54 protein-coding genes and 1 pseudogene (1 of these 55 running past the window's edge) are annotated in these 55,529 nt (G+C 71.2%); 23 read left to right on the plus strand and 32 right to left on the minus strand.

The window, feature by feature from the left end:
- Positions 1–425, minus strand: a pseudogene (locus ACN6LB_RS25260) (hypothetical protein); the annotation flags it as partial.
- 901 nt (positions 426–1,326) lie between these two features.
- Between ACN6LB_RS25260 and ACN6LB_RS25265 the strand changes: the two are divergent.
- A complete protein-coding gene (locus ACN6LB_RS25265; protein WP_445027911.1) occupies positions 1,327–2,685 on the plus strand; it encodes a cytochrome P450 in 1,359 nt (452 codons plus the stop codon).
- Here the strand turns inward: ACN6LB_RS25265 and ACN6LB_RS25270 are convergent.
- The 4 genes from ACN6LB_RS25270 to ACN6LB_RS25285 all read right to left on the minus strand — a co-directional run bounded on the left by ACN6LB_RS25270 (position 2,624) and on the right by ACN6LB_RS25285 (position 8,612).
- Positions 2,624–2,995, minus strand: coding sequence for a transposase (locus ACN6LB_RS25270; RefSeq protein ID WP_445027912.1), 372 nt, complete (start codon positions 2,993–2,995; stop codon positions 2,624–2,626). The genes ACN6LB_RS25265 and ACN6LB_RS25270 overlap by 62 nt on opposite strands.
- A 257-nt stretch (positions 2,996–3,252) precedes the next feature.
- Positions 3,253–4,983, minus strand: coding sequence for a hypothetical protein (locus ACN6LB_RS25275; RefSeq protein ID WP_445027913.1), 1,731 nt, complete (start codon positions 4,981–4,983; stop codon positions 3,253–3,255).
- Between the two features lie 489 nt (positions 4,984–5,472).
- Positions 5,473–7,107, minus strand: a complete 1,635-nt coding sequence (locus tag ACN6LB_RS25280; RefSeq protein WP_445027914.1) for an amidohydrolase — start codon at positions 7,105–7,107, stop codon at positions 5,473–5,475.
- 11 nt (positions 7,108–7,118) lie between these two features.
- Positions 7,119–8,612 (minus strand): APC family permease, encoded by a 1,494-nt coding sequence (locus ACN6LB_RS25285; protein ID WP_445027915.1) that lies wholly within the window; start codon positions 8,610–8,612, stop codon positions 7,119–7,121.
- Positions 8,613–8,745: 133 nt separating this feature from the next.
- Here ACN6LB_RS25285 and ACN6LB_RS25290 point away from each other — a divergent pair, with 133 nt between their 5' ends.
- The 3 genes from ACN6LB_RS25290 (at position 8,746) to ACN6LB_RS25300 (ending at position 10,474) form a co-directional block, all read left to right on the plus strand.
- Positions 8,746–9,504 (plus strand): TetR/AcrR family transcriptional regulator, encoded by a 759-nt coding sequence (locus tag ACN6LB_RS25290; RefSeq protein ID WP_445027916.1) that lies wholly within the window; start codon positions 8,746–8,748, stop codon positions 9,502–9,504.
- 39 nt (positions 9,505–9,543) lie between these two features.
- Positions 9,544–10,005 carry a pyridoxamine 5'-phosphate oxidase family protein gene (locus ACN6LB_RS25295; protein ID WP_356140672.1) on the plus strand — a complete coding sequence of 154 codons (462 nt, stop codon included), beginning with the start codon at positions 9,544–9,546 and terminating at the stop codon, positions 10,003–10,005.
- 76 nt (positions 10,006–10,081) lie between these two features.
- Complete coding sequence (locus ACN6LB_RS25300; protein WP_356140670.1) at positions 10,082–10,474, plus strand: VOC family protein; 393 nt, start codon at positions 10,082–10,084, stop codon at positions 10,472–10,474.
- A gap of 87 nt (positions 10,475–10,561) precedes the next feature.
- Here the strand turns inward: ACN6LB_RS25300 and ACN6LB_RS25305 are convergent, their stop codons facing one another.
- On the minus strand, positions 10,562–10,864 hold the full coding sequence (locus ACN6LB_RS25305) for a DUF4235 domain-containing protein (RefSeq protein WP_445027917.1): 303 nt from the start codon (positions 10,862–10,864) through the stop codon (positions 10,562–10,564).
- 17 nt (positions 10,865–10,881) lie between these two features.
- Complete coding sequence (locus tag ACN6LB_RS25310; protein WP_445027918.1) at positions 10,882–11,898, minus strand: glutathione S-transferase family protein; 1,017 nt, start codon at positions 11,896–11,898, stop codon at positions 10,882–10,884.
- 115 nt (positions 11,899–12,013) lie between these two features.
- Between ACN6LB_RS25310 and ACN6LB_RS25315 the strand changes: the two genes are divergently transcribed.
- Entirely contained in the window at positions 12,014–13,033 is a 1,020-nt protein-coding gene (locus tag ACN6LB_RS25315; protein ID WP_445027919.1) for a cation diffusion facilitator family transporter, read from the plus strand.
- A gap of 246 nt (positions 13,034–13,279) precedes the next feature.
- Here the strand turns inward: ACN6LB_RS25315 and ACN6LB_RS25320 are convergent, their stop codons facing one another.
- The 3 genes from ACN6LB_RS25320 to ACN6LB_RS25330 all read right to left on the minus strand — a co-directional run bounded on the left by ACN6LB_RS25320 (position 13,280) and on the right by ACN6LB_RS25330 (position 15,082).
- Positions 13,280–13,747, minus strand: coding sequence for a nitroreductase family deazaflavin-dependent oxidoreductase (locus ACN6LB_RS25320; RefSeq protein ID WP_356136207.1), 468 nt, complete (start codon positions 13,745–13,747; stop codon positions 13,280–13,282).
- Between the two features lie 117 nt (positions 13,748–13,864).
- A complete protein-coding gene (locus tag ACN6LB_RS25325) occupies positions 13,865–14,326 on the minus strand; it encodes a carboxymuconolactone decarboxylase family protein (RefSeq protein WP_356136205.1) in 462 nt (153 codons plus the stop codon).
- Between the two features lie 123 nt (positions 14,327–14,449).
- Positions 14,450–15,082, minus strand: coding sequence for a LysE/ArgO family amino acid transporter (locus ACN6LB_RS25330; protein ID WP_445027920.1), 633 nt, complete (start codon positions 15,080–15,082; stop codon positions 14,450–14,452).
- Between the two features lie 415 nt (positions 15,083–15,497).
- Between ACN6LB_RS25330 and ACN6LB_RS25335 the strand changes: the two genes are divergently transcribed.
- The gene (locus ACN6LB_RS25335; protein ID WP_445027921.1) at positions 15,498–16,685 is read left to right on the plus strand and encodes a cytochrome P450; all 1,188 of its coding nucleotides are present in this window, start codon (positions 15,498–15,500) and stop codon (positions 16,683–16,685) included.
- A gap of 13 nt (positions 16,686–16,698) precedes the next feature.
- Positions 16,699–16,902, plus strand: a complete 204-nt coding sequence (locus ACN6LB_RS25340; RefSeq protein ID WP_445027922.1) for a ferredoxin — start codon at positions 16,699–16,701, stop codon at positions 16,900–16,902.
- A 23-nt stretch (positions 16,903–16,925) separates the two neighbouring features.
- On the opposite strand, the gene ACN6LB_RS25345 is transcribed toward ACN6LB_RS25340, so the two are convergent.
- A complete protein-coding gene (locus ACN6LB_RS25345) occupies positions 16,926–17,480 on the minus strand; it encodes a TetR/AcrR family transcriptional regulator (RefSeq protein ID WP_445027923.1) in 555 nt (184 codons plus the stop codon).
- Between the two features lie 130 nt (positions 17,481–17,610).
- On the opposite strand from ACN6LB_RS25345, the gene ACN6LB_RS25350 reads away from it, so the two are divergent.
- Positions 17,611–18,069 (plus strand): nuclear transport factor 2 family protein, encoded by a 459-nt coding sequence (locus ACN6LB_RS25350; protein ID WP_445027924.1) that lies wholly within the window; start codon positions 17,611–17,613, stop codon positions 18,067–18,069.
- An 88-nt stretch (positions 18,070–18,157) separates the two neighbouring features.
- Positions 18,158–18,706, plus strand: coding sequence for a flavoprotein (locus ACN6LB_RS25355; protein ID WP_445027925.1), 549 nt, complete (start codon positions 18,158–18,160; stop codon positions 18,704–18,706).
- Here the strand turns inward: ACN6LB_RS25355 and ACN6LB_RS25360 are convergent.
- The 4 genes from ACN6LB_RS25360 to ACN6LB_RS25375 all read right to left on the minus strand — a co-directional run bounded on the left by ACN6LB_RS25360 (position 18,692) and on the right by ACN6LB_RS25375 (position 23,107).
- Positions 18,692–19,354 (minus strand): hypothetical protein, encoded by a 663-nt coding sequence (locus ACN6LB_RS25360; protein WP_445027926.1) that lies wholly within the window; start codon positions 19,352–19,354, stop codon positions 18,692–18,694. The two genes, ACN6LB_RS25355 and ACN6LB_RS25360, sit on opposite strands and share 15 nt — an antisense overlap.
- 417 nt (positions 19,355–19,771) lie before the next feature.
- Positions 19,772–21,475: an ArnT family glycosyltransferase gene (locus ACN6LB_RS25365; RefSeq protein ID WP_445027927.1), complete on the minus strand. Its 1,704-nt coding sequence runs from the start codon at positions 21,473–21,475 to the stop codon at positions 19,772–19,774.
- Positions 21,476–21,635: 160 nt separating this feature from the next.
- On the minus strand, positions 21,636–22,481 hold the full coding sequence (locus ACN6LB_RS25370) for an endo alpha-1,4 polygalactosaminidase (RefSeq protein ID WP_445027928.1): 846 nt from the start codon (positions 22,479–22,481) through the stop codon (positions 21,636–21,638).
- 281 nt (positions 22,482–22,762) lie between these two features.
- Positions 22,763–23,107, minus strand: coding sequence for a MerR family transcriptional regulator (locus ACN6LB_RS25375; RefSeq protein WP_445027929.1), 345 nt, complete (start codon positions 23,105–23,107; stop codon positions 22,763–22,765).
- A gap of 485 nt (positions 23,108–23,592) precedes the next feature.
- Here ACN6LB_RS25375 and ACN6LB_RS25380 point away from each other — a divergent pair, with 485 nt between their 5' ends.
- Both ACN6LB_RS25380 and ACN6LB_RS25385 read left to right on the plus strand, forming a co-directional pair.
- Positions 23,593–24,480 carry an alpha/beta fold hydrolase gene (locus tag ACN6LB_RS25380; RefSeq protein WP_445027930.1) on the plus strand — a complete coding sequence of 296 codons (888 nt, stop codon included), beginning with the start codon at positions 23,593–23,595 and terminating at the stop codon, positions 24,478–24,480.
- A 117-nt stretch (positions 24,481–24,597) separates the two neighbouring features.
- Entirely contained in the window at positions 24,598–25,050 is a 453-nt protein-coding gene (locus ACN6LB_RS25385; RefSeq protein WP_445027931.1) for a DUF3592 domain-containing protein, read from the plus strand.
- Positions 25,051–25,152: 102 nt separating this feature from the next.
- Here the strand turns inward: ACN6LB_RS25385 and ACN6LB_RS25390 are convergent, their stop codons facing one another.
- Positions 25,153–25,962, minus strand: a complete 810-nt coding sequence (locus ACN6LB_RS25390) for a phytanoyl-CoA dioxygenase family protein (protein WP_445027932.1) — start codon at positions 25,960–25,962, stop codon at positions 25,153–25,155.
- 63 nt (positions 25,963–26,025) lie between these two features.
- Between ACN6LB_RS25390 and ACN6LB_RS25395 the strand changes: the two genes are divergently transcribed.
- Positions 26,026–26,916: a helix-turn-helix domain-containing protein gene (locus tag ACN6LB_RS25395; protein WP_445027933.1), complete on the plus strand. Its 891-nt coding sequence runs from the start codon at positions 26,026–26,028 to the stop codon at positions 26,914–26,916.
- 48 nt (positions 26,917–26,964) lie between these two features.
- Here ACN6LB_RS25395 and ACN6LB_RS25400 read toward each other — a convergent pair whose 3' ends face one another.
- Genes ACN6LB_RS25400 through ACN6LB_RS25410 form a run of 3 tightly spaced genes read right to left on the minus strand, consistent with a single transcriptional unit; the run spans position 26,965 to position 31,154 of the window.
- Complete coding sequence (locus ACN6LB_RS25400) at positions 26,965–27,450, minus strand: universal stress protein (protein WP_445027934.1); 486 nt, start codon at positions 27,448–27,450, stop codon at positions 26,965–26,967.
- Between the two features lie 5 nt (positions 27,451–27,455).
- The gene (locus ACN6LB_RS25405; protein WP_356136172.1) at positions 27,456–28,751 is read right to left on the minus strand and encodes an arsenic transporter; all 1,296 of its coding nucleotides are present in this window, start codon (positions 28,749–28,751) and stop codon (positions 27,456–27,458) included.
- A gap of 18 nt (positions 28,752–28,769) precedes the next feature.
- Complete coding sequence (locus ACN6LB_RS25410; RefSeq protein ID WP_445027935.1) at positions 28,770–31,154, minus strand: SpoIIE family protein phosphatase; 2,385 nt, start codon at positions 31,152–31,154, stop codon at positions 28,770–28,772.
- A gap of 275 nt (positions 31,155–31,429) precedes the next feature.
- On the opposite strand from ACN6LB_RS25410, the gene ACN6LB_RS25415 reads away from it, so the two are divergent.
- Complete coding sequence (locus ACN6LB_RS25415; protein ID WP_445027936.1) at positions 31,430–34,525, plus strand: glycoside hydrolase family 2 TIM barrel-domain containing protein; 3,096 nt, start codon at positions 31,430–31,432, stop codon at positions 34,523–34,525.
- 46 nt (positions 34,526–34,571) lie between these two features.
- On the opposite strand, the gene qcrB is transcribed toward ACN6LB_RS25415, so the two are convergent.
- Entirely contained in the window at positions 34,572–36,251 is a 1,680-nt protein-coding gene (gene qcrB / locus ACN6LB_RS25420) for a cytochrome bc1 complex cytochrome b subunit (protein ID WP_445027937.1), read from the minus strand.
- Positions 36,248–37,192, minus strand: coding sequence for an RNA polymerase sigma factor SigJ (gene sigJ, locus ACN6LB_RS25425; RefSeq protein WP_356136164.1), 945 nt, complete (start codon positions 37,190–37,192; stop codon positions 36,248–36,250). Before sigJ ends, qcrB begins: the two co-directional genes overlap by 4 nt.
- A 154-nt stretch (positions 37,193–37,346) precedes the next feature.
- Between sigJ and ACN6LB_RS25430 the strand changes: the two genes are divergently transcribed.
- From ACN6LB_RS25430 to ACN6LB_RS25440, 3 genes are all read left to right on the plus strand, one after another.
- On the plus strand, positions 37,347–38,963 hold the full coding sequence (locus ACN6LB_RS25430) for an MFS transporter (RefSeq protein WP_445027938.1): 1,617 nt from the start codon (positions 37,347–37,349) through the stop codon (positions 38,961–38,963).
- Entirely contained in the window at positions 38,960–39,571 is a 612-nt protein-coding gene (locus ACN6LB_RS25435) for a hemerythrin domain-containing protein (RefSeq protein ID WP_445027939.1), read from the plus strand. Before ACN6LB_RS25430 ends, ACN6LB_RS25435 begins: the two co-directional genes overlap by 4 nt.
- A 118-nt stretch (positions 39,572–39,689) precedes the next feature.
- The gene (locus tag ACN6LB_RS25440; RefSeq protein WP_445027940.1) at positions 39,690–40,106 is read left to right on the plus strand and encodes an SRPBCC family protein; all 417 of its coding nucleotides are present in this window, start codon (positions 39,690–39,692) and stop codon (positions 40,104–40,106) included.
- Positions 40,107–40,121: 15 nt separating this feature from the next.
- Here the strand turns inward: ACN6LB_RS25440 and ACN6LB_RS25445 are convergent, their stop codons facing one another.
- A complete protein-coding gene (locus tag ACN6LB_RS25445) occupies positions 40,122–40,844 on the minus strand; it encodes a 2OG-Fe(II) oxygenase (protein ID WP_445027941.1) in 723 nt (240 codons plus the stop codon).
- A gap of 50 nt (positions 40,845–40,894) precedes the next feature.
- Positions 40,895–41,437: a methylated-DNA--[protein]-cysteine S-methyltransferase gene (locus tag ACN6LB_RS25450; protein ID WP_445027942.1), complete on the minus strand. Its 543-nt coding sequence runs from the start codon at positions 41,435–41,437 to the stop codon at positions 40,895–40,897.
- A 171-nt stretch (positions 41,438–41,608) separates the two neighbouring features.
- On the opposite strand from ACN6LB_RS25450, the gene ACN6LB_RS25455 reads away from it, so the two are divergent.
- From ACN6LB_RS25455 to ACN6LB_RS25470, 4 genes are all read left to right on the plus strand, one after another.
- Positions 41,609–41,854, plus strand: coding sequence for a hypothetical protein (locus ACN6LB_RS25455; RefSeq protein WP_356136153.1), 246 nt, complete (start codon positions 41,609–41,611; stop codon positions 41,852–41,854).
- A 3-nt stretch (positions 41,855–41,857) separates the two neighbouring features.
- Positions 41,858–42,235, plus strand: coding sequence for a toxin Doc (locus ACN6LB_RS25460; RefSeq protein WP_356136151.1), 378 nt, complete (start codon positions 41,858–41,860; stop codon positions 42,233–42,235).
- 35 nt (positions 42,236–42,270) lie between these two features.
- Positions 42,271–43,314, plus strand: a complete 1,044-nt coding sequence (locus tag ACN6LB_RS25465) for a pyridoxal-phosphate dependent enzyme (protein ID WP_445027943.1) — start codon at positions 42,271–42,273, stop codon at positions 43,312–43,314.
- 515 nt (positions 43,315–43,829) lie between these two features.
- Positions 43,830–45,731: an RICIN domain-containing protein gene (locus ACN6LB_RS25470; protein ID WP_445027944.1), complete on the plus strand. Its 1,902-nt coding sequence runs from the start codon at positions 43,830–43,832 to the stop codon at positions 45,729–45,731.
- A 124-nt stretch (positions 45,732–45,855) separates the two neighbouring features.
- Here ACN6LB_RS25470 and ACN6LB_RS25475 read toward each other — a convergent pair whose 3' ends face one another.
- Positions 45,856–46,839: a 2-hydroxyacid dehydrogenase gene (locus ACN6LB_RS25475; RefSeq protein ID WP_445027945.1), complete on the minus strand. Its 984-nt coding sequence runs from the start codon at positions 46,837–46,839 to the stop codon at positions 45,856–45,858.
- On the minus strand, positions 46,836–48,005 hold the full coding sequence (locus ACN6LB_RS25480) for a lactate 2-monooxygenase (RefSeq protein ID WP_445027946.1): 1,170 nt from the start codon (positions 48,003–48,005) through the stop codon (positions 46,836–46,838). The genes ACN6LB_RS25475 and ACN6LB_RS25480 overlap by 4 nt, the downstream gene beginning before the upstream one ends.
- Positions 48,006–48,119: 114 nt before the next feature.
- Here ACN6LB_RS25480 and ACN6LB_RS25485 point away from each other — a divergent pair, with 114 nt between their 5' ends.
- Positions 48,120–49,289, plus strand: a complete 1,170-nt coding sequence (locus ACN6LB_RS25485; protein WP_445027947.1) for a PucR family transcriptional regulator — start codon at positions 48,120–48,122, stop codon at positions 49,287–49,289.
- A gap of 16 nt (positions 49,290–49,305) precedes the next feature.
- Here ACN6LB_RS25485 and ACN6LB_RS25490 read toward each other — a convergent pair whose 3' ends face one another.
- The 3 genes from ACN6LB_RS25490 to ACN6LB_RS25500 all read right to left on the minus strand — a co-directional run bounded on the left by ACN6LB_RS25490 (position 49,306) and on the right by ACN6LB_RS25500 (position 52,319).
- A complete protein-coding gene (locus ACN6LB_RS25490) occupies positions 49,306–49,956 on the minus strand; it encodes a cyclase family protein (RefSeq protein WP_445027948.1) in 651 nt (216 codons plus the stop codon).
- Positions 49,956–51,548, minus strand: a complete 1,593-nt coding sequence (locus ACN6LB_RS25495) for a purine-cytosine permease family protein (protein WP_445027949.1) — start codon at positions 51,546–51,548, stop codon at positions 49,956–49,958. The genes ACN6LB_RS25490 and ACN6LB_RS25495 overlap by 1 nt, the downstream gene beginning before the upstream one ends.
- Positions 51,549–51,752: 204 nt before the next feature.
- Entirely contained in the window at positions 51,753–52,319 is a 567-nt protein-coding gene (locus tag ACN6LB_RS25500; RefSeq protein WP_445027950.1) for a hypothetical protein, read from the minus strand.
- A 319-nt stretch (positions 52,320–52,638) separates the two neighbouring features.
- Here ACN6LB_RS25500 and ACN6LB_RS25505 point away from each other — a divergent pair, with 319 nt between their 5' ends.
- Positions 52,639–53,073 (plus strand): protease inhibitor, encoded by a 435-nt coding sequence (locus ACN6LB_RS25505; protein ID WP_356136134.1) that lies wholly within the window; start codon positions 52,639–52,641, stop codon positions 53,071–53,073.
- 162 nt (positions 53,074–53,235) lie between these two features.
- Here the strand turns inward: ACN6LB_RS25505 and ACN6LB_RS25510 are convergent, their stop codons facing one another.
- A complete protein-coding gene (locus tag ACN6LB_RS25510; RefSeq protein ID WP_445027951.1) occupies positions 53,236–53,685 on the minus strand; it encodes an STAS domain-containing protein in 450 nt (149 codons plus the stop codon).
- A 274-nt stretch (positions 53,686–53,959) separates the two neighbouring features.
- Here ACN6LB_RS25510 and ACN6LB_RS25515 point away from each other — a divergent pair, with 274 nt between their 5' ends.
- Positions 53,960–54,415 (plus strand): hypothetical protein, encoded by a 456-nt coding sequence (locus ACN6LB_RS25515; RefSeq protein ID WP_445027952.1) that lies wholly within the window; start codon positions 53,960–53,962, stop codon positions 54,413–54,415.
- A 38-nt stretch (positions 54,416–54,453) separates the two neighbouring features.
- On the opposite strand, the gene ACN6LB_RS25520 is transcribed toward ACN6LB_RS25515, so the two are convergent.
- The 3 genes in view from ACN6LB_RS25520 to ACN6LB_RS25530 are tightly spaced (at most 25 nt apart) and all read right to left on the minus strand, a layout consistent with a single transcriptional unit that may run on beyond the window.
- Positions 54,454–54,660, minus strand: coding sequence for a CDGSH iron-sulfur domain-containing protein (locus ACN6LB_RS25520; protein WP_445027953.1), 207 nt, complete (start codon positions 54,658–54,660; stop codon positions 54,454–54,456).
- Complete coding sequence (locus ACN6LB_RS25525; RefSeq protein WP_445027973.1) at positions 54,641–55,336, minus strand: HemK2/MTQ2 family protein methyltransferase; 696 nt, start codon at positions 55,334–55,336, stop codon at positions 54,641–54,643. The genes ACN6LB_RS25520 and ACN6LB_RS25525 overlap by 20 nt, the downstream gene beginning before the upstream one ends.
- Positions 55,337–55,361: 25 nt before the next feature.
- A protein-coding gene (locus ACN6LB_RS25530) for an iron-containing redox enzyme family protein (protein WP_445027954.1) crosses the window boundary here: on the minus strand, positions 55,362–55,529 show its end. It continues 828 nt past the right edge of the window; the window shows 168 of its 996 coding nt (coding positions 829–996); the start codon falls outside the window, past its right edge; its stop codon occupies positions 55,362–55,364.

Consider the following 55,529-nt stretch of genomic DNA (forward strand, 5'->3'; position numbering starts at 1 on the left):
TCGCCCTCGACGGCCGTGGGTCGGTATCCCGTGGCGTTCCAGAGGAAATGCGGGTGGGCGCAGCCGAACATGTAGGCGAGCAGCGCGGTGTCCTCCCTCGCGGTTTGCGGGTCGTACAGGGCGTAGAACTGTTCACTTCCGACTGCGCCGGCGTCTTGTTGGACCTGACGAGCGCGCTCCGGGGACGGTGCGTGGCTGGATGCCTCCACGGCGGCGATGTAGGTGCGGCGCAGGATCTCCCAAGTGCTGTCGATGTTGCCGTGCCAGGGGCCGTGGAGTGCTTCGAAGGCGTGGAGCTCGGCGTCGAAGAGGGGCCAGGTCTCAGGGTGTTCGGCTCGGCAGCGCCCGGACAGCTCTTCGGTCGCACCCTGGAGCGGCACATCGCCGTACTGCGCGAACTCGGTCTCCTCGTCTGAGCTGTCCACGGCACCCGGACCAACACCCGCCCCGCCGGAAGCCGCGAGTGGGCCGGTACTGCCACCATCTACGCCGTAGTCGCCGGGCAACGCGGTCGGACACCGGATCAGCGGCCGCGGCTACCATGCAAGGCGCATCGGATTCACCGAGTACGGACGCGAGTTGGCCATCGCAGACGCCCGGCGCCGCGCCCAACCCGTACAGCGTCGTGACGCCCCTTCCTGTAACACCAACCCCCCACGACATACGGCTGAGGTAGAACGGAAGAAGAACAACACCTGCGCACCCAGGCCCGGCCGCGCGCGGACCCGTCGTCACCCGCAGGTACCGGAGCCCTACCGGGTCGGCCCCCGCACAGGCCGTCCACGCGGTAGCCGTTGCTGCCTTCATCCGCCCCCGGGTGCCCTGGACCCCGGCCGAGGGCCTGCGCCGGCTCGCTTTCGCCCTGCGACCGTTGACCTTGCAGGCTTCCGCAACCGGCGCTGGAACCCCCTGGACCGGCTTCCCGATGGCCTGTTCGTCCCGAGCGCGCAGTGCCTCACTGCCGCCTGGCTCCCCGATCTCCCATCGACCCCCACACGCGGGCTTCTCTCCCACCTGATCCAAGGGCATACGGGTCATTGCCAGACCGTCAAGATCCCCGCTGCAAGGACGACCTGGCCCAGTCCTCGCAGCCTTCAGCCGCCGTGCGTGAGCAAGGCCTCTCCCGCGGTCAGGCCGCGGTGCGCCAAGCTCCCTCCAGTCCGCTGGTCGTCGTAGTTCGCTGGGGTGACCGCACTGATGCCCAATGTCGCAGGTGGCCAACCAGCTTGTCCCACGTGGCGCAGGACACGTTCATGACAGGATTGCACTGGAGAAGGTTCAGGGAAGTCATAGGGGCGCCCATGAATGCCGTGAAGGGAATGACCCGTGACGTCCACTGCGCCTCCCCCTATACCCCGAGCCGCAGGATCCTTTCCGCTCATCGGCCACGCGCTGAAGATGGTGCGCGACAACCTCGGCTTCATCGACTCGCTGCGCGATACGCGGGAACCACTCGTCGAGATCGTCCTGCAACCCGGGACGCGCACGATCATTGTCCAGGACCCGGCTCTGATCCATCAGATGCTCAGGGGCCTGGGACCCAGCCTCGACAAGGGCCGGCTCTACGACAAGCTGGGCCAGCTGCTGGGCGACAGCGTCGTCACCGCCACCGGCCGCGACCACGTACGCAGACGCCGCCAGCTTCAACCCGCCTTCGCCCACACCGAGATCAGCCGGTACGTCGACCTCATGCGCGCCGAGGTAACGGCCACCGTCGCCGCCTGGGAGCGCGGGCGGCCCCTCGACGTACACGAGGCGATGGTCGGGCTCAGTCTCGACATGCTGGCCAAGACGGTGCTCGCCGGCAGCCTCGACGACGCCGTCTTCCGCCAGCTGCGCAGCGACGTGTCGGTGGTGATGAGCGGTGTCGGTCTGCGGATCATGCTGCCCGACTGGGCCGAGCGCCTGCCGCTGCCCTTCAACCGCCGCTTCGACCAGGCCCGGGACAGGGTGCGCGCCACCATCAACACCGCGGTCGACGAACTGCATGCCTCCGGGCACGACACCGGGGACATGCTCTCCATGCTGCTGCGCGCCATCGACGAGGAGACCGGCGAGCCGCTGACCGGGGATCAGATCTGCTCCGAGATCTTCCTCCTGGCCGTGGCGGGCACCGAGACGACCGCGACCTTGCTGTCCTGGACCCTGTACGAGCTCGCCCGCAACCCCAGCATCGAGGCCCAGGTCCTGGCCGAGCTGGACGAGGTCCTTGGCGAACGGCCGGTCGCCTTCGACGACGTGATCCGGCTGCCGTACCTGAACCGGGTGATCACCGAGACCCTGCGGCTGCACCACCCCGGCTGGCTCGTCACCCGCCGCACCACCGAGGAGACCCGGCTCGGCGAGTGGACGCTGCCCGCGGGCACCGAACTGGCCTACTGCCAGCACGCCCTGCACCGCGACCCCGAGCGTTTCCCCGACCCGCTCACCTTCGACCCGGATCGGTGGACCGACGCCGCTCAGGAGCCTCCGCCGGGCGCGTTCGTGCCCTTCGGGGACGGCAAGCACAAGTGCATGGGCGACCGTTTTTCCCTCACCGAGATGGTCGTGGCGCTCGCGACGACGCTGCGTTCGGTACGGCTGGAACTCGCCGAGGGCCAGGTCATCCGTCAGGTCGCCCGGCTCACCGTACGGCCGCGCGCCCTGCGGATGACCGTCCGCCCCCGAGCCGGGGTCGGCTTCTAGCCCGGCGGCGGGTTCTGGCGGTGCCGGTCGTCCGGTCGGAGATCCGGGTGACGTTGCAGGCCAACGTGGTGAGGACGTGTTGGACGTGAATTCTCACGAGTCCTCGGTAGCGGGAGCGGCGCAGGCCGTGGGTGCGGACGTTCTGCGAGAGGGTGGCCTCGCTACCGGCGCGGATCATGTAACGGCGCTGCCAGTGCTCGGTGGGCTGGTGGAGCCGGTTGTGCATCTGGATCTCGAGCGGCGGTCGGGGCAGTACGGCGATCGAGCGGGGGCCGTTGGCTGACGCGGTGCGCGCTCCCTGGGAGTACACGGTCACCATTGTGCATCCCCTGCTGCCGGCCGTGCGTGCCCTGAGGGCGAGGACGCAGCCCGCGCACCGTGCCGCCGAGCCAGGCGAGGACTGCACCGCTGGGCGCCCGTCGCCTTCTCGACCTGAACCGGCCCCGTGGTATGTCCGGAAGTCGCATCGCTCCACCCCGGTTGGATCGGGCTGCGGAACCGGTCCGAGGTCGGTGGTGGGGACGGCCCCACCACCATCTACCGGGTTTCTGGGGCGGGATTGAGGCGTCAGCCGTCGAGCCAGTCGCCCTCGACGGCCGTGGGTCGGTATCCCGTGGCGTTCCAGAGGAAATGCGGGTGGGCGCAGCCGAACATGTAGGCGAGCAGCGCGGTGTCCTCCCTCCCGGTTTCCGCGTCGTACAGGGCGTAGAACTGTTCACTTCCGACTGCGCCGGCGTCTTGTTGGACCTGACGAGCGCGCTCCGGGGACGGTGCGTGGCTGGATGCCTGCACGGCGGCGATGTAGGTGCGGCGAAGGATCTCCCAAGTGCTGTCGATGTTGCCGTGCCAGGGGCCGTGGAGTGCTTCGAAGGCGTGGAGCTCGGCGTCGAAGAGGGGCCATGTCTCGGGGTGTTCCGTTCGGCAGCGTTCGGACAGTTCGGCGGTCCGGGTGCTCAGGGCCGGCGCGGTGGGCCGCGGGGCGAAGGTGAGGGTGGTGCCGTCGGTGAGGATGCCGGTGCATGGGTTGGGCTGCAGGTCGCACAGCGGGCAGTCCTCGGCCGGGGGGAGGCCGTCGGTGATGCCGTCGAACCACAGGGCGTGGCGGCCCGTCAGGCCCAACCAGACGACGGTGCTGGGCATCAGCCAGGTGTTCCACATGGGGGGATGCGCTTCGGGCATGCAGCCGTACTTGACGCTGGCGATGGCGCAGGCGGCGTAGAGGGCCTTGGTGTGGGTGGGTATGTCGGCGAGCCAGAAGTTGCTGATCTCGCCGGTGAGGGCGTCGGCTCGGACGTCGGTCATGTCGTCGATGACGCGGCACAGCAGCAGGGAGGCGAGGTGTTCTTCCTGCCAGAGTTCGGTGTCGGGTGAGACGTGCCAGAACAGGCAGTCCAGCATCTGCAGGAGTGAGTAGGCGCTCTGGCTCAGTGGGTTGGTCTGAGGGAGCGAGACGTTGCCCGCGTGGTGCTGCTGGAGCCAGTACTCGTCGACGGATCGCTTGTGGGCTGCGAAAAGCCCGCAGACCAGGGCCCTGGCGGTGTTGGTGCTGAAACTCTCGGCCAAACGGCCTTCGATGAGCTGGGTGAGGCGCGCGGTGTCGATGGTGTCGATCACGCGTTTGTATTCGTGGAAGAGGAGAATGTCGTCCTCGAACGAGTCCCGGAGGCCAAGATCTCGATCGAAGTCGTTCAGTTGCCGGGCGTAGGTCCATCCACCGGTCAGGACGCTGTCGAGTTCCTCGCGGTACGGCCAGGTCTTGACGGTGAGGGGACGGCCGGCGCTCTGCCGCCAGTCGTAGTCGTCCAGCGTGCGTGCGGGGGGCGTGGGCAACCGACGGCACAGCGGGCAGGCGCAGCCGGTTGTCGCCTCCTCCTCGTGCGGCGGGGCGAGGGCCCGGCTCCGCCAGGCCCCTTCCAGCATCGTGCAGGTCAGTCGGCATATCTCGATATCGGTGCTGACCTCGGGGAAGGCTGCCTCGATGACGCGCAGGCCGGCGTCGAGGTGCCTCAGCCTGGCGTATCCCTCCTCATCGGGCGGGAGGAACGCGGGCTGCGCCAGACGGACGGCGCCCTCCACATGCAGCGAGGTGCCGGCGCCCGGGGATCCGAGTGCGTTCAACCGCTGCTGAGCGGCGTTCTGGAACCTTCGGTGCTCCTGCGTAGTCCCATGGACGCGTTCCATGAAGAGGCGGGCCAGGGCGCTCCCCGCCGCCGTGGGCTGGACCTGGGCGCTTGGCTGCGCCGGGATCAAGCCGTCGGCGGACGCCTTCGAAACAGCATCTACGACTCGAGATTTCACGCCGGTCTCCCAACAAGCTGTGGTCATGACAACGGAGCGATCGGCCGTGGGTGCTGGCCGGTCGCGTCTTGAAGCCGAGAAAGTGGTGCGGATCGCCTATCTGACCTGCGAGGACGAACAGCCCCGGGCCCGCTCGGTTCTCGAGCGCGGCGAGCCGCTCGTCCATGCCGGATTCATGCTCTCCGGCTCAGCTGTGTTGATCAGGAAGCGCTCGGCCTGTCAGGCGAGGGCCAGGGAGATTCCGGGTGTGCTCCAGATGTCTGCTGACGGGCATGTCGAGGGGGAGGCCGAACGTGACGTCCTGAGGCATGCGCTTCCTTCCGGGAGACGGCGAAACGGAATCCCCCCGCCCTGCGAACGGGTGGCCGACATGGCCACCCGTGCACTCGAACTCAGCTTCTACGGCCGAAGATTGAACCGTGAAGCGCTACGAGCCTGCCCAGAGTGTAAATGATCTACGCGTGACCTCACCGTGATGTCCGTTACTGCCTACGCCTCTTGAGCTGCGTATACTCGCGCGCCCCCCACATACGTCTGCGCGACCCGCGTGTCGCCGATCGCCTCAGCCGCCCCGTCGAACGGATCACGGTCGAGCACCACGAGATCGGCCAGTGCGCCGGCCCGTACCTCGCCCGTGTCGTCGAGGTGGTTCACATACGCCGAGCCCGCCGTGTACGCGGCCAACGCCTCGGCGAGTCCTATGCGTTCGGTTGGCAGGAACACCGGCGTGTCGCCGGCGTCGGGGGCGACACGGTTGACCGCGACATGGATGCCCTGCAGCGGATCGGGACTGCTCACCGGCCAGTCGCTGCCCGCCGCGAGCCGGGCTCCGGAGCGCAGCAGCGCACCGAACGGGTACTGCCACGCGGCCCGTTCCGGCCCCAGGAAAGGGATGGTCAGCTCGTCCATCTGCGGTTCGTGCGCCGCCCACAGCGGCTGGATGTTCGCGGTGGCGCCGAGCCGGGCGAAACGCGGCACGTCCGCGGGGTGCACCACCTGCAGATGCGCCAGGTGGGGCCGCGTGTCGCTCGGCCCGTTCGCCGCCCGCGCGGCCTCGATCGCGTCCAGCGCGTCGCGTACGGCACGGTCGCCCAGGGCGTGGAAGTGGCACTGGAAGCCCAGAGCGTCCAACTCGGTGACGTACTTGGGAAGTTGATCGGCGTCGAGGAAGCTGGTGCCCAGGTTGGCGGTGGCGCAGCCGCACCTGTCCAGGTAGGGGTCGAGCAGCGCGGCGGTCCCGGTCTCGGCCACCCCGTCCAGCATCAGCTTCACGCTGCTCGCGCGAAACCGGCCATGGCTCGACGCGGCCCTGCGCTCCACCAGTTCGGGGATCTGCTCGGAACCGCGCTCACGGTCCCACCACAGCGCGCCGACGACACGCGCGGTGAGTGAGCCGTCCCGGGCAGCTGTCAGATACGCCCCCGACGGGTCCTCCATGCCGAGGAAGTCCCCGACGAGCGCGTCCTGCCATGCGGTGATGCCGAGTGCGTGGAGCCGGCTCTGGGCATGCAGCAGGGCCGCCAGCCGGTCGGCCGGCGTGGCCGGCGGCGTGAGCCGGCCCACGAGCTGCATCGCCCCCTCCTGCAGCGAGCCGCTCGGCTCACCCGAGGCGTCCCGGTCGATCCGCCCGTCGGCCGGGTCGGGCGTGTCGCGTGTGATGCCGGCGAGCGCGAGGGCCCTGCTGTTGACCCAGGCGCCGTGATGGTCGCGATTGGGCAGATACACCGGCCGGTCGGGTACGACCGCGTCCAGCAGCTCCTTGGTCGGCGTACCGCCCTCGAAGGCCTCCATGGACCAGCCGCCCCCCGTGATCCACTCCCGGTCGGGGTGGGTGTCGGCGTAGGTGCGGACGGCGGCGAGGGTCTCCTCGGCGGTCCTGGTGCCGGTCAGGTCGCACTGGGTGAGTTCGAGACCGGCCGGGAGCGGATGGACGTGCGCGTCCTGGAACCCGGGCAGCAGGAGCCGCCCGGCGAGGTCGACGACCTCGGTCCGCGGCCCCCTCAGTTCCAGGACCTCGGCGCCGCCGACGGCGGTGATCCGCTCGCCGGTGACCGCGACGGTCGTCGCGGTGCGGCCGTCGAGGGTGAGGACGGGTCCGCCGGTGAAGAGAAGGTCGGCGTGCATGTGGGGTGTCCTTAGCTGAGAGTGGTCAACAACTGCGGTGCGTCGGCGTCCGTGCCGCGGCCGGTGCGGAAGTACGGCGACTTGCGCACCCACTTGGCCCATGCGGCGGCCAGGAAGCCGGAGGCGATCATCGCGGCGGGGGTGAGCAGCAGGAACCACCCGTTGTCCGCGCTGACTTCGAAGTGGTCGGCGGAGGTGTAGAAGGACCAGCAGAGGTAGCCGCCGAGTCCGAGCAGAGCCGCGGCGCTCAGCGCGGGCAGCACCACCGCCCGGACCCCCTGCCGCCAGTCCTCACGCAGCAGTCCCCGGAAGCGTGCCGCCGCCGCGAGCGCGGTGAGCGCGTAGCAGAGGGCCACCACGATCCCGACCGCGTTGACCGTCGCCATGATCATGTCGGCCAGTCGGGGGATCACCAGGGCGAGCGCGGCCACCGCCGACGCCAGAGCGCCGATCAGCAGCGTCCCGGCCGCCGGAGTCCCGTACCGGGCACTGACCTTGGACCACACGGGCCCGAGCGTACGGTCCCGGCTCATCGCGAACATCCCGCGTGCCGTGGGGATCACGCCCGCCTGGAGCGAGGCGACGGCCGAGAACATCAGGGCCACCAGCGGCAGCGCGGCCAGCGGCTGCGAGGCGAGCCGGTCGCCGAAGAACGCCAGCCCCTGTGCGCCGTGCCCGGCCAACTCCTGCTCGGACAGCACTCGTTGGAAGGCGACCGAACCGAGCAGGAACAGGCCCAGCATCGTCACCAGCGTGATGACGCCTGCGCGAGAGGCGTCCCGTGGATCACGCACCTCCTCGTTCACGGTGAACGCCGCCTCGAAGCCCCAGTAGCAGAAGACCGACAGCAGCAGCCCCTGGGCGAGAGCCGACGCCGACGGGATCGCGAAGGGGTCGAACCAGCTCAGCCTGAAGGGGTGCGGTCCGGCGACGATGCCGTAGCCGCAGAAGCCCAGCAGTACGAGGTACTCGAAGACCAGCAACCCGCTCTGCAGCCGCGCGGCCGTCTTGATCCCGGTCACCGCGGTGAGCGTCACGCCGACGAGGACCACCATGCCCACGGCCGTGGTCTGGGCGGTGGAGCCGGGGTCCAGCGCCAGACCCGCAACCCTGTGCAGGTGCGCCTCACCGGCGAGTTGGAGCACCGCCGACCCGGTCACGGCCGTGGTGTACGCGAGGAACGCCACCGTGGCGACGATGTTCACCCAGCCGACCAGGAATCCCAGCCAGGGAGTGAGTGAACGCCCCACCCACACATAGCCGTTGCCCGCGTTCGGCTCGACGCGGTTCAGCCGGGTGTAGGCGCCCGCGATCCCGAGGATCGGCAGGAAGGCCAGCAGCATGATGGCCGGCAGATGCAGCCCGACCACCCCGGCGGTGACACCGAGCCCGATGCCGATGCTCGTGGTCGCCGCCGTGCTGGAGGCGGCGATGGCGACGCCGTCCACGACGCCGAGGGACTTGCGCAGCGACGGGGGATCCTCACCGTACGGCTTCTGCGTCATGGCCTGCTCCGATCGCACCCGGGGGCCCGACACGGGCCCGATGACCGGAAATGAAACTGCTCAGGTACTTAACACGTCAACGCTGTTGTCATAAGGTGCCGGGCACGGCGACTGCCGGACAAGGAGGAAGCCGATGAACGAGCGAGTGGTCCCTCCGGAGGCCCGACGGCGTCGCCGCCCCACCAAGACGGGCGTCGTCCTCTCCGAGGAGCTGATCGTCGAGACCGCGCTGCGGCTGCTCAAGGAGCACGGCGCGGAGGCTCTCACGGTCCGCCGCCTCGGCCTCGCCCTGGGCGCCGACCCCAGCGCCCTGTACCGGTACTTCCACGACACCGACGACCTGCTGCTCGCCATCGCCGACGAACTCATCGGCCGTACGCTGCGCACCTGGCGCCCCACCGGCGACTGGCGCGCGGACCTGCGGGACCTGGGCCTGCGGATGCACTCCGACGCACTCGCACACCCGCAGGCCGCCGTGCTCAGCGCCTACCGTGTGACGGGCCGGGTCCATGAGATCGCCGCGGTCGAGACGATCCTCGGCGTGCTGCGCCAAGCGGGCTTCCCGGACCCGGAGGCCGTACGGATCTACCACGCCTTCGTCGACCAGTCCCTCGCCTTCGCGGCCCTCGACGCGGCGAGCACCGCCCTGCCACGGCCCGCCCGCGAGGCCGAGGCAGCCGTCTGGCGGGCCACCTACGCACGACTGCCCGCCGGCACCCACCCGCACATCGCCGCGACGGCCCGCCACCTGGTGGCGGACATGCAGCACAGCGCCTATCCGACGGCCCTCGACATGCAGCTGACCGCGGCCGCGACCCGTCTCGCCGAGATCACGGCACACCGACAGGCCCGCCGCGACGCGCACGAGGACGCCCCGACGCCACTGCCGTAGACCGATTCCGCACGACAACCACCAGGAGACCGCTCACCGATGACCTCCACCGCCCGCACCCCGAAGCAACGCAAGCAGGACACGCTCGCCCGGCTGGAGAACGACGTCGACGCCTGGGTGTCGACGGCCGACGCCGACGGGGGAAACCCGTATCTGATCCCGCTCTCCTTTCACTGGGACGGCACGACCGTGCTGCTGGCCACCCCGGCCGCAAGCCCCACCGGAAGGAACCTGCGGGCGACCGGCAGGGTGCGGCTGGGCATCGGGCCCACCCGTGACGTGGTTCTGATCGAAGGCACCGTGCAGACGCTGGAACCGGCCGAGCTGCCGGCGGGAGTCGGCGACACGTTCGCGGCGAAGACCGAATTCGACCCGCGCCAACTCGCCACCCCCTACCTCTACTTCCGCGTCACACCCGAGCGCGTGCAGGCCTGGCGCGAGGCCGACGAACTGGTGGGCCGCGACCTCATGCGCGACGGCGAGTGGAGCGTGGCCGACTGATTCCATCAGGCGGGGTACCCGCACAGGCCAGGCGGTGGGTGGCTGCACCCGCGCCCCGGACCCGTACGGAGGAACCATGGGACTGGTAGTGAGGGGTGCCGTGCTGCTGGACTGCGCCGAACCCGAGAAACTCGCCGTCTTCTACAAGGAGTTGCTGGAGGGCGAGGAGACGCACGCGAGCGCCAACCGGGTGGAGATCAAGGGCGTCGACGGGATGCGGATGGCGTTTCGCAGGGACGTGAAGGCGACGCCCCCGAGCTGGCCCCGCCCCGAGAACTCCCTCCAGGCCCACCTGGACTTCGACGTGGCGGACATGGACGAGGCAGAACGCAAGATCATCGCCCTGGGCGGGCGCCCCCTGGACACCAAGGACGCCGGGGCCCCGTTCGAGGAGCGGGGCTACGCCGACCCGGCCGGACACTCCTTCACGCTGCGCAGCGTCCGGTCCACGGCGCCCAAGCAGGGCTGAACGCGCGACCGGCCGCGCGACCCCGCGCGGCCGGTCCCTCGACGGCCGGTCCTCCCGTACTCAGTCCCCGCCGCGGTCCTCCCGTACTCAGTCCCTGCCGCCCGAGTCGGAGGTCGGCCACACACCCGTCGACCGCTCGATGGCCTTCGCGCCCGTGCGGTCCACCGCACTGCGCACGACCGCGAAGATGGCGCCCTGGACGGCGGCGGCGATCAGGATCTCGCCCCAGCCGCGATCCCTGTCCAGCGCGTCGGGCGCGTCATCCTCGTGCCGCAGGGCCTTCCACGTCTTCCGGAACGCCAGCCCGGCCAGGGATCCGCTCGCCCAGCCCAGCACGAAGCCCACGGGCTTGTAGGCGAGGGGGAGCTTCTTCTTCTTGTTCTTTGCCACCTGAGTCTCCTTTGCGGTCAGGGACGTCCCGGGGCCGGGACTTCCTCGTGCTCGGGCACCGGCCCCGGCGGTGTCCCCTCGCCGAACGGCCTGCCGCCGAGCTCCTCGCGGTGATGAGGCACCGACCAGCCGGAGAGATCCGGGCCGAGGGGGACGATGCCGGTCGGGTTGATCCCGGTGTGGACCTGGTAGTAGTGCCGCTTGATGTGGTCGAAGTCGACGGTGTCACCGAAGCCGGGGGTCTGGTAGAGGTCGCGGACGTACGCCCACAGCACCGCGTTCTCCGTCAGCTTTCGGCGGTTGCACTTGAAGTGCCCGTGGTAGACGGCGTCGAAGCGGACGAGCGTGGTGAACAGCCGGATGTCCGCCTCGGTGATGCTGTCGCCCACCAGATAGCGCCGGGTGGCGAGCCGCTCCGACAACAGGTCCAGTCGCCGGAAGACCCCCTCGCAGGCCTTCTCGTACTCCCCCTGGTCCGTCGCGAAGCCCGTCCGGTACACGCCGTTGTTCACGTCCTCGTAGACCTCCGCCATGACCTGGTCGATCTCGTCGCGCAGCGGCGCCGGGTACAGGTCGGGCGCCCCGTCGCGGTGCAGGGCGGTCCACTCGGTGGCGAAGTCGAGAGTGATCTGCTGGTAGTCGTTGGTGACCAGCTTGCCGCTCGGCACGTCCACCAGCGCGGGCACGCTCACTCCGCCGGGGTGAGCCCGCTCCCTGGCCTCGTACGCCTCGCTGAGGAAGCGAATCCCGAGCACGGGGTCGCGACCGTTCGGATCGAGGGTGAAACGCCAGCTGCGGTCGTCCTGGATCGGATCGGCGACCGCCAGTGACACGGCCTCCTCCAGGCCGAGCAGTCGCCGCGAGACCAGGGCGCGGCTCGCCCACGGACAGGCACGGCTGACGACCAGCCGGTAACGGCCCTCGGCCACCGGCCAGCCGTCCCGTCCGTCCGCCGTGACCCGGTCCGTGAAGTGGCTCTTGGACCGCTTGAACTGCTGCTTCCCGTACGCAGAGTTTCCCTCGCTCTCGCTCATGACGCCTCTCCTCACTGACGTGCCCGCCCTGCCGGAACACGTGTGCTCGCACCGGGTTCCCCGAATTCCGCCGTCGCCACGGAATGAGAAGGGCCGGCCTGGGCAACCGGCCGATGTGAAGCGGAAAACGTCGAACCGATCGGGCGGGTCGGAGGGTTCGGACCGCAAGACGCGGATCACCGTGCTGGTCGCCCTGGGCGCCAACCTCCTCATCGCCGTGGCCAAGGCCGTGGGCGGTCTGATCTCGGGCTCGCCCGCCCTGCTCTCGGAGGCGGCGCACTCCGTGGCGGACAGCCTGAACGAGGTCTTCCTTCTCGCGGCCCTGCGCCGCAGCCGCCGCCCCGCAGACCGCCGCCACCCCTTCGGCTACGGCAAGGAGCGCTTCTTCTGGTCGCTCCTCGCGGCTGTCGGAATCTTCGTGATGGGCGGCTGCTTCTCCTTCTTCCAGGGCTTCGAGGCCCTGAGGAACGGCGCCGAGGAGTCCTTCGGCGGCTATGTGACCGGCCTCGTGGTGCTGGGTCTGGCCCTGCTCTTCGAGGGGGCGTCGCTGCTGCGGGCGCTCCATCAGGTACGGGGGCAGGGGGGAGCGGGCGGACTGCGTGATCCCGCGCTGCGCACGGTCGTCGCCGAGGACGGCACCGCGGTGATCGGCGTCACCCTCGCGCTCGTCGGCATGGCGCTCCACATGGTGACCGGCCAGGTCGTGTGGGAGGCGTCGGCCTCCATCGCCATCGGCGCGCTGCTCGTGTACGTGGCGTACTGGCTGGGCGGTGACGCGCGTGACCAGCTGATCGGCCAGGCCGCCGACGAGGGCCTGCGCAACAGGATCCGTGCCGTGCTCGACGCCCAGCCCGAGATCGACAGCGTGGAGGCGCTGCTCACCATGCAGTTGGGCCTCGAATCGACGCTGGTGGCCGCCCGGATCGACCTCGCACCCGGACTGGACAGCGAACACGTCGAGGAGGTCGCCATCCGCATCAAACGCTCCGTCGCCCGCACCGTCCCCGAGGCCGACCAGGTCTTCCTCGACGTGACCGACGCCCGCACGGCACGCGAGGCGGTCCGACAGGGCCCTGCCGGGCAGGCCGACGCAGAGGGAAGCCCCGCCGCGACGGGGGAGCGCGGCGGGGCCTGAGGCTCGGGTGCCCGGTCGGCGACGGTTCATGCGGGGCGATCCGGATGAATTTCGAACGGCTGCGAGAGCGCGCGTGAATCCGCCGCGCAAGGGTGCCTGTCACGGCGAGGCCTCGTGCCGGACTTCGTCCTCCGGCGGCTCGTGCCGGACTTCGTACGAGCAGTGGCCTGCACCGGCACGGGGTCCGGTGCAGGCCATCGGGCCGCGCCACTTGGGCGCGGCCCTCCCTGCATGCGTGGGCGCAGGTCAGCCGGTCGGCTCCAGGACGAAGACGGGGATCTCGCGGTCCGTCTTCTCCTGGTAGTCCGCGTACGGGGGATACGCCGCGACCGAGCGCTCCCACCACACGGCCTTCTCCTCGCCGGTGACCTCACGGGCCGTGAAGTCCTGGCGCTTGGGTCCGTCCTGGAGCTCCACCTGCGGATTGGCCACGATGTTGTGGTACCAGACCGGGTGCTTGGGCGCGCCACCCTGCGAGGCCACCACCGCGTAGCTGCCCTCGTGCTCCACGCGCATCAGCGGGGTCTTGCGGATCTTGCCGCTCCTGCCGCCCAGGGTCGTGAGGATGATGACGGGCAGGTCCGCGAGCTCCGGCGGCACAGGCATGACGCTGCCGAGCTTCAGTCCCTTGGTGCCGCCCGAACTCTCGTAGAGCTCCACCTGCTCACGTACCCACTGCGTCGGGCTGGGTTCGTACTCGCCCTCAAGAGGCATGTCTTTTGTCCCATCGTCGCGTTCGTACGAGTACCGATGTTGTTCCCCCGTCAGCATGCAACACCAGTACCCACGCGAATCATCCTCGCCCCTCCCCGCCGGCGGCCGTGGGCGCCGTCATCCCCAAGTGGCCCCGGCGGGCTCCTTGATCGTGGCGTTGAGACGGTTGAAGAAGTTCGTCGTCGCGATCCACAGGATCAGCGCGGCGAGTTGCTGCTCGTCGTAGTGGTCGGCGACCTCGTCCCACAGTTCGTCCGACACCGCGTCGCCGGTGCGGTCGCCCAGGCGGGTCATCTCCTCGGCCAGCGCGAGGGCCGCCCGCTCGGCGTCCGAGTAGTACGGCGCCTCGCGCCAGGCGGCGACCGACCACAGTCGCTCGTCGGTCAGGCCCGCCTTCTTCCCGCCCTTGCCTCCCGCGTCGACACAGGCGCTGCACCCGTTGATCTGGCTGGCGCGCAGGTGGACGAGTTCCAGGGTCTGCTGCGGGACACCGCCCTTGTAGGTGGCCTTGTAGAGCCCCTGGATGGCCTCCATCGCGCCGGGAAGGATCATCGCGGGGTTCTTCATCCGTGCCTGCATGTCGCTGTCTCCTCTGAGAAGGTCCCGGTGGCTGCCGCACTGTGCGGGCTGCCAATGCTCTGACCCATCCCGGCGGGGAAATGTGACAGGGCGGACGAGGAAAGTGCCGCGGACGGTTCGTGATCATGGCGGCGACAGCAGCATCCGTACCGCCAGCATCGTGATCACGGCGCTGGACGCGACCGCGGTCACCAGCCGCCCCCGGTGCCCGGTCAGGGCCCGGCCGAGCAGCGCCCCGCCCCCGGCGATCAGCAGTTGCCAGCTCGCGGACGCGGCGAAGGCGGCGAGGACGAACACCCCCTGCTCCAGCGGGCGCACCGCGTCCGCGCCGCGGCTGCCGAGGACCAGCGCGGTGAAGTAGATGACGGTGGTGGGGTTGAGGAGGGTGATGCCCAGCAGCGCCAGGTAGGCCCGTGCGGGGCGTGCCGGGTCCCGGCCGCTGCGGGCGGCGAGCTGCCGGTCGCGGTAGTGGCGGACGGCGGTCACCGCGCCCCGGACCGCCAGGGCGGCCAGCACCAGGGCGGAGGCCCAGCGCAGCGGGACCAGCACGGGTTGCAGTGCGGCGGCGAGCGCGGAGCCCCCGAGCGTGGCGATCAGGGCGTACAACCCGTCGGCGGTCGCGACGCCCAGTGCGGCGCACATGCCGATTCTCAGGGTCGTGCGAGCGGTGAGGGAGACGAGGTAGGTCGACACGGCTCCGACAGGCACGGCGATGCCGTAGCCCGCGAGGAGCCCCGCGACGAGCGCGGCGGTCATGACCGGGAAAGCGCGGGCCTCCGTGGGCGGCCGGGCTGCTGCTGGACCCGCGCCGGAACAGCGGTGGCGGAGGTCGGCGGCAGGAAGGCTTCGGTCGTGGTCATGGGCAGATCCTGCGGCGCCGGCAGTTGTCCGTGCAACCGAATAAGGAACGCGCCCGGACCCGGCCGGGTTCGGCCGTTCGGACGGCCCGGAAGCAACGAAAACCGGCGGGGGCGTGATGCGTTCACCGCCGGTGCGAACGACGGAGGTACCGCCGTTGCACGGTCTCCGGCATCGGGCACGGCCGTCCGCCGACGCGGTTCGGCCAGATCATGCGTCCGGTGGATGTGGCCGAACTTCGGGTGGTTCTGTTAGATGCCCTGGGCATCTAATGAAGATCGGCAAGAGGGAACCATCGCTTGCGAGGTCATTCATGACAGAACCCGTTGCCTTCCCCCAGGACCGCACGTGTCCCTACCACCCGCCCGCCGCCTACGACTCCCTGCGCGAGGAGCGTCCGCTGTCGCGGATCACCCTGTACGACGGCCGCGGTGTATGGGTGGTGACCGGGCACGGCGCCGCCCGTGAACTCCTCGCCGACCCGCGTCTGTCCTCCGACCGCACCCTCCCGGCGTTCCCGGCGACCACGGAGCGGTTCGAGGCGGCCCGCAGTCGCCGGATCGCGCTGCTCGGTGTCGACGACCCCGAGCACCACACCCAGCGCCGCATGCTGGTCCCGAACTTCACCCTCAAACGGATCTCGGCGCTGCGCCCGCGCATTCAGGAGACCGTCGACCGGCTCCTCGACGCCATGGAGGAGCAGGGCCCGCCCGCCGAGCTGGTGAGCGCCTTCGCGCTGCCCGTGCCCTCGATGGTGATCTGTGCCCTGCTCGGGGTCCCGTACGCCGACCACGACTTCTTCGAGGCGCAGTCGCGCCGGCTGCTGCGCGGCCCTGCTCCGGCCGACACCCAGGAGGCACGCGACCAACTGGACGCGTACTTCGGCGCGTTGATCGACCGCAAGGAGAAGGATCCCGGCGACGGGCTCCTCGACGACCTCATCCGGGAACAGCTGCGCGCGGGGGCGGTGGACCGCACGGAGCTGATCTCGCTGGCGACGATTCTGCTGGTCGCCGGTCACGAGACGACCGCGAACATGATCTCCCTCGGGACGTTCGCGCTGCTCAGGCATCCGCGGCGGCTGGCCGAACTGCGGGCCGACCCCGCGCTGATGCCCGCGGCCGTGGAGGAGCTGCTGCGCTTCCTCTCGATCGCCGACGGGCTGCTGCGCGTGGCCACCGAGGACATCGAGGTGGCCGGGACCACGATCCGGGCCGACGAGGGCGTCGTCTTCTCGACCTCCGTCATCAACCGCGACACGGCCACCTTCGCGGAGCCCGACGCTCTGGACTGGCACCGCTCGGCACGCCACCACGTCGCGTTCGGGTTCGGCGTCCACCAGTGTCTCGGCCAGAACCTCGCGCGCGCCGAGATGGAGATCGCGCTGCTGGCGTTGTTCCAGCGGCTGCCCGGACTGCGGCTCGCCGCACCGGTGGACGACATCCCCTTCAAACCGGGCGACACGATCCAGGGGATGCTGGAACTCCCCGTGACCTGGTGAGAGGCCCTGGACCATGACACTCCGCATCACCATCGACCAGGACGTCTGCATCGGCGCCGGCCAGTGCGCGCTCACCGCGCCCGGCGTCTTCACACAGGACGACGACGGCTTCAGCGAACTGCTGCCGGGCCGCGAGGACGGCGGCGGCGACCCGATGGTCCGCGAGTCGGCCCGGGCCTGCCCGGTCCAGGCGATCACCGTCACCGAGGCGCGGTAGCCGGGTTCGGGACGCCGCGCGGGCTATCGAGGGGCCCGCAGCAGGAGCCGGGCGGCCTGCCGGGCCTGCCCGGCAGGTTCGGCGCTCTCGTTGATCCCGGCCGTGACCATGGCGCCCTCGGCGAGCAGGAAGAGCTGGTCGGCGAGGGCGTCGGGCCGCCCGGCATCGGTCACGAGCCGGGCCAGGTAGCCGTGGAACGCCTGCTTGTGGGCGCGGACCTGGGCGGCCACGCGGGGGGAGGTGGCGCCCAGTTCGCCGTACGCGTTGACCCAGGCGCAGCCGCGGAAGTCGGGCTCACCGAACCACTGCCGCAGCCAGTCGAACACGGCGAGAATGCGCTCCTCGGGGTCCTCGTGGCCCTCGACGTGCGCGGCCAGCCGCTTACGCCAGCGCAGGTCGCGCCGCTCCAGGTACGCCTCGATCAGCTGGTCCTTGGTCGGGAAGAGCTGGTAGAGCCGCTTGAGCGAGACGCCCGACGCACCGCGAATGGCATCCATCCCGACCGCCTGGATGCCGCGGCCGTAGAACAGCTCCTCCGCTGCGTCCAGGGCCTGCTCCCGGGCGACCGTGCTGTCCATGAGGGCCACTCCTTGACGATTTCGACGACCTTGACGGCGCGACGACCTTGACGCGAGAACGCGCGTTCTCTACGGTAGCAGCGATACCGGAGAACGTACGTTCTCTCCTGTCGACGCCGAGGATGACGCCATGACCGACCGCCCGCCCCTGCCGCCCTTCACCCGCGAGACCGCGCTCCAGAAGGTCCAGGCCGCCGAGGACGCCTGGAACACCCGCGACCCGCACAAGGTCTCGCTCGCCTACTCCGAGGACTCGGTCTGGCGCAACCGCGACACCTTCGTCACCGGCCGCGCCGAGATCGTCGAGCTCCTGACGGCGAAGTGGGCCCGCGAGCAGGAGTACGCCCTGCGCAAGGACCTCTGGGCCTTCGACGGCAACCGCATCGCCGTCCGCTTCCAGTACGAGTCCCGCGACGCCGACGGGCAGTGCTGGCGCTCGTACGGCAACGAGCTGTGGGAGTTCGACGAGCACGGACTGATGACGCGGCGCGAGGCGAGCATCAACGACGTACCCATCGAGGAGAAGGAGCGCCGCATCCTCGGACCGCGTCCCGAGGCGGAACGCGGGAGGACCTTCCCCGTCCGGTGACCGCGGACGGATCGCGCACCGCGGAGGAGCGACCGCGAACCGAGGGCCGCCCTCACGTGGATTCCCCCGGCTTCACTAGGGTTTCCGCGTGACCGAACACGCCGGGAAGCCCTTCCTCTACGTCGTCGTCTGCGCGGCGGGCATCGCCGAGGACATCGGCAAGCTGATCACCGCCGCCCAGGAACGGAACTGGGAGGTCGGCGTCATCGCGACCCCGCAGGGCCTCGGGTTCTTCGACGCGACAGCGGTCGAGACCCGGACGGGCCGGCCGATCCGGTCGGCCTGGCGCGCACCGGGCGACCCGCGCCCCTTCCCGGCGCCCGACGCGGTCGTCGTCGCGCCCGCCACCTTCAACACCGTGAACAAGTGGGCCGCCGGGATATCCGACACGCTCGCGCTCGGGACCCTGTGCGAGGCGTACGGCCTCGGGGTGCCCATAGCCGTCCTGCCCTGTGTGAACGAGGCACTCGCCGCCCACCCGGCGTACCGGGCGAGCGTCGAGCGGCTGCGGGGCATGGGCGTGCGCTTCGGCGACCCCTACGCCGGGGAGCCGGAGAGCGGCGGGCGCGGGGAGTTCCGCTGGGAGCGGGCACTGGACCTGCTGGTGACGGGTTCCGACTCGTCACAGGACGCGTGACCGTTCGCAGGTGACGGTGGGTCCGGTGATCATGCCGCCGGCGGTCGAGCCCCGGCCCTGGGGCATCCAGTAGCCGAGCTTGGACACCACCGTGCTGCACGTCTTCCTGACGGACACCCGCACGACGACGGTGGAGGGATGGCCCGGCTGGAGGTCGGTGAGGGTGCAGTCGACGGCGTACATGTTGCGCGCCGTCGACGGATAGCGGCCGACGAGCGGGTTGATGCACCGGGGATCCCTCGTGGTCACTTCCACGCCGGACGTTTCGTCGCCGACGATCCCCAGGCGGGCGCTGCCGTCGCCCTGCTCGCTGTCGCGCGAGACGGTGTACGTCAGCGTGGTCGTGGCGTTCGCCCGTACGACGCGCCGGTCGACCCCGATGCGGTGGGTGGGGACCGGCTTCGGCTCGACGAGGGTCAGCGTGGCGTGGACGGGCCCGCTCAGATCGATCCCCGCGGGCGCCGACCGGACGTGGACGGCGCCGCTGACGCGGTAGGCCGCCGGGCCCGGGTACTCCGTTCCGCCGGGCAGCGGGCCCGCGGCGAGGTTCTTCCCCGCGCGCCGCACCGTCCAGCTTCCCGAGGTCCCGCAGGCATACCGGACGGACTCGCCGACCCGCCCGCACGTGGCCGCGGCGGACACGGTCATGACCCGGCTCCCCGTGCTCACGCACAGGCTGACGTCGGCCCGCTGCCCATCTCTGCCCTTCAGCGTGCCCGCGTGCGCACAGAGCGTGCCGGGAGCGGGAGCGGCTGCCACGGGCCCCGGGGCGGGTTCGGGGTGTGCGGCTTGTGCGGGGGCCGGGCCCAGGGCGGCCCAGCCGAGTGCGGCCGCCAGCACCGTCCCCACTGCGGAGGCGCGGAGCCTCCCGCGAGATGTGGCACGGGGCGTCCTGAGGGACGGGGGGCGTTTCGGCACCGGATCCTCCTCGCACGGCTGCGACCGGCCGAGTGCCGGTCCTGCGCGAGTCGAGGATGCGGGACCCGTCGCGCGGGCGCGCCGTTCCCACGCCGCACGGTCACCTGAGGGCAGGAACTCCCGTAGCCCGACTGCGGCGCGGGCCCCTCAAGGGCGGTGGTAGATCGTGACGGAGTGGCCGACCTGGTCGATGGGTGTGCTGGTGGCGATCAGCGTCGCCAGCCGGCCCCGGGCCTTGGCGACCGAGGAGTCCGAGACGACGAGCAGTCCGTGCACCTCGCCGGGCGGCGCCTTGCGCGGATCGGACGCCTCGATGCCGTAGTACGCCGGCACGCCGCTGCCCTTGTAGACGAGCCAGACCTTCCGGCCCGGATAGCGTTCGCGGAGCCGGTCGGCCAGCCGTCCCAGATCCTGGCCCCAGTCGACGTTCGAGTCGTGCAGGCGCAGATGGGTCTTCGCGGTGCCGCCGAACGCCTCGTTGGAGTACGGCAGGTAGTACGGGAACGTGCGCAGCGAGCTGACCGCGACGAACAGGATCAGCGCAGCACCGGCCACGTGAGTCCAACGGCGGCGCACGGCGAGTACACCGGCGGCCGCGACCGCCAGGAACATCGGCACGAAGATCGCGTACCGGACGCCGAGGTCACGTGACCCGAACATCGCCGCGACCAGCAGCACACCCGGCGGGAGGAGCAGGTACGGCGCCGCGGGCCGCAGCCGGCGAACCGTCAGGAGCGCCGCGGCACCGGCCGCCCACAGCACGAGCATCCCGAGCGGCGTCTTCACCAGCAGTGCGGCCGGCAGGTAGTACCAGAGCGACCCGCGGTAGAGCCGACCGAAGAGGAACCCCTCCCAGGTCGCGTACTCGAAGCCGAACTGGACGCGCATCCCGTCCCGGTACGGCCGCGGGAACGGCATCCAGTCGATGACCAGCCCGCGCAACCCGTGCACGGTGGGCACGTTCGCCGGAGTCGACCAGCGCAGCCGCGGATCGACGGCGAGATACGTCGCCCACACCACGGCCACGGCGATCAGCGCCACCGCGGCCGCCGTCGCCGCGCCGAGCGCGAGGAGCCGCAGCTTGGCGCGCGTGTCGAGGCCGGGGGAGCGGCGGGCCCGCCAGACGGACACGACGACCAGGAGCAGCAGCACCGGGACCGCCGTCAAGGTGCTCATCTTCGTGGCCAGGGCCGCACCCAGTGCCACCCCGGCGAGCGGGAGGTAAAGGCGCGGGCGCCGGCCCGCCCGCCACAGCAGCCAGACCGACGTCAGCACGAAACCGGCCGCCGGTACGTCGAGCGTGGCCAGTGAGCCGTGCGCGATGACATCGGGGGAGAACGTGTAGAGGGCCAGCGCCGCCAACCCGCCCGCGGGGCCCACCAGATCACGGGCGAAGGCGAGGACGACCAGCCCGAACCCCAGGGTCAGCACGATCACCGGCAGCCGCGCCCACAGCATCAGCCGCCAGGGATCGTTGCCCGACTCGTACAGCAGACGCCGTCCGAGCTCCCCCTGGTCGCCACCGAGACCGGCCTCCAGATGCGGGTGGGCGAGGACCAGCCCGCTCGCGATGATCAGCTTGCCCAGCGGCGGATGCTCCGGGTTGAAGTGCAGGTTGTGCTGCTGTGCGTAGACCACCGCCGTGCCCGCGTACACGGGTTCGTCGATGGTCGGTGTCTGCTGCACGGCCGTCGTGACCATCGCCACCGCCATCTGGGCCAGCAGCGCGACCACGGCGAGAGCGAACAGCCACCGCCGGTGGCGAAGCAGCCGGGCTCCACGGCGCGGCGGCTTCTCCACGGTGGTCACCGGCACGCTGTCCTCGCGCCCGTCGGCCATGAATGTCGGCATGTCCCTTGATACGTCCGCTTCGTACGAGCCCGCTCAACCGGCGGCAGGCGGATATGAGTATGCACCGGCCGCGGTCCGCGCAGGTGCCGCCGCGGGCCGTGTCGTGACCGGCGCCGGCGCAGCGAAGTGCGGGCCCGGGAAGGGCCCTGCACGCCTCCCGTCAGCGGGTTTTGCGGACGTACCCCTCGCTGCCGGGCGTCGACACCTTGATGTCCCGGCGCACGATGCTCAGCCGGTCGCCGAAGCCCGAGAGGGCTTTGCGAAGACCGCTGTCGGTGTACTCGACGACGAGCACGCGGTCGTGGAACGCCTTCGCGTACGTCCCGCACTCGTCCCACTCGGCGCACTCCTCCGCCACCGCGAAGTCGAGCCCGGTCCTGGACCTGAGCCCGGCCAGTTCCGCGGTGTTCTTCTGGGCGATGGCCAGATGGCGGGCGTGCGCGTGCGCCGAGAGCAGGGTGATGAAGGCCGTGGCGTCGTCCGCGGTCAGCCGGCGGTGGGAGCGGGTGTAGCTGTCGTAGTTGTCGGGCTCGACGGCGTCGTAGCCCTTGTCGGCGCAGCCGTCGATCCACTCGTTGATCCGGGCGGCCACGCGTTCGCGTTTCGCCGGGGTGCCGATGTCGAGCAGCACCTCGTCCCAGTCGCGGTCGAGGACCGGCTTGCCCTGCCCGTCGTGCAGCAGCAGGTCGGCGGGCCACTCGTCCCGTTCGTCCGGCTGGACCTGGAAGGCGTTGACGTAGCAGATGTTGTAGAGGCCCGGCGCGGGGGAGGACGCACGGTCGCGGCTGACGATGCGGACGTCGGACGGCGGGGGGTAGGCGCCGCCGATCTGGTAGTCGAAACCCGCGTGCGGCGGGGGCAGACGCAAGGCGGTGGTGGTCGGTGCCTTCTTCGACGAGTCGGTGGTGGTGTCCCCACCGGAGCCGCAGCCCGCGACCGTCATCAGGGCGGCCAGCAAGGCGGCCGCTGCGACACGTTCGACGCGGGCAACACGCTTGACGGGCATGTCCGCTCCATCAATGGCGAGTACGACCCCGCCTCGGACGCTCCTGGGTCCTGGCGACTCGGTCCGGGCTTGGACTCTCGTCCGCTACCGGCTGGGCGCACCTCTGGTGCCGGGCGCGCGGCCCGGCACGCACAAGATCCAAGCGTCTGCGGCGGCAGGCGTCAAGCGCGGCTGGGCCGGGCTCTGCGCCAGGGTTGGACGCCCGGTTCGTGGCGAGGGGGCCGGGCCCGGCCGGAGGGCCCGGTGATCCCATCGCGCACCGGAGGTTCGGCCGACGGTGCTCAGGCGGACGGGGAATCGTCCGACGCCTGCTTCGCCGTGCGGCGGTACTCGGCGTTGATGCGTTGTGCCTCCTCGAGCTGATCCTCAAGGATGACGATGCGGCATGCGGCTTCGACCGGGGTTCCCCTGTCGACCAGCTCGCGGGCGCGAGCGGCGACCCGCAGCTGGTAGCGGGAGTAGCGCCGGTGGCCGCCCTCGGAGCGGAGCGGAGTGATGAGCCGGGCCTCGCCGATGGCCCGGAGGAACCCCGGGGTGGTGCCGAGCATCTCCGCGGCCCGGCCCATCGTGTACGCGGGGTAGTCGTCGTCGTCCAGACGATCGCTCAGTGGACTGTCTGCTGTCATGTCACCTGTCATGTCACCTCGTGCTGCCACGCGTCGAGGGGCCCTGATGCCGTACGGCACCAGGGCCCCGAGGGAAATTGAACACCATCCGTCGGCGCTATTGACGCGCCGACCTTCTGTCTCCGTCGCCCGGCCCAGGAGAGGGCAGGGAGTACGGGGATCGAGATTGCGTGACCGGGGACCACCTTCCGTTCCGGGGCCTTGCGATGCCCGGTCCGAACGCTCTCCGGCCGGGCGATCCTGATGGCGTTTACTCCCTCCGTCCTGTTTCTGGTGAATCGGTAGGTGTCAGAACTCGTACTGCGTTACTGCGCGTGCTCTCCCGCCAGTTCGTGTCTGCCGGGCATCTCCGACTGTGTCGATGAAAGAAACTCTAACCACGTGCTCGGCCAATGTCTACTCTGACAAAGACAGATTTTGATTCGCGCGAGCCCTACATATCCTCACGCCGACGGATCCCCGACCAAAGGCCTTATTGTCAGGAAATGACCGGAGAGTCTCTTCCCCTGGCCGTACACGATCATGGTGGTGACGGCCCGCCCCTGCTCCTGCTGCACGGCGCGGGACGCACCCTCGCCGACTGGGCCGCCGTAGCCCCGCTCCTTGTGCCCCGCCACCGGGTGCTCGCCGTGGACCTGCGCGGACACGGGCTCTCGCCTTCCGGGGCCTGGACCTTCCCCGGCGTCCTCGCGGACATCGAGGCGGTGATGGAGGAGTACGGCGTCCCCGCCGCGCTGCCCGTCGGGCACTCGCTCGGCGGCATGATCGCCGTCCAGTACGCGCTGGCGCACCCGGACGTCACCCCCGGCGCGGTCGACCTGGACGGCTACGGGTGGGGCCACCCCGGCCAGTACGTGGGTCTGGAACGGGCGGAGGTCGAGGAAGGCCTGGGCCGGGTGCGGGAGTTGGCGGCGGCGATGACGGGCCGCTCGCTCCCGGCCGGCGGCCTGCAGGAAATGCTCGCCCGGGAGCGTGAGACGTCCCGAGCGCTGGGCATCCCCTACGAGCTGCTGGAGACGGGTCTCCTGCGCGCCGTCCGCGAGGGCCCCGACGGGCGACCGGAGTTGCGGCCGATGGGCGCGCACGCCCGGGACGTGCTGGACGCGGTCGACTCGCTCGACCTCTTCGCCCTCTTCCGCCGGATGAACCGCCCACTGCTGCTCGGGCGCGCACTGCGCGCGGTGCCGTCCAGACCGGGCATGGAGTGGTTCGACGAGCTGATGACCGCTTACGCGAAGGGACTTGCCCGCGACCTCGCCGAACTGGCCGCAGAACGAGCTCAGGTGATGGTCGTGGAGATCGACGGCACGCACGCCATGCTGCTGGAGAACCCCAGGGCGGTCGCCGACGCGATCCTCTCATTCACCTCATGACGCCGCGCCGAGACGGCTGGAGCGTCTGCCGGAGCCCGACCGTCCAGGGGCCCGGGTGCCTGGGATAGCGTCCCCCTCCGGACAAGTGAGAGGGACGTTGTGCAGGTTCGGGTTCGGATGCGGGACGCCCGTCGATGGGTCATGTGGGGGGCCATCGCGTTCGGGGCGCTGTTCCTGACCGTCGCGTTGATCCTGGCGGGGGTGTCGGTCTCGTTCCTGGCCGACGCGGAGCGTGCCCCGGGCACGGTGGTGGCGCTGGAGTGGCGCAACGACCACAACGGCGCATCCCGCAAGGCACGGGAGGACGACAGGCCCGTGGCGTACCCGGTGGTCGAGTTCACCTCGGCGGACGGCAGGCTGCGGACGTTCCGGAGCTCGACGGGCTCCAATCCACCGTCGTACGACCGGGGCGAACACGTCGAGGTGCTGTACCGCGCCGATTCCCCGGGGGACGCGCGGATCAACGGCTTCGCCTCGCTGTGGCTTCTGCCGCTGATCTTCGGGGGCATCGGGCTGGTGTTCGCGGGGGTCGGGACGGCGTTCGCGATGGCGAGGCGGCGGCGTTCCTAGGGCCGCGCGTGGTCGTACCGGCTCTTCCGCAAGCGGGGCATCGCGTCCCGGGACCGGTTCCGGGACGCGATGCCCGACGGGGCGCTGTGCCGGGGCGGCTGCTCAGTGCGGGGCGGCGGGCGCGAACTCCGTGCCGCACGGGCCCGCGCCCTCGCTCTCGGCCAGGGTGACGGGGGCGCCGCTCATCGTCAGCGTGCGGTAGTAGCCGCCGATGCGCTGCGTTGAGCGGCCTACGTAGTGCCCGATGAACGAGCGGCGGAAGCGGTCGGCGGTGCGATTGGGGCCGGAGCCGTGCACCAGGCTGCCGTTGAAGAACAGCACGTCGCCCGGCGCCATGTCGACGGGCACCGCGGCCAGGCCTGGCGGCGGCGGAACGTACTCCCGCGCGAACGACATCTCGACATCCGCCTCCTCCGGGCAGAACAGGTCCATGCGGTGGGTGCCCGGCACGACTTCCAGGCCGCCGTTCTCCCGGTCGATCACGTCGCAGGCGATCCAGGCGGCCACGCAGGTGCCCGGATCGACGCGCAGATAGAAGTTGTCCTGGTGCAGCGCCTGCCCGCGCGCGCCCGGCGGCTTGAAGTAGAACATGCTCTGCGCGGCCAGCACCTCTTCGCCCAGCAGGGTCTCCAGGACGTCCCGCAGCCGGGGTTCGAGCAGTAGGCGCCGGGACAGCGCGCTGATGCGGTGCGGGTGCATCACCCGCGGGAAGGCGTGCAGCGGATCGGCGAAGGAGCCTTCCTCGGTCGTACGGGGCTCGAAGTGCCCCGGCACCGGCCCGGCGGCGCGCAGCGCGGTGAACTCCGCGCACAACTCGTCGATCTCGGCGGGCGTGAACAGCCCCCGTACCACGGCGAAGCCCTGCTCCTCGAAGTCCCGCAGCCCGTCCCCGACCCTGTCCGTGCCTGTCATGCGACCATCCCTTCTCAACGGTGGTTAGGTGCCTCACGCTAGGCCGGTACACCGATCGGGAGGATGCCTGTGCGTGCTGACGAGTTGCCCGAGACTGCTGATCCGTCGCCACCGCCGGGCCTGGTGACCATCGGGCGGTTCGACCAGGAGCCCGGCTACGGCGTCAACAGGCCCTTGGGCGCGGACAGTTGGCTGTTCACCTGGACCACCGGCGGACGTGGCCGGCTCGAACAGGGTGCGGCGCGGGCGGCTGCCGGGCCCGGCGACCTGGTGGTCCTCGGTCCCGGGGCACCGCATCGCTACGCCGTCGAACCGGGCGCCGCGCACTGGGCGTTCTGGTGGGTGCACTGCCAGGCCAGGCCGTCCTGGTCGGGCTGGCTGCGTCCGTACGCCCTGGAGGACCGGCTCTACGCCGTCGGCCCGGTCAAGGGCCCGGAACGCGTCGAGGCGGCGTTTCGCCGGATGCTCGCGGACGCCCGCTGGACCGGCGAGGGCACACCGCCCGACGCGGCGGGGCCCTCCCGCGGCGAGATCGCCGTCGCGCACGGCACCGCCGCCCGCGAACTGGCCCTCTGCGGCCTGGAGGAGATCGTTCTGCTGGCCACCGCCCGGGCGGAGCGGCCGCGCCTTGACATCGATGCGCGTGTGCGCCGCGCCGAGGCCCTCATCGCCGCCGATCCCAGCGCGCCGCACACCGTCCGTTCGCTGGCCGCGGCCGTTTCGCTCTCCCCGTCCCGCTTCGCGCACCTCTACACCGAACAGCTCGGCCACTCGCCGATGCGTGCCCTGCGCGAGGCCCGGCTCCTGCACGCCGCCCGGCTCCTGGAAGCCACCGGGCTACCCGTCGAACGGGTGGCCGCGGCCTCCGGTTTCACCAGCCCGTTCCACTTCAACCGGGTCTTCCGCGAACGCTACGGGGCGCCGCCCGGAGCATTCCGGGCGGGCTTGCGCTGAGCGTGACGAGGCCGGGCGGCAGCCGCGGCCAAAGTCCGTGGCCGGGTATCAGGCGGGTGGCGGAGGCGGCAGCGTCGTGACGTCCGGGGCCGGTTCCGGCCAGACCAGGAGCACGGGGCAGGGGGCGTGGTCGACCACGAACCGGCCGGCCGGGCCCAGGCTGCGGGGGCCGAGGTGGGCGCGGTCGCCGTCGCGGGCCAGGACGAGCAGGTCGGCGCCCTCCGCGGCGGTGATCACTTCCCGCTCGGCGCGCCCGGTCCGCTCCAGCCGGGTGCAGGGGCGGGCGAGGCGCTCGGCCGCCGCGTCGAGGAGACGGGCGGCAGAGGAGTTCCCGAGGTCCTCCAGACGGTCGCCGGGGTCCGGCTCCGAGCGGCCGCGGCCGAGCAGTCCGGCGAAGGCGCCGTGCGCGAGGCCCGGGACGCCCGGTTCGGTGACGTGCAGCAGGACGACCTCGGCGGCGTGCGGCGCGTGGCCGCGGACCGCGTCCACGCACGCGGGCCAGGTTCCCTCGACGAGCCAGGCGACGACCCGCATGCGTATCAGCCTCCGAGAACGTGGAGCGAGGCCCACAGGGCCACGACTGCCGGGACCAGCGCGGCCGGTACGGCGATCAGCCCGAGGCGGGTGAACTCCTTGAGGTCGACCCCGTGGTCGTGCTGGTGCACGATACGCCGCCACAGCAGGGTTGCCAGGGAACCGGCGTAGGTGAGGTTGGGCCCGATGTTGACGCCCAGCAGCACGGCCAGCACCGCGCCAGGGCCCGACACCGCGGCCAGTGGCAACAGCACCAGGACGGCAGGCAGGTTGTTGATCAGGTTCGCCAGGACGGCGGCGAGCGCCGCGATGCCCAGGAGCGCGAGCAGACCGGAGCCCTCCGGGAGCAGCCGGCCGAGGGCGTCGGAGAGACCGTTGTCGACGACCGCCCGTACGACGATGCCCAGCGCGAGCACGAAGGCGAGGAAGGCGGGGGCGGTGGCACGCACCACGGTGAGCGGTGTGGTGCGGCGGCGCAGCAGCGCCCGGACGGCGAGCACGAGCGCGCCCGCTGCCGCCGACCAGGCGGGATCGATGCCGAGCGGGGAGGCGACGACGAACCCGGCCAGCGTGCACACCACGGTGACCAGGGCGAACAGCGGCAGCTCCGGCGGTTCGTCGGCGCTGGGAGCCGGGGCGGCCGCAGCCAGGTCGCGGGCGAAGAAGCGCCGGAAGACGAGGTATTCGGCGGCGATGGCGACAAGCCAGGGCAGCGCCATCAGCGCGGCGAAGCGGGTGAAACTCAGACCGCTGGTGGTGAACGCGAGCAGGTTGGTGAGGTTGGAGACCGGCAGGAGCAGCGACGCCGTGTTCGACAGGTGGGTGCAGGCGTAGACGTGCGGCTTCGGACGGGCGCCCATCCGGGCCGCCGTCGCGAACACGACGGGCGTGAGCAGCACGATCGTGGCGTCCAGGCTGAGCACCGCGGTGATCGCGGAGGCGAGCGCGAAGACCGCGGTCAGCAGGCGCCCGGGACTGCCCGCGGCCCAGCGGGCCATCCATGCGCCGCAGGCCCGGAAGAGCCCTTCGTCGTCGCAGAACCGGGCCAGCACCAGGACCGCCGCGAGGAAGCCGATCACCGGCCCCAGATGTCCGGCCTCGGCGCGGGCGTGGTCCCAGGAGATCGCTCCCGTCGCCATCACCAGGCCGGCGGCCGGGACGGCCACCACGGCCTCCGGCCAGTTGAAGGGGCGGACCACCGCGCAGACGAGGACAGCGATGAGCAGGACGACGGAGAGAGCTTCCGCCAGCGGGGTGTTCAGGGTTCGGTCCTCCGGGACACGGACAAAGTGCCCCTTCATCCAACCAGACGCCTCCGGTCATTCACCGAGCAGCGTCAGCTCCGCCCAGATCGTCTTGCCGTCGGGTGTGTGGCGGCTGCCCCAGCGCTGGGTGAGCTGGGCCACCAGCAGCAGGCCGCGGCCGCCCTCGTCGAAGATCTTGGCGCGGCGCAGATGCGGGGCGGTGTGGCTGGTGTCGGACACCTCGCAGATGAGGGTGGTGGCGTCATGGATGAGCCGCAGCCGGATGGGCTGTTCGCCGTACCTGATGGCGTTGGTGACGAGTTCGCTCACCACCAGTTCGGCCGTGAAGGTCGCCTCGGTCAGGTCCCAGGAGATCAGCTGGTCTACGACCTGCTTGCGGATGGGCGCGACCAGTGCGGGGTCGGCGGGGATGTCCCAGGTCGCCACCTGGGAGGGTGCGAGGCCGCGGGTACGGGCGAGCAGCAGGGCCACGTCGTCGGAGGCGCCGCCCACCGGGAGGAGTGTCTGCAAAATGGCGTGACAGGTCTCCTCCAGCGACTCGGGGGACTGCGCCAGGGCACGCAGCAGCAACTGGTGGCTGGTGTCGATGTCCCGCTCGCGGCTCTCGATGAGGCCGTCGGTGTACAAGGCGAGCACCGAGCCCTCGGCGAGGTCGATCTCCGTGCACTCGAAGGGCAGTCCGCCGAGGCCCAGGGGCGGCCCGGCGGGTACGTCGATCTGCCGGGGCGGTCCGCTCGGCGGGAGCAGGAGCGGCGGCGGGTGGCCTGCCCGGGCGATCGTGCAGTGGCGGGAGACCGGGTCGTACACCGCGTAGAGGCAGGTGGCGCCGACCTCGCCGGTGGTCTCCTCGGAGCCGGCCTCCGAGGACAGCCGGACGACAAGGTCGTCCAGGTGCGTCAGCAGTTCGTCAGGGGCGAGGTCGATGTCGGCGAGGGTCCGTACCGCCGTGCGGAGCCGTCCCATGGTCGCCGATGCCTGGATGCCGTGGCCGACGACGTCGCCGACGACCATGGCGACCCGCATCCCGGACAGTGGAATCACGTCGAACCAGTCGCCGCCCACTCCGGCGCGCGCGGCGGGCAGATAGCGCGAGGCCGCGTCGACGGCGGCGGTCCGCGGCAGTGACTGGGGAAGCAGACTGCGCTGCAGGGCGAGCGCGGTCTGCCGTTCCCGGGAGAAGCGGCGGGCGTTGTCGATGCAGACGGCAGCCCTGGCCGTCACCTCCTCGGCCAGCAGGACGTCGTCGGGGGTGAAGGGTTCGGGGCGCCGGTAGCGGGTGAGGACGGCGACACCGAGGGTGGTACCGCGGGCCTGGATGGGCACCGACATCGTGGTGTGGATGCCGAACTCCGCGATGCGTTCGCCGCGCACCGGGTCCCAGGAGAGCCACTCCGCCAGTGTGGTCGCGCCGTCCGGCGCCACGATGGTGCGGCCCGCGAGCAGCGAGTCCGCCTGTGGGGAGGAGGCTGGGTAGACGTCGACGTCCCCTGGCTTGACCACTGCCTCCGGGGCGCCGGGGAGCACCGACTGATGGGCGGCGCGGCGGAGCGCGAACGGAGCGGCGGGCAGCTCCGGGTGGGGCTCACCGCCCTGGCCCGGCGGATCGATCAGGTCGACGCTGACGAAGTCGGCGAGCGCCGGCACGCAGACGTCGGCGAGTTCCTGCGCCGTCCGGGTGACGTCGAGGGTGCTGCCGATGCGCACGCTTGCCTCGTTGACGAGTTGCAGGCGCTCCCGGGCGCGGTACTGCTGGGTGAAGTCGTGCGCGGCCAGACACACGCCGTGCACCCGGCCCTCACCGTCGGTGAGCGGGGCGATCCGGGCCAGCCAGGCGTGCGCGTGGTCCTCGCCGCCGGTGCGCATGTACGTCTCCACCTCGCGCCCGTGCCCGGCGACGAGCACCTCGTACAGGTGCTGTTCCAGCTCCTCGCTCTCCGGCTTGCCCCCGATCTCGGAGAGACGCAGTCCGCGGATACGTTCTTCGGGGAGGCCGACCACGGCGGCCATCGCGTCATTGATGCCGTACAGGCGCAGCTGTTCGTCGTAGACGGCCGTCGCGCAGGGGGACTGTGCCAGCACGGCAATGGTCAGCGGGTCTTCCGGTGGACGCCGGCGGCGGCCCTTCAGTGGCGTGACGACGAGCCAGTCGCCGGGGCCGCCGTGCTCGGGTCTCCTGTGGTGGGCGAGCAGCCATACGGACAGGACGCCGCCGTCGCGGCGGCGCAGGGCGAGCGTGCCGCTCCAGCGGCGGGCGGCGGAGGGAGGAGCCGCGGCCTCGTCCGGGTCGGCCAGCAGGAGGGCGGCGGGCCGGCCCTCGACCTCCGCGGGCGCGTAGCCCAGCAGCCGCCGGGCGCCTTCGCTCCAGCGGACCAGGATGCCGTTCTCGTCGATGACAGCCCGAGCCGTGGCGTCCTCGTCGAGGGGGTGGACCGGGCTCATCGTCGCCACTCCATTGCGCACACTCACAGTGAACAAGCGCGTCACTTGTGTTCCAGCCTAGTGCTTGGAGCAGCCCGGCACCCGGCACATGGCTCGGCGGGGGGTGTTTCGGTCGGGACGACGGTCGCCCGAGCCGGATGGGATTCAAGCCGATGTGGCGTACGGGGCGGAAGTGAGTGCCAGGCCCTTGACGGCCGCGTGTGTCATCACGTCAGAATCTGTTTGCTCGCGATCAGTTGTGATGAATTATGGGCCCTTGACGAGAGAGAGCCGGCATGACGGTCACTCGAAGATCAGTATTGATCGCAGGAACGGCCGTACCGGCGGCCGGCACGCTCGCCGGCGCCGCCGACGCCTGGGCCGCGTCGCCCACGAGCGCCGCGGGCCGCCGTACCGTCGAACTCCGCGACGGCTGGCGCTTCGCGCTGGTGAACCCGGGCGGCATCACCGACCCCACAGGCGCCTACGCCGACGCGGCCGAGCCCGGTTACGACGACACGGCGTGGCGCGAAGTCGCCGTACCGCACGACTGGAGCATCGAGCTCACGCCGACCACCGAGCACGGCACCACCAGCGGCACCGGGTTCTTCCCCGGCGGCCTCGGCTGGTACCGGCACACCTTCACCCTGCCGCCCGTTCTCGCCGGCAAGCGGATCTCGGTGGAGTTCGACGGCGTCTACATGGACTCGTACGTCTACTGCAACGGCAAGCAGGTCGGCCGGCACCCCTACGGCTACACCGGGTTCGCCTTCGACCTGACCGGCCTCCTGCACACCGACGGCAAGACCGCCAACGTCATCGCGGTCAAGGTGCAGAACCGGCTCCCCAGCAGCCGCTGGTACTCGGGCAGCGGCATTTACCGCGAGGCGCGGCTCGTCGTCACCGAGCCGGTGCACGTGCGCCGCTGGGGCACCTACGTCACGACACCGGAGATCACCGCGGAGCGGGCGCTCGTGCGGGTCCTGACCTCGGTGGCGAACGAGTCGGGCACCGCGGGCGAGGTGGAGGTCCGCTCCCGGATCGTCGACCCCGCCGGCCGGGTGGTGGCCCGCACCCAGTCCACGGTCACCGTCGACAAGGAGCGGACGGAGACCCACGAACTCGCCGTGCCCGACCCGCGGTTGTGGGACTTCGCGACCCCGCACCGCTACACCCTGGAGACCGAACTCCGCGTCGGGGGACGGATCGCCGACACCTACCGCACCACCTTCGGCATCCGCTCGTTCCGCTTCGACCCCGACGAGGGATTCCACCTCAACGGCACTCACGCCAAGATCAAGGGTGTCGACCTGCACCACGACCAGGGCGCGCTCGGCGCCGCGATCAGCATCGACGCCGTACGCCGCCAGATGACCATCATGAAGTCGATGGGCGTCAACGCCTTCCGCACCTCCCACAACCCGCCCTCGCCACAGATCATCCAGGTCTGCGAGGAGCTGGGCATCGTGATGATGGTGGAGGCCTTCGACTGCTGGAAGACCGGCAAGACGGCCTACGACTACGGCCGGTTCTTCACCGAGTACGCCGACCAGGACGCCACCGAGATGGTGCTCGCGGCCCGTAACTCGCCCGCCGTGGTCCTGTGGTCCATCGGCAACGAGATACCCGACTCCACCTCCACCGCCGGGCTCGCCATGGCCGACCGGATCATCGCCGCGATCAAGGCGGTGGACGACACCCGCCCGCTCGTCATCGGCTCCGACAAGTACCGCCGCATCCCGGCCAAGGGCTCCGCGGCCGACCTCATGCTCGCCAAGCTGGACGGGCTCGGCCTCAACTACAACACCGCCGCCTCGGTGGACCAGCTGCACGCCGCCTACCCCCACCTCTTCCTCTTCGAGTCCGAGTCGTCGTCGGAGACCTCGACGCGCTCCACGTACCAGGAGCCGGAGCACCTCAACACCGGCGAGAACCACACCCCGGGCAGGCGCGCGACCTCCAGTTACGACAACAACCTCGCCTCGTGGACGATGAGCGGGGAGTACGGGCACAAGAAGGACCGGGACCGGAAGTGGTTCGCCGGGCAGTTCCTGTGGTCGGGCATCGACTACATCGGGGAGCCCACGCCCTACGACGTGTTCCCGGTGAAGGCGTCCTTCTTCGGCGCGGTCGACACCGCCGGGTTCCCGAAGGACATGTACCACCTCTTCAGGAGCCAGTGGACGAGCGAGCCGATGGTCCATCTGGTGCCGATGAGCTGGAACCACCAGGAGGGCGACACGATCGAGGTCTGGGCCTACACGAACGTCGACACCGTGGAGCTCTTCCTCAACGGAAAGTCCCTGGGGACAAGGGCGTTCGACACCAAGAAGACCACCGACGGCCGCGCCTATTTGGAGACCACGGAGGCCACCGGCGACGACAGGACCGTCACCACCGGCCCCTACCCCGGCAGTTACACCAGCCCGAACGGCAGCGCGGGCAAACTGCACCTCACCTGGAAGGTGCCGTACGCGCCCGGTGAGCTGAAGGCCATCGCCCGCCAAGGCGGCCGCAAGGTCGCCACCGACGTCCTGCGCACCGCCGGGGCACCGCACGCCGTGCGGCTCACCGTGGACCGCAAGTCACTGGCCGCCGACGGCCGTTCGCTCTGCTTCGTCACCGCGGAGATCGTCGACGCGCGCGGTGCGGTCGTGCCCGACGCCGAGCACCTGATCGCCTTCGAGGTCGACGGCGGCTCGCTGGCCGGACTCGACAACGGGCGGGAGGAGAGCGCCGAGCGCTACCAGGCGAGCACCCGGACGGCCTTCCACGGCAAGGCACTTGCCATCGTCCGCGCCGGCACCAAGGCGGGCTCCCTGAGGGTACGGGCCCGCTCGGACGGGCTGCGCTCGGCAACCGCCACCGTGCACACCACCTCCGCGCGCGCGAAGGCGACCACCCCGGCCGCCGTGTTCGTCCCCGACCCGGGTCCGGGCACCCCCGGCTACCCGCTCGCCGACGCCAGTTACTCGGGCCGTACGGACACCCTCCCCGCCGCCATGGTCGACGGCGACGCGGCCACCGGCTGGTCCAACGCGTTCTTCAAGTCGGCCACCGCACTGTTGCCCGCGTTCAACGGAGCCCGCCCGAAGGACTGGGTCTCGCTGACCTGGGCGCGCTCGCGCACCTTCGACCGCGTCGAGGTCTCCTTTACCGTCGACGCGACCCACACCCTTCCCGCGTCGATCGAGGTCGCGGTGTGGGACGGCACGGCGTACGTGCCGGTGACGGGCGCCGCCGTCGACTGGGCCACCACGTCGGACGCGCCCACGGTCGTCACCTTCGACGCGGCCCGGGGCACAGCACTCCGGCTCACCCTGACGAGCGCCCACCCGGGCGCGGCCGACGGCGCCCAGCGCATCAGCCGTCTGGAGGCACCGGTGGCCTGAGCCGGCAGTGCCCAGGACGCCCGCGCCCGCCTGGCGCGGGCGTCCCCTAATGGCGCCGTGCCTCCTCGTACTCCTCCGCCGTCGGCTTCTCGACGCGGGCTGCCTCGCCGTGGAGCCTGCGCGACAGGGCGGCGCGCAGACGCAGGGAGCGGGACGCCCCGTTCGGGAGGCCGTTGGTGTCCTGGGCGGGGCCGAGTTCGAGCGGGCGCGGCTGCTCGTGCGCGGTGAGGGTGTGGAGCTCGGCGGGGGAGAGGGGCCGGTGCGCCTCGACGTACTCGCCGTGCGGCAGCCGCTTGATGACGCCGGTCTCACGGCCGTGCAGCACCAGCTCGCGGTCGCGGCGCTGGAGACCGAGGCAGAGACGACGGGTCACCACGAAGACGACGGCCGGGACCACGAACACGGCGATCCGCACCGACCAGGTCACGGTGTTGATCGACAGGTGGAAGCGGGTCGCCACGATGTCGTTGCCGCCGCCCGCCAGCAGGATCAGGTACAGGCTGACCCACGCCGTGCCGATCGACGTCCGGACCGGCCGGTTGCGCGGGCGGTCCAGCAGATGGTGCTCGCGCCGGTCGCCCGTGATCCAGGACTCCAGGAAGGGGTAGACGGCGATGAAGACCAGGAGGAGGGGGAAGACGACGACCGGGATGAGGACGCCGAGGTTCAGCGTGTGCCCCGCCGCGGTGATCTCCCAGCCAGGCATCACACGCACCAGTCCTTCCGCGAAGCCCAGGTACCAGTCGGGCTGGGCGCCCGTCGACACCTGGTCCGCGCGGTAAGGGCCGTACACCCAGACCGGGTTGATGGTGGCGATCGCCGAGATGAGCGCGATGACGCCGAAGACCAGGAAGAAGAAGCCGCCCGCCTTCGCCAGGTAGACCGGCATGAACGGCGCGCCCACGACGTTGCGTTCGGTCTTTCCGGGCCCCGCGAACTGGGTGTGCTTGTGGTAGACGACCAGCAGGATGTGGGCGACCACGAGGGCGGCCATGATGCCGGGGATCAGCAGGATGTGCAGCGAGTAGAAGCGGGCCACGATGTCGTGGCCGGGGAACTCCCCGCCGAAGGTGAAGAACGACAGATAGGTACCGATGATCGGCATGGACAGCAACGCCCCGTCCACGAACCGCAGTCCGGTGCCCGAGAGCAGGTCGTCGGGAAGCGAGTAGCCGAAGAGGCCCTCGAACAGGCCGAGCAGCAGCAGCGTCCAGCCGAACAGCCAGTTCACCTCACGGGGCTTGCGGAACGAGCCCGTGAAGAAGTGCCGCATCATGTGCATCAGCATGGCGGCGAGGAAGATCAATGCCGCCCAGTGGTGGATCTGCCGGATCAGCAGTCCGCCGCGGACGTCGAAGCTGATGTCGAGGGTCGAGGCGTACGCCTCCGACATCCGCACGCCGTTGAGCGGGACGTAACCGCCGTGGTAGATCACCTCGTTCATCGACGGATGGAAGAACAGCGTCAGATAGACACCCGTGAGGATCAGTACGACGAAGCTGTAGAGGCAGATCTCGCCGAGGAGGAAGGACCAGTGGTCCGGGAAGACCTTGCGCAGGTACTGCCTGCCGAGGGTGTACACGCCGAGGCGGCCGTCGACCCAGTCGGCGACCCGCTCGCCCGAGGACGCCTTCCCAGCCGCTCGCGAGGCCGGTTGCGGGGCAGGGTCCGGAGTCGGGGTCGCAGTCGAGGCCGGGCCAGTGCCCGGCCGGTCGGTGGTCGTCATGCCTGCCGCTCCTCCGCTTCCTGGGCCCTGCCGTCCTCCCCGCGACGCACATGCGCGAGCTTCTCGGGATTGGTGACGATGTAGACGTCGGACACCTGATCGCCGTCCGGGGTGAGGTCCATGACCATGACCGCGTACGGCGACTCGCCCTCGAACACCACCGCGGAGTCGTCGCCGTTGACGCGCCGGTAGCGGACCTCCAGGCCAGCCCCGCGGTGGGTGGCGTAGCCGGCCAGCAGTCGAGCCGCCTTGTCGCGGCCGTGCACCGGGCGCAGCCCGGCCCCACGCGCCTTGCCGCCGCCGTCCGTCCACACCGTGACGTCCGGTGCCAGGATCTCCATCAGCGCGGCGATGTCACCGCCGAGCGCGGCCTCCACGAAACGTTCCGTCGCCTGTTGCCGTACGCGCGGATGGGCGCGGTAGAGCGGACGGCGGGCGTGCACGTGCTGCCGGGCCCGGTGCGCGAGCTGGCGCACCGCCGCCGGGCTGCGGTCGAGGACCTCGGCGATCTCGGTGTGGGCGTAGCCGAACACCTCGTTGAGGACGAAGACCGCCCGCTCCAGCGGGGTGAGCGACTCCAGGACCACGAGCATCGCCAGCGACACCGACTCGGAGCGCAGAGCACGCTCGGCGGAGTTGTCGGGGGCGGCTTCGTCGAGCAGGGGCTCCGGCAGCCACGGGCCGACGTACGTCTCACGTCGGCGGGTGATGACCGCCCGCCGCGCGAGCGCGTGGTTCACCGCGATGCGGACGAGGTAGGCGCGCGGATTGGTGATCCCGTCGAGGGGCGAGCCGTGCCGTCGGCCCGTCCACGACAGCCATGTCTCCTGCAGAACGTCCTCGGTGTCGGCGACGCTGCCGAGCATGTTGTAGACGATCGCGAAGAGCAGCTCGCGGTGGTCGACGAACACCTGGGTCGCGGTGTCGGTCCCCTCGGACATGCCTTGCCTCCCTGGGTGGGCTCACTACTCCGAGCCGAACAGGGGGTCCGAATGTGACATCGCACGGCCAAGAGTGACGTACGTCTCACGGCGTCACGCCGCCCGCGACCGGCGCCCTCTTGAACGCGAGTCCGACCACAAGGAGACCGGCATCGTGTTCAAGAAATGGCACGGCAACCCCTGGGCGATCCTCATCACGCTCTCCCTCGGGTTCTTCATGACACTGCTCGACCTGACGATCGTGAACATCGCGATCCCCGACCTGGGGGAGGACCTGGACGCCTCCCTCGACGAGATCCTGTGGGTCGTCAACGCCTACACCCTCGCCCTGGCCGTCCTGCTGATCACCGCCGGCCGCCTCGGCGACCTGCGCGGCAAGCGGAACCTGTTCATGTCCGGCGTCGCCCTGTTCACCGTGGCCAGCCTGGCCTGCGGCCTCGCGCAGGACCCGGCCCAGCTGATCGCCTTCCGCGCGGTCCAGGGCCTCGGCGCCGCGCTGCTCATGCCGCAGACCCTGTCGATCATCGCCGAGGTGTTCCCAGCCGACCGGCGCGGCGTGGCCATGGGCGTCTGGGGCGGCGTCGCGGGCATCTCCGGCGCGCTCGGTCCGATCATCGGCGGCGCGCTGATCACCCACCTCGACTGGCGGTGGATCTTCTACGTGAACCTGCCGCTCGGCGTCCTCGTCCTGGCCCTCGCGGCGGCCATCATCCCGGGCGGGCAGCGCCGCACGGTACGCCACCGCTTCGACACCCTCGGCGTGGTCCTCGCATCGGCCGCCCTGTTCTTGCTGGCCTTCGGCCTCACCGAGGGACAGCGCTACGACTGGAACGGCGGGATCCTCGCACTGTTCGGCGCGGCGGCGGCGCTGTTCGCCGGGTTCCTCCTCCACGAGCGCCGCCGGCAGGCCGACGAGCCGCTCGTCCCGTTCTCCCTCTTCAAGGACCGCAGCTTCACGCTCCTCAACTTCGTCGGCATCACGGTGTCGTTCGGTGTCATCGGGATGTTCCTGCCGCTGACGATCTACCTCCAGTCGGTGCTGGGCTTCAGCGCCCTCAAGTCCGGGCTCGTGCTGCTGCCCCTCGCCCTCGGTTCGTTCGTGACGGCCGGCCCGGCGGGCGTCCTGTCGGACAAGGTCGGCGGCAAGTACATCCTGATGACCGGGCTGCTGGCCTGGGCAGCGTCGCTGATCTGGATCGTCGCCGCCGTCGACACCGGTTCGAGCTGGACCGCCGTCGCCTTCCCGCTCTTCCTCGCGGGCCTGGGCGCCGGCTGCACCTTCGCACCGATGGCCACGGAGGTCATGCGCAACGTACCGGCACGTCTGTCCGGCGCGGCCTCGGGCGTCAACAACGCGCTGCGACAGGTCGGTTCGGTGCTCGCGGGCGCCCTCGTCGGCGCCGTGCTGCAGGCGCAGCTCGCCGACTCGCTGAGCGACCAGGCAAGGCAGCGTGCCGGACAGCTGCCGGCGGCCTACCGCGACGGTTTCGTCGACGCCTTCTCCCACGCGGGGTCCGATGTCAACGCCCGGCAGTCGGGCGGCGTTCCGGCGGGTGTGCCGCACGACGTCGCGGACCGTATGAGCGCCCTCGGCGGCCAGGTCTTCGGCCATGGCTTCGTGGACGCGATGGGCCCCGCGGTCCTCGTCTCCGCCGCGGCCCTGCTGGCCGGCGCGCTCGCCTGCCTGGCCGTACGCCGCCACCGCGGGCCGTCCGCCAACCCGCACGCCCTGCCCGTGTACGAACCCGAACTGGAGGAAGCCACCTCATGACGATCGACTTCACCCCGATGTACGCCGCCCACGACGCCTTCCGGCGCGACCTGGAACGCCTCGGCAAGGCGGCGGCGGACGGCACCGCCGACACCCCCGCGGTCCGCGCGGGCTGGGACAACTTCCTGCACCAGTTGCACATCCACCACACCGCCGAGGACAGCGACCTGTGGCCGCGCGTGGAGCACAGGGTCGCGGGCCGGGCCCAGGAGGTCGCCCTCCTCGCCGAAATGGAGGCGGAGCACGCCCGACTCGACCCGCTGCTCACCTCCGTGGACGCGGCACTCGCCGGCCGGTCCGGGAACCTGCCCGAACGGGTCGAGGCGCTTTCGACCGCCCTCGACGAGCACCTCCGGCACGAGGAGGAGAGCGCCCTGCCGCTGATCCAGGAGGAGCTGACGGCCGCGGACTGGGGTGCCTTCACCGGCCGTATCCGCCGGCAGCAGGGACTGCGCGGGGCGGCGCTCTTCGTGCCGTGGATCGTCGACGGCATCCCGTCCGCCGACCGCGCCCGGTTCCTCGGGGTGCTGCCGCCGCCCGTCCGTGTACTCAACCGGCTCTTCTGGGAGGCGGGTTACCGCCGGCGCGGGCTGTGGCGGCAGAGCTGACGGCGTGGCGCGCGGGCCCGCCGGCGGCGGGCCCGGGGCGCCCTCGTTCTCCCTGTCCCAGGACGGTTGCACCGGACTTCCACCCCCATACAGGCTCCAGACTCCGAGAGGACATCCGATGGCCGACATAGCCATGCAGCTGACCATCGAGGCCGAGGCGGACACCGTCCGGGACGCCGTCGCCACCGAGACCGGCATACGCAGCTGGCTGACCCCGGAGGCGGTGGTCGGGGAAGGCGTCGGCGCGGCACACGCGCTGACCTTCCCGGGGGAGCCGGAGTCCTGGCGCCTGCTCGTCACGGAGTCGGGCGACCGGCGCCTGGTGCTGGAGGGCGGGAACGGCCCGTGGACCGGCACCGTGCAGACGTACGAGATCCTCGACGTCCCCGAGGGCGGCGTGCTGCTGCGCTTCACCCACGCGGGCTTCCCGGACCAGGACGACGCCTACCGCAACTTCACCTACGCCTGGGCCGCCAAGTTCACCGCCCTCAAGGCGTACGCGGAGACCGGCAGGCCCGTCACCTTCTCAGGCTGAGCAAGGCGTCGGGCGTCACGCCGCGTCGTGGAAGACCAGGCCCAGCGCGTGCCGACGGCCGGAGCGCACGGTGCTCACGCCGTGCCGCATCGCGCCGGCCGACCAGCCGCGCCGGGTGCGCACCGGGCGGTCCCGGGTCGTGAAGACCAGGCCGTGGCCCTGCGCGAGGACGGCCGTGGTGCCCCGGGACTGGGCGCGGGGGCGCTGCTCGACGAGGAGGAACTCGCCGCCCGTGTAGTCGGTGCCCTGGGCGTCCAGGCCGATCACGACCTGGAGCGGGAAGACCATGTCACCGAAGACGTCGCGGTGCAGGGCGTTCCAGTCGCCCGCCCCGTAGCGCAGCAGGATCTGTGCGGAGCGGTCCTGGCCCGCCCCGTGGCACAGCGAAAGCCACTCCTCCAGGGAGTCCGGCCATGGCGCCGGGCGGCCGAGCCGAGTCGCCCAGTCGCGGGCGATCGGCAGCAGCCGCGGGTACAGCGCGGTCCGCAGGGCGGCGACCCGAGGCGGCAGGTCGTGGGTGAAGTAGCGGTACTCGCCCGAACCGAACCGGTGCCGTGCCATGTCGACGGTGGTCCGGAACAGCTCCGGCCGCTCGTACAGTCCGACGAGGTCACGGCACTCGGCCGGGGTCAGCAGCGGGGGAGTGGACGCGCAGCCGTAGGCGTCCAGCTCCTCCGCCAGCGCCGCCCAGTCGGCGGCGTCGACCCGGCGGGCGGCCTGCGCGGGGGTGAAGGTCATGACGTGGTCCTTGGGTCGGCTCCATGGGTCGCAAGGGTCGGTCGCAACGGTCAGCCGGTGGTGAGCATCGGCTGCAGCGCGCCCTCGTGGGTGAGCAGCCGGACCTTGCGTTCGACACCGCCGGCGTAACCGCGCATCGAGCCGTCCGCCCCGATCACCCGGTGGCAGGGGCGTACCAGCAGCAGGGAGTTGGCCCCGATCGCCGCGCCCAGCGCCCGCACCTCGGCCCGCGGCACGCCAAGACGCGTGGCGAGTGCGCCGTACGTGGTCGTCGTGCCGTACGGGATCTCTTCCACCGCGCGCCACACGCGCCGTTGGAAGTCGGTGCCGGTGACGGCGAACTCCAGCTCGAAGGCGGTGAGCCGCCCCGCGAAGTACGCGGAGATCTGCCGGGCGGCCTCGGCGAACACGGAGTCGTCGCGCCGCCAGGTCCTTTGGACGGCGGGTGCATTGCGCTGCCCCGGCATGGACACCGAGGCGAGGGCCACTCCCGCGGACGCCGACCCCCGGCCGACGAGAAGCAGCTCACCGAGGGGGCTGTCGACTGTCGTGTACCTCGTGATGGTTGCGTGCGTCGTCGTCGCGTCCGTCATCGCTTCTCACCTCTCGTGCCGCGTGCCTCTTGACACCTACGAGTCTGGTCCTGCGACGCGGCGGTGACCGGCGGGAATCGGACATCGCGCTCACGCCCTTGCGGTACCGCAACGAATGCCCGTTGAGCTGGGAGTATTTACGAGTAAGTACCCGCGCGGTACCGTGAGGGCATGCCAGCTCTCAATGTGGAGTTCAGTGAGCGTGAGCTAGAGGACCTGCGGCAGATCGCCAAGGAGCGAGGAACGTCGATGAAGGCTCTGGTGCGCGAGGCGGCAGCCGCCGACATCGTCCGGCACAGGGCGCTGCAGGAAGGCGCGGAGGTCTTCCGGCAGTTCTTCGCCGCGCACGCGGACGAGTTCGCGGCCGCCTTCCCCGAGGACGAACCACCGGGCACGGGCGAGGGGCGGGCCGCCTGACCCATGGCCCCTGTCATCCACATCGACGTGCCCTGGCTGCTCCAGCGCCACGAAGAGGTCCTGCCCGACCAGCCCACGGTCAACGACTTCTCGGCCCTCGTCGCCGCCGTCGCCCGCCACCGCGTCGACCCGCCCAAGCTCGGCGTCGACTCCGACCCCGCCTGGCGTGCCGCCGCCCTGCTGCACACCCTCGCCCTGCTGAAGCCGCTGCCCTCGGCCAACGCCCGGTTCGCGTGCTCCACGGCGGTGGCGTACATGTTCGTCAGCGGCGTCGGCATCGACCCGCCGTACGGAGCTCTCGTGGACCTCGCCCGCGACCTGATCTCCGGCAAGGTCGACGTCTACGCAGCCGCCGACCGGCTGCGGTCCTGGCAGATCTGAGGCCCGCCGGGCGCGCGACATGACACGGTGACCGCATGCCCCTGCTCACCCGACCCGCCGCCCGGCTCTGGACGTGCGCTCCCGCGCCCGCCGACGTCCGTGTCTTCCACGCCTCCCTGCCCGGCTACGCCCCCACCCCGCTGACCGAACTCCCCGCGCTGGCCGCCGATCTGGGTGTCGCTCGGGTCTTCGTCAAGGACGAGTCGAACCGGCTCGGCCTGCCCGCCTTCAAGGTGCTGGGCGCATCCTGGGCGATCCACCGCCTCCTCGCCGCGGCCGACGGTCCGCTCACCCTGGTGACCGCCACCGACGGCAACCACGGCCGGGCCGTGGCCCGCACGGCCCGGCTCCTCGGGCAGTGCGCCCACGTCCTCGTGCCCAAGGGCGTGCACCCGGCCGCGGCCGACGCCATCGCCACCGAAGGGGCACGCGTGACCCACGTCGACGGCCCCTACGACGAAGCGGTCCGCCGGGCCGCCGAGGTCGCCAAGGAGCCGGGCTCCGTCCTGGTGCAGGACACCGCCTGGCCGGGCTACGAGGAGATCCCGGGCTGGATCGTCGAGGGCTACTCCACCCTGTTCGCCGAGGTCGACGACCAACTGGCCGCCGCGGGGGCCGAGTCGCCCGACCTGGTGGCCGTGCCGGTCGGCGTCGGCTCGCTCGCCCAGGCGGCCGTCACGCACTACCGCAGCCGTCCCGCCCCGGGCCCGTCCCTGCTGTCCGTGGAGCCCGACGCGGCCCCCTGCGTCCTGACCGGCCTCACCCACGGCCGGCCGCTGAGCGTCCCCACCGGGGACACCACCATGGCGGGCCTGAACTGCGGCACCCCGTCCGGCCTCGCCTGGCCCTTCCTCAGGGACGGACTGGACGCGGCCGTCGCCGTCAGCGACTCCGGGAGTGCCCGCGCGGCCCGCGACCTCGCCGCTCTGGGGATCTCCAGCGGGCCCTGCGGTGCCGCGTCCCTGGCGGGCGTCCGCGCCGCCGTCGCCCAGGGGCTCGTACTGGAATCCGCCGCGACCGTCGTCCTGATCAGCACCGAAGGCGCGGCCGCCAACCCCCGTTCGCACGGGACGGGTTGACGGGCGACCCGCCCTCGGGGCCGCCGACCGAGGGCGGGAGGAATCGGGGTCGGCGGCCCGTTTCGCGCGGGAGAGCCGCCGTCCTGCGCGGGGCCTCCGAGAAGGGCCGGTTCCAGTGGACTACGGGGTTGTGTGCGCCGGGAGCGTGCGCGAGGCACCGGCGCGTGCGCACGGTTCACACGGGGCGCATGGAATTTCGAAAGCCGGTGCGACGCGACCGAGTTGCCGCAGTGTCTGACTTTCTTTCAATGAGGCGGATGTTGCCCAAGTGCCTTGTTGGTCATGAGCGTGTTGTGCAAGGGTGACCTGCGCATGGTCAATGGCACGGCCCGAATCGCTGGTCGCAATTCCGGACCGCCGACGAGCTCAGAAAGCTCTTGGCCGATGGCCGTCGAGCGGCCTTCGTGGCCCGCCGTTTTCCTGGCGCACCGCCAAAAAGGTACGCACCAATCGGAAGCCCCTTTTCGGCGGGCGAACTTCTGTGTGCCACCTTGCACCTTGGAAGGACTCCGCTCTTGCACACCCCCCACCCCCCTCGTCCCCCTTATGCACCGGGCCCCGGTGCCGCTGCGGGGGAATCCGACGAAAGCCTCGCGGCCCAGCTGCGCGGCCGCCCGGAGGGAGAGGCCGCTCATCCCGTCGCGCTGCTCATGGCGCGGCACTGGCAGTCGGCGCACGACTACGCCGTCATCTGCCTCGCCTCGTCGGCGAACGTCGCCTCGATGGTCACCGCGGCCTCCTTCCACCAAGTGATCGACCACCTCGGGCAGGGGGACACCGGCGCCGCCGTGCGGCCCGACCTCCTCGTCGCGGTGCGGGACACCGTCCGTCGCTGGTCCGCGGAGGAGCGGATATCCGGCGTTCTGCCGGACTTGAGGAAACCCGCCGGAGGGCGCGGGATGCGCGCGGCGAAGTCCATGACGGCGGAAAATCGGAAGCTCACCGAGCGTTCATTCCACGCCCTCCCCGGGCTTGCCCGCTGCCTGCTGTGGCACACCGAGGTCGAGGCCGAGCACATATCCGTACCAGCTGGTCTGTCGGGCATGGATCCCGACGCGGCGTCGGTCGCTCTGGAAGGGGCCCGGGAGCAATTCCGGGAAGCCTTGGTGCGCTCCCACCGGGAACTCGCACCGACCAAGGAATGCCGATTCAACAACCGGTTGCTGGACGTCCCGATTCGCCGCGGCGGTGCCCTGCTCCCCGATGTCCAGCAGCATCTGCTGGACTGCCGGTACTGCCGTTCCGCCGCTGAGCAACTCAGCCATTTCGAGGGCGGGTTGGGTGTTCTGCTCGCCGATGCGGTGCTCGGCTGGGGCGCGCGACGGTATCTCGAATCACGCCCCGGGCGCGCACGGCAGGGAATGCGCCCCCGAGGAGGGGGGCCTTTCACCGGCAAGCGTTCGCGCGGCGGCGGCCGGTCGGGGGGCAGCGGCCGTCCCGGTGGCGGGGGCCACGCCAGTGGCGGCGGGCGTCACCGTCTGCTGGCCCAGATCCCCGCGCCGGGCCGCCGGACCCCGCCCGGGGAACGGCACGCGAAGGCACTGCTGACGGGGGCGGGACTGGTCTCGGCGGGCCTGCTCGTGACCATTCTCGCCGCCAGTCTGTGGTCCGAGGACGACGGCGGCGCCGATCCCACGGCCTCCACGGGAGCGAGCAGCACCCGCACGCTGGCACCGCCCGCGGGCTCGGGGACCCCGCCCGCCGTGTCGTCGTCACCGCCCGCCTCGAAGGGAGTGCCCACGGCCCTGGAGCAGACCCGGCTCCGCGACCTCGCTGCCGACCTGTGCATGGACATTCGGGGCGGCAAGGCGAAGTCGGGTGCCGGCACCAAACTGGCGGTGTGCTCGTCGGCGTGGACCCAGCAGTGGTCCCTGGGTGACGACGGCCTGCTGCGCAGCATCGCCGACCCCGAACTGTGCCTCGACTCCCACGAGGACGACGGCGTCGTCGTACTGAGGCGGTGCGTCGGCGAGAAGAACGCCCACGCCCAGGACGTGCGCTACGACCTCACCGTACGAGGTGAACTGCTGCCCCGCCGGAAGGAGGGCCTCGCGCTTGCGCCGACCAGTACCGATCCGGGCTCTGACATCGTAGTCAAGGTCCGCGACGGCTCCGACGCGCAACGGTGGCAGACCGACTTCTCGTCGATCGGTCGCGAGTCGCTGTCGATCGCGGGGACGGCGCAGCCCTCCTCGCATCCCGTCAGCGACCCGCCGCCCGCACCGGGTACGACCGACCTGCCCGACGCACAGGGGACGGCCGCACCCGCACCCGCCGCTTCGAACACCCCGGAGGAGAACCCGCCGGAGACCTACCAGGAGCGCCGGGTGGTGACCGTCGACGACGAAGCGAGACCTGCGCCCGTGCTCCCGCTGCCCGTGCGGCTGCCCGACCTGCCCACGGGGGTGGGCCTCTAGGGGGTGTCGTGAAAGTCCCGCACAGCACCCACGGCGCCCGGCACGCACACCGAACACCGCGGGCACCGCGGGCACCGCACAGGACCTTCAAAACACCCCCTGGCGCGCACGTACTGACGAAGCGTCAGGACACCACGTCCCGCGGTGGTTTGCCCGCCATGAAGTCGGCGGCGTTCTGGACGGCGGCCAGTGCGATGCGTACGAGCGTCTCGCGCGTGACCCCCGCGACGTGCGGGGAGAGCACCACGTTCGGGGCCTTGAGCAACCGCAGGGCCGGGGTGGGCGGTTCGGGGTCGAAGACGTCGAGTCCCGCCCCGGCCAGGGTGCCCGCCTCCAGGGCGTCCGCGAGGGCGTCCTGGTCGATGAGGGCGCCCCGTGCCGTGTTGACCACGAACGCGGTGGGCTTGAGCAGGGCAAGCCGCTCGGCGTTCAGCAGATGCCGGGTCTCGGGGGTGAGCGGCGCGTGCAGCGTGACGTAGTCGCTGATGCTCAGCAGTTCGTCGAGCTCGACATGGCGTGCTGCGCCGAGCCGTGCCTCGGTCTCGGCGGCGCGCGGGCCCGCGTACACGATGCTCATGTCGAAGGCGAGCGCGCGGCGGGCGACCTCCTCGCCGATGTGTCCGAGCCCGACGATGCCGAGGGTCTTGCCGGACAGTTCCGTGATGGACTGCTGCAGCCGCGGCAGTGCCCAGTCGGCGTCTACGAGTGCGGTGTGTGCCGGGACCAGCTGCTTGGCGAGGGCCAGCATCAGGGCGAAGGTCTGCTCGGCCACGTTCTGCTTCTCGGCCCCGCTGGAGTCGATGTTGCAGACCGGCACGCCCTTGGCGCGGGCGGCCTCCAGGTCGACGTAGTCGAAGCCGTGGCTGGCGCACTGGACGAGCTCCAACTCCGGTGCGGCTGCGAGGTGTTCGGCCGTGACGGGGCCGAGTCCGGTGATGATGACGTGGGCCTCGCGCAGCGCGCCCCGGTCCTCGTCCGTCGCCTCGACGACGGTGACGCGGGCCTCCCCGGGGAAGACGGAGGCGAGCGCGGCCCCGGCGGTGCGCCCGCCCACATGGGGCGAGACGACGGCGAGGACGTTCCTGGGGGCGTTCTGCTCTGTGGTCATGCGGTTTCCTCGATCAGGTCGTCGGAGCCGAGCGTGCCGGGACCCGCGTGTCCGGACAGCGCCAGCGTGAGGTCGAACTCGGCGAGCAGGCAGCGGATGACGTGCTCGACGCCCGCCTGTCCGTCCAGGCCGAGCCCGTAGGCGTACGGCCGCCCGACCAGGACGGCCTTCGCTCCGAGCGCGAGCGCCTTGAAGATGTCGTCGCCCGTGCGGATCCCGCTGTCGAACAGGACGGTCAGCCGGTCGCCGACCGCCTCCACCACCCTCGGCAGCGCGTCGGCGGCCGCGACGGAACCCGCGACCTGACGGCCGCCGTGGTTGGAGACGACCACCCCGTCCATCCCGGCGTCGGCGGCGCGGCGGGCGTCGTCCGGATGCAGGATGCCCTTGAGGACGATCGGCCCGTCCCAGTTCTCCCGCAGGAACGCGAGGTCCGGCCAGGTCTTCCCGGGGTCCGCGAACATGCCGACGAAGTGCATCACAGCCGCGTTCGGGTCCTCGTGCACCGGCTTGGCCAGGCCCGCCCGGAACGCCGGGTCGGAGAAGTAGTTGGCGGTGCCCACGCCGTGCAGGAACGGCAGGTACGCCTGGTCGAGGTCGCGCGGCCGCCATGCCAGCAACGGGGTGTCGAGGGTGACAAAGAGCGCGGTGTAGCCCGCCGCCTTCGCGCGGTTCAGGAAGCTGCGGGTGACCTCGCGGTCCTTGGCCCAGTACAGCTGGAACCAGCGCTCCGCGTCGCCCATCGCCTCGGCGACCTGCTCGATGGGGGTGCTGGACGCCGAGGACAGGATGTACGGCACGCCCTGCGCGGCGGCTGCGCGAGCGGCAGCGGACTCGGCATCCGGGTGCATGATCGACAGCACACCGATCGGTGCGAGGGCCACCGGCGCCGGCAGCGCCCGCCCGAGCACGTCGACGGACAGGTCTCGTTCGTGCACATCCCGCAGCATGCGCGGCACGATCCTGCGCCGGTCGAGAGCGGCCCGGTTGGCGCGGGCGGTGCTGCCGGTGCCCGCGCTGCCCGCCACATAGCCGACCGGCCCTGGCCCGAGCCGCTGTTCGGTGAGCTCCTCCAGCCGGGTCAGATCGGTGGGCAGCCGAGGTACGGCGCCCGTCATGCCGTTCAGATAGATCTCGTACTGGAAGTCGGCCCAGTGCTTGGTCATCCCGTACGTCCCGCCTCTCGTCCTTGAGACCGCGCTGTACGTCGACGATCCTGGCCACTGTGACAAGGTCCGTCCACCGTGGTACGCACATCGCGCGGCTGACATCATCAAGGTGTGACAAACAAGCCCTCGAAGGCCCGGGCCCGTGTCCGCCAGGAGATGGTCGCTGACCCGCGGGTGGTGGAGGCCGTCGTCGCCGCGGTCCACGAACAGGTTCCGGTGTACGCCGCGCTGGACGACAGCCGACTGCCGGAGGTACGGGCGATCGCCGCCTGGGGGCTGGACCGGCTGCTGCACCTCTGGGCGACCGACTCCGCGCTGGACCCCGCGGACCTGCGCCGCTTCCGGGGCATCGCGGCGGCTCGCGCCGCGGACGGGCGGCCCGTGCAGGCGGTGCTGCGCGCCTACCGCGTGGCGGCAACCGTGCTCACCGACGAGATCGCGGCCCGTGCGCCGGATCTCGTGGCCGCCGACGCCTTCGCGCTGGCCCGGATGCTGCTGAACGCACTGGACACGCTCTCGGAGGAGATGGCCACGGCGTACGCCGCGACCAGCGAGGACCTCGCCGGGAACCGCGACCGGGCGCTGCGGCTGCTGCTCGACGACCTGATCGCCGGGCGGCACGCCTCGGCGGGCGCGCTCACGGACCGTTCGGCCCGGCTGGGCGTACAACTCCCGGACCCTTACTGCCTGTTGGTGGCCGAACCGGCCGCCGAGGGCGGAGCGGACATGTCGTTCGAGGCCGCGACGGGACTGGCCGACGCACTGGACGGCGCGGGACCGCTGCTGTCGACCATCCGCGGCTCGCGTGCCGTCCTGCTGTTCCCCGCCGGCGCCGTCGAGCGGGCGGAAACCGCCCTGGACCGGCAGGCCTGGCGCGGCTGTGCGATCACCGGTGAGGGGCTGGACCGCGTCGCCGTCGCCCATCGCCTCGCGGCCGACGCGCTCGACACGGCACCCGCCCACGCGCACCGGCCCGGCCAGGTCCTCACCGACGCCGACGCCCACGTCCTCGCCCTGCTCGCCGGGCACCCGGCCGCCGCGCCGGACCACATCGCCCGGCTGGTCCTCGGGCCGCTCGCCGACCCGGGCCAGGGCCACCTGCTGGCGGCGCTCACCGCGTACATCGACCGCGGTTCCGCCAACGCCGCGGCACGCGAACTCCATCTGCACCCGCAGTCCCTGCGCTACCGCCTGCGCCGCATCCACGACCTCACCGGGCGGGACCCGCGGGATCCCTGGCAGCGGCTGACGCTGGACATCGCGCGGACGATCAGGCCGTGAGCGCGCGACTCAGCGGCTACCCGACGCGGGCGACGGCCCGGACCGGGGCGCCGTCCGCTCCGGGCAGGTGCAGGGGGAAGAGGAAGACCTCGATGCTGCGCCGGCCCAGCAGCCGGTCCAGGCCGGTCAGGTTCTCGGCGATCACGCCTCCCGGGCCGCACAGCGCGCGGTGGGCGGGGAGGTCGGCGTCGCCGGTCGGGTCCACGCTGAGCGCGTCGATGCCGATGGTGCGGACGCCCGCGTTGACGACGGCCTCGGCCGCCTGCGGTGTCAGCCAGGGGTGGGCCAGGTAGTCGTCGGTGCCCCAGTACGCCGACCAGCCCGTGGCGAGCAGCAGGATGGCGCCCGGCATCAACCGGAGCTGGGCGAGCGCCGGAGCGAGCAGGTCGGGTGTGATCGGCGCCCGCGCCGGCAGTCCCCGGACGTCGGCCACGACGGCGGGGCCCGTGAAGCGGTCCAGCGGCAACTGGTCCAGGGTCGGCCAGGCCGAGTTCACGTGGTACGGAGCGTCCACATGCGTGCCCGACTGCGAACCCATGTGCAGGCTCAGGACGTTGACCCCGTCCGTGGCGACCCTGAGGGCGCGGGAGACGTCGACCCGAGGGTCACCCGGATACACGGGCATCCCGGTGACCAGCGGAACGGACAGATCGAGCCAGGTCTCCATCAGCTGCCCTCGACGGCGAGTACGGGCGGAGCGTCGTCCCTCTCCGCACCGGGCCCGGTGATCTCCGGCACCGGCACGTCCACGGTACGGGCCAGACGCGCACCCCGGGGGCCGTACACCGCCCGCGGTTCGGGGAAGATCCGCAGCAGGGCCAGATACAGGACGGCGGCGACGGCCAGCGAGAGCGGCAGGCTGATGTCGATGCCGTTCGCCAGATCGCCGAGCGGCCCGACGAACTGTCCGGGGATGTTCGTGAACAGCACGCCGATCACCGCGGCCACCCACCAGGCCGTCATGCCACGCCAGTTCCAGCCGTGCGCGAACCAGTAACGCCCGCCGCGCTGACGGCGGTTGAAGACCTGGAGCGCGTCCGGGTCGTACCAGCCGCGCCGCGTCCAGAAGCCCAGCATCATCACGACCATCCACGGAGTCGTGCAGGTGATGATCATGGTGGCGAAGGTCGAGATGGACTGCACCAGGTCGAACCCGAAGCGCCCGACGAAGATGAACGCGATCGACAACACGCCGACCAGCACGGTCGCCTGGACCCGCGACAGGCGCGGGAACACCGAGGAGAAGTCGAGCCCGGTCCCGTACAGCGACGTCGTGCCCGTCGACATGCCACCGATCAGCGCCAGCAGACACACCGGCAGGAAGAACCAGCTCGGCGAGACGGCGAGCAGCCCGCCCACGAAGTCGGGGGCCGCGGGGTCGACGTACTTCGGCGCCTGCTTCGCGATGATGCTCGCCGTCGCCAGGCCGAACACGAACGGCAGCAGGGTCGCGATCTGCGACAGGAACGCGGCGCCGATCACCGTACGGCGCGGCGCGCTCGCGGGGATGTAGCGCGACCAGTCGCCGAGGAAGGCGCCGAAGGACACGGGGTTGGACAGCACGATCAGCGCGGCGCCGATGAACGACGGCCAGAACATCGACCGCGTCGCCGCGTCGGCGGAGTCCGTGAAGACACCGGCGTACGAGGGGTCGAAGTCACCGGCGAAGGCGATCGCGCCGAGCAGGAACAGCAGGGTCGCCGAGGTCACCGCGATCTTGTTGACGAACAGCATGAACCGGAAGCCGTAGACGCAGACCACGAGCACCAGAGCGGCGAACAGCGCGTACGCGACGACGTAGGCGAGGGTGCTGCGCTCCAGGCCGAAGAGGCGGTGGGCGCCGCCGACCAGGGCGTCGCCGGAGCTCCACACGGAGATGGAGAAGAACGCGACGGCCGTGAGCAGTGAGAGGAACGAGCCGACCACACGGCCGTGCACGCCCAGGTGCGCGGAGGACGAGACCGCGTTGTTCGTGCCGTTGACCGGACCGAAGACGGCCATCGGGCACAGGATCAGCGCACCCGCCACGACGCCGAGGAGGGTCGCGGCGAGTCCCTGCCAGAAGGACAGGCCGAAGAGGATGGGGAAGGCGCCGAGCACGCAGGTGGAGAAGGTGTTCGCGCCGCCGAAGGCGACACGGAACAGATCCAGCGGTGTCGCGGTGCGGTCCGCGTCGGGGATGCGCTCGACGCCGTGCGTCTCGACCTCGGTGAGGGACGGGGGCGGGGTGGCGGGGGCGTTGTCGGGCAGGGAGGACAAGGGGGCTCCAGCTCAGGGGCGGCGGCGGAGCGCGTGGTGGCGCGGTGGAGCGGACGGCCGGCCGGTGTCGGCGGGGGTGTGCGGCCCGAGCGGATGCCGTCCTCAAGGGGTCTGCCGACGTTAAAGCGCCGCGCAGGACCCGCACCAGAGGACGGTTCATCCATCTTTCGTGCCGTCAGTGGACGAATACACCACCCGAATCGGTCATTCCGCGTCGGGCGGCGTGTCCTTGGGCCCGGCCTCCCGCGGTTCCGCGTCCGGCCCCTGAGCCCGTACGCGCTGCACGTGTTCCAGTGAGTCCCGCAGCTCCGTGAGCCAGTCGTCGGTGTGCCGCTGGACCAGGCGTACGCACCAGGCGAGGGCGTCGCTGCGGCTGCGGGCGACGCCGGCGGCGATGAGCGTGTCGAGCACCTGGCGCTCGGGCTGGCGCAGCCGGGTCATGACGGGCGCGGCGATGTGCGTGAACAGCGCGCGCTCGCCGTCGCACTCCACGCCCCAGGAGACCTTCTTGCGGAACCGGTGCTCCGCTTCGCGCGCCACCGCGACCCGCTCCTCGCGGGTGCGCTCCCTGAATTCCTGGATCCGTGCCTGGACGGCCGCGTCCGTCTCGGCCTCCGAGGCGCCTTCGGCGAGCCGGGGCCGGGGGATGCGGCCGATGACGGTGATCTCCTCGCGGTCGACCGTCACCTCCATCAGCGTCTCGAAGAGGTCGTCGGGCAGGCGGCCGGCGAACCAGCCGCGCAGCTTCTCGTTCTGCTCCGTTGTAATCATGTAATGAGCATTACTCTGCAGCGAGCGCGGAGCAAGGGGTGAGGCCGAGGTCCGCCGAGGGCTGAACCGGAATGTTTCAGGCCTATTGCAGAGCCGCGCAAAACCGGCCAGTGAACCGCTTTCGAAGATCAGTGGCCGCCTGGTTACAGGGCGTGCATGTTCGAATTCCGTAACTTCGCGCCACTGATTCAATACTGAAGGTTACTGAAACCCATGGGGTCGATGTGTGTTTCCGCCCCGGACTCGGCAGACTCGCGCTCGCCGCACCGGCACTCAACCGAGCTGGTACGGCGTTCAATTGAGCGGAAGGATGCACACAATGCCGAACACCGCGCGCTGGGCAGCGACTCTCACCTTGACGGCCACCGCCGTCTGCGGGCCCCTCGCCGGGGGAGCCCATGCCGCCCCCCACCCGGCCTCGTCCGGGCTCTACGCCCCGTCCGCCCTGGTTCTCACCGTGGGCCACGGGTACAGCGCCGCCACCGCCACCCCCGAGCGTGCCGTCACGTTGAACTGCGCGCCGACCGCGTCCGGAACCCATCCGGCCGCGATCGAGGCCTGCGCGGAACTTCGCGCGTACGGCGGGGACTTCGACGCCCTCTCCGGCAGAGACGAGGCGATGTGTACGAAGCAGTTCGACCCCGTGGTCGTCACCGCCGTCGGCGTCTGGCAGGGCAAGCGCGTCTCCTATGAGCGCACCTTCGCCAACGAGTGCGTGAAGAACTCCTCCGGGATGACCGTCTTCACGTTCTGAGGGACCGGGGTCACGCGGTTTCTGTGGGCGTCGATCGAGAGCTCGTAGCTGGGGAGTGCGGGCCTCGCAGCGGGCGCCGCGTGATCTCGCAACGGGGGCCGGCCGGACGGAGTGGGGCCGTCGGCCGGCCCTCGGCACAAACGGGAACCTGAGGAGAGCCTCTCAGGTTCCCGATCCGTGTTTAGGTCCCCTTTGCGACCCCCTCTCCGGGTCGGATCCAGGGGGAAGGTCCGCCAGGGGCGGAAAACGGCCGAGCAGGCCCGCGGCGCCGAGCAGGCGGTGGATGCGGGGCCGGTCGCAGACGATCCGCAGACGGCCCCCGCGCTCCCGTGCCCCGGACTCGGCGCGGCACAGCGCGCGCAGGCCCGAGCCGTCGAAGAACGCGACCCCGCGCAGGTCCACCAGCACGTCCGGCACGGGCCGTTCGGCGGCAGCGTGGAGGTGCTCGGCCAGGGAGCCCACCGTCGCCATGTCGATCTCACCCGAGACCTCGACCACGGTGAACCGGCCGTGCGGATAGCTGTGGGCGTAGGGGTTCGCCGCCGGTGACCCGGACGCGTCGGCCGTGCCCTCGGGCGGGTCGGCGGCGCGGTCCTGGGGTTCCGGCGGCATGGCGGCTCCACCTCGGCAGGGGAGGGTTTGTTCGATCTGCGTAGCTACCCCGGCGCCGCCGAAACATCCCTGTATCGCGACCCGCAAGATCCGGTTCACTCGTCCAGGTGAAATCGCACCCGGAAGTATTGACTTTCGATGGTGCTGTCTGGCGCAACATGCCCTGTTCAAGGCGGAGTTCGGGGTCGTAGAGTCGCTGTACCGCCCCAGTCCCCGGCCGCAGCGCTGTCCTGTCCGTTGTGGTGTCCGTCTTGGCTGAATCAGGGGGTGGGCGGTGGGAACCTCGATCAGTCCTCCCTCGAAGGGGCCCCCGCTCCTGACGGAGTGCGGCCTCCTGGAACCCGCGCTGGAGATGGAGTTCACCGCCCACTTCGCCCGCGGGGACGGGGAGTTGGCGGTGGAGGCCGCCGCCGCGGCGGTGACGAGGGTGATCGACGCGCCCGGCTGGTTCATCGCCCCCGTGCGTGACGCCGGGCACTCCGTGAGCCGCTGCCTTCTGGAGCGCACCACGGCCGACGACGCATGCCGGATCGTTCTCACCGCCGATGACGTGGGCATCACGGTGGCGGCCACCGACGACACCGTGGTCACCCTGGACGCGGCCGGTCACGGCAGCCACAGGAACCTCCCGCTCCTGGCCGTCGTCGACGGACTGCGCGTCCACCACGGCCCCGACGGCCATGTGTGGGTCGTATGGCAGGGGGTCTGGCGACGGACGGGCCTGGCCTGACCGGCTCCGGCGGTCAGGGGCTCGCGGGCACGTGCGGTTCAGGGCCCCGGACGGGTGCGGCGGTGGCTGGTGTCGCACCAGGGATAGGTACGGCTGCGGCGGCACATGCACAGGGCCACGCGGAAGCGGTCGGACGACACGACGGTGCCGTCCTCCAGTTCGACTTCGACAGGGCCCTCCACGAGGAGCGGCCCGCGGCGCTGCAGGCTGACCCGGCGGGGTGCGTCAGCTCGGTCGTTCGGCACGGATGACCACCAGTTCCTCCCTCTCGTCGTCACTGGCCAGCATGCCGCGCTCTCGCAGCCAGCCCTCCCGGGCGCGCAGGACCGGCCCGTACGCGATCCGGCGACGCCGGGCCACCGCGGCCTTCAGCCCGGCCGCGCGCAACTGTTCCAGGGTGCCGGCGGGTCCGCTGAGCGCGGAGTGGACCATCAGCAGCACGCCACCGGGGCGCAGCCGTTGCGGTGCGTCCCGGCAGATCCGGTCCAGCACGAGACGGCCGTCGCCGCCCGCGTTCCACGCCCGGGTCCGACCCCGTCGCGCCGTCTCGGTGGCCGACGTCGGTACGTAGGGCGGGTTGGCGAGGATCAGGTCGAAGGACTGGCCGGCCACGGGGTCGAAGAGATTGCCCCGCAGGACGCGTACGGGGCGACGCGCCAGCCGCGCGTTGAGCCGCGCCGTGCACACCGCAGGCCAGGAGACGTCCACCGCGGTCACGCGGGTCCCGCGCCGCGCGGCCGCGAGGGCCAGGGCGCCGCTGCCCGTGCCCACATCGAGAACGTGGGCGGCCGGGGCGAGCGGTTCGTCGCAGAGCGCGTCGGCCAGCAGCGCCGTGTCCTGCTGCGGGGCGTAGACACCCGGAAGGACAAGGGGTGCAAGGGGCGCGAGGGACGCGAAAGGAGTGAGGTAACCAAGGGGCATCACGCGTCAACGAGTACCCGACATATCAGGAAGTATCAGCATTGCGAAGTGATGAGCGCCCCGCTCGCCACGCGGTCAGCAATCGCGCGGCGAAGCGGTCCTCCAGATGGCCCGTGGCGTCGATGCCGAAGGCGATGTCGGGCGCGAGGTGCGGTTCGCTCTGCAGGAGGCCGCCGATGACGTCATGACGTAC

It is taken from the genome of Streptomyces sp. SAS_270, assembly GCF_052543295.1.

Coding starts and splice junctions, on each gene's coding strand:
- ACN6LB_RS25295 (WP_356140672.1), top strand. CDS start 9,544: ATGACCTCCACCGCCCGCACCCCGAAGCAACGCAAGCAGGACACGCTC.
- ACN6LB_RS25380 (WP_445027930.1), top strand. CDS start 23,593: ATGACCGGAGAGTCTCTTCCCCTGGCCGTACACGATCATGGTGGTGAC.
- ACN6LB_RS25410 (WP_445027935.1), bottom strand. CDS start 31,154: ATGAGCCCGGTCCACCCCCTCGACGAGGACGCCACGGCTCGGGCTGTC.
- ACN6LB_RS25370 (WP_445027928.1), bottom strand. CDS start 22,481: ATGCCCGTCAAGCGTGTTGCCCGCGTCGAACGTGTCGCAGCGGCCGCC.
- ACN6LB_RS25510 (WP_445027951.1), bottom strand. CDS start 53,685: ATGCCGCCGGAACCCCAGGACCGCGCCGCCGACCCGCCCGAGGGCACG.
- ACN6LB_RS25325 (WP_356136205.1), bottom strand. CDS start 14,326: ATGCAGGCACGGATGAAGAACCCCGCGATGATCCTTCCCGGCGCGATG.
- ACN6LB_RS25350 (WP_445027924.1), top strand. CDS start 17,611: ATGACCGACCGCCCGCCCCTGCCGCCCTTCACCCGCGAGACCGCGCTC.
- ACN6LB_RS25365 (WP_445027927.1), bottom strand. CDS start 21,475: ATGCCGACATTCATGGCCGACGGGCGCGAGGACAGCGTGCCGGTGACC.
- ACN6LB_RS25475 (WP_445027945.1), bottom strand. CDS start 46,839: ATGACCACAGAGCAGAACGCCCCCAGGAACGTCCTCGCCGTCGTCTCG.
- ACN6LB_RS25450 (WP_445027942.1), bottom strand. CDS start 41,437: ATGACGGACGCGACGACGACGCACGCAACCATCACGAGGTACACGACA.
- ACN6LB_RS25480 (WP_445027946.1), bottom strand. CDS start 48,005: ATGACCAAGCACTGGGCCGACTTCCAGTACGAGATCTATCTGAACGGC.
- ACN6LB_RS25500 (WP_445027950.1), bottom strand. CDS start 52,319: ATGATTACAACGGAGCAGAACGAGAAGCTGCGCGGCTGGTTCGCCGGC.
- ACN6LB_RS25330 (WP_445027920.1), bottom strand. CDS start 15,082: ATGACCGCCGCGCTCGTCGCGGGGCTCCTCGCGGGCTACGGCATCGCC.
- ACN6LB_RS25395 (WP_445027933.1), top strand. CDS start 26,026: ATGCCTGTGCGTGCTGACGAGTTGCCCGAGACTGCTGATCCGTCGCCA.
- ACN6LB_RS25465 (WP_445027943.1), top strand. CDS start 42,271: ATGCCCCTGCTCACCCGACCCGCCGCCCGGCTCTGGACGTGCGCTCCC.
- ACN6LB_RS25285 (WP_445027915.1), bottom strand. CDS start 8,612: ATGACGCAGAAGCCGTACGGTGAGGATCCCCCGTCGCTGCGCAAGTCC.
- ACN6LB_RS25525 (WP_445027973.1), bottom strand. CDS start 55,336: ATGCCCCTTGGTTACCTCACTCCTTTCGCGTCCCTCGCGCCCCTTGCA.
- ACN6LB_RS25335 (WP_445027921.1), top strand. CDS start 15,498: ATGACAGAACCCGTTGCCTTCCCCCAGGACCGCACGTGTCCCTACCAC.
- ACN6LB_RS25385 (WP_445027931.1), top strand. CDS start 24,598: ATGCGGGACGCCCGTCGATGGGTCATGTGGGGGGCCATCGCGTTCGGG.
- ACN6LB_RS25345 (WP_445027923.1), bottom strand. CDS start 17,480: ATGGACAGCACGGTCGCCCGGGAGCAGGCCCTGGACGCAGCGGAGGAG.
- ACN6LB_RS25490 (WP_445027948.1), bottom strand. CDS start 49,956: ATGGAGACCTGGCTCGATCTGTCCGTTCCGCTGGTCACCGGGATGCCC.
- ACN6LB_RS25400 (WP_445027934.1), bottom strand. CDS start 27,450: ATGCGGGTCGTCGCCTGGCTCGTCGAGGGAACCTGGCCCGCGTGCGTG.
- ACN6LB_RS25415 (WP_445027936.1), top strand. CDS start 31,430: ATGACGGTCACTCGAAGATCAGTATTGATCGCAGGAACGGCCGTACCG.
- ACN6LB_RS25440 (WP_445027940.1), top strand. CDS start 39,690: ATGGCCGACATAGCCATGCAGCTGACCATCGAGGCCGAGGCGGACACC.
- ACN6LB_RS25445 (WP_445027941.1), bottom strand. CDS start 40,844: ATGACCTTCACCCCCGCGCAGGCCGCCCGCCGGGTCGACGCCGCCGAC.
- qcrB (WP_445027937.1), bottom strand. CDS start 36,251: ATGACGACCACCGACCGGCCGGGCACTGGCCCGGCCTCGACTGCGACC.
- ACN6LB_RS25320 (WP_356136207.1), bottom strand. CDS start 13,747: ATGCCTCTTGAGGGCGAGTACGAACCCAGCCCGACGCAGTGGGTACGT.
- ACN6LB_RS25505 (WP_356136134.1), top strand. CDS start 52,639: ATGCCGAACACCGCGCGCTGGGCAGCGACTCTCACCTTGACGGCCACC.
- ACN6LB_RS25360 (WP_445027926.1), bottom strand. CDS start 19,354: ATGACCGTGTCCGCCGCGGCCACGTGCGGGCGGGTCGGCGAGTCCGTC.
- ACN6LB_RS25310 (WP_445027918.1), bottom strand. CDS start 11,898: ATGAGCGAGAGCGAGGGAAACTCTGCGTACGGGAAGCAGCAGTTCAAG.
- ACN6LB_RS25435 (WP_445027939.1), top strand. CDS start 38,960: ATGACGATCGACTTCACCCCGATGTACGCCGCCCACGACGCCTTCCGG.
- ACN6LB_RS25455 (WP_356136153.1), top strand. CDS start 41,609: ATGCCAGCTCTCAATGTGGAGTTCAGTGAGCGTGAGCTAGAGGACCTG.
- sigJ (WP_356136164.1), bottom strand. CDS start 37,192: ATGTCCGAGGGGACCGACACCGCGACCCAGGTGTTCGTCGACCACCGC.
- ACN6LB_RS25340 (WP_445027922.1), top strand. CDS start 16,699: ATGACACTCCGCATCACCATCGACCAGGACGTCTGCATCGGCGCCGGC.
- ACN6LB_RS25390 (WP_445027932.1), bottom strand. CDS start 25,962: ATGACAGGCACGGACAGGGTCGGGGACGGGCTGCGGGACTTCGAGGAG.
- ACN6LB_RS25290 (WP_445027916.1), top strand. CDS start 8,746: ATGAACGAGCGAGTGGTCCCTCCGGAGGCCCGACGGCGTCGCCGCCCC.
- ACN6LB_RS25460 (WP_356136151.1), top strand. CDS start 41,858: ATGGCCCCTGTCATCCACATCGACGTGCCCTGGCTGCTCCAGCGCCAC.
- ACN6LB_RS25375 (WP_445027929.1), bottom strand. CDS start 23,107: ATGACAGCAGACAGTCCACTGAGCGATCGTCTGGACGACGACGACTAC.
- ACN6LB_RS25405 (WP_356136172.1), bottom strand. CDS start 28,751: ATGAAGGGGCACTTTGTCCGTGTCCCGGAGGACCGAACCCTGAACACC.
- ACN6LB_RS25280 (WP_445027914.1), bottom strand. CDS start 7,107: ATGCACGCCGACCTTCTCTTCACCGGCGGACCCGTCCTCACCCTCGAC.
- ACN6LB_RS25300 (WP_356140670.1), top strand. CDS start 10,082: ATGGGACTGGTAGTGAGGGGTGCCGTGCTGCTGGACTGCGCCGAACCC.